Annotated in this window: 59 protein-coding genes and 1 tRNA gene (2 of these 60 running past the window's edge); 39 read left to right on the plus strand and 21 right to left on the minus strand. The window is 63.8% G+C overall.

What is annotated here, in order from left to right:
- The 9 genes from ASILVAE211_RS14495 to groL form a co-directional block, all read left to right on the plus strand.
- Positions 1-571: the 3' portion of an N-formylglutamate amidohydrolase gene (locus ASILVAE211_RS14495; protein ID WP_227322050.1), read on the plus strand. The gene continues 275 nt to the left of window position 1, outside the view; the window shows 571 of its 846 coding nt (coding positions 276-846); its start codon lies off the left edge, out of view; its stop codon occupies positions 569-571.
- A gap of 25 nt (positions 572-596) precedes the next feature.
- Positions 597-887 (plus strand): nucleotidyltransferase family protein, encoded by a 291-nt coding sequence (locus tag ASILVAE211_RS14500; protein WP_227322051.1) that lies wholly within the window; start codon positions 597-599, stop codon positions 885-887.
- Entirely contained in the window at positions 884-1228 is a 345-nt protein-coding gene (locus tag ASILVAE211_RS14505) for a HepT-like ribonuclease domain-containing protein (RefSeq protein ID WP_227322052.1), read from the plus strand. The genes ASILVAE211_RS14500 and ASILVAE211_RS14505 overlap by 4 nt, the downstream gene beginning before the upstream one ends.
- A 9-nt stretch (positions 1229-1237) precedes the next feature.
- Positions 1238-2281 (plus strand): LLM class flavin-dependent oxidoreductase, encoded by a 1044-nt coding sequence (locus ASILVAE211_RS14510; RefSeq protein ID WP_227322053.1) that lies wholly within the window; start codon positions 1238-1240, stop codon positions 2279-2281.
- 86 nt (positions 2282-2367) lie between these two features.
- Positions 2368-3330, plus strand: coding sequence for a 2-hydroxyacid dehydrogenase (locus ASILVAE211_RS14515; protein ID WP_227322054.1), 963 nt, complete (start codon positions 2368-2370; stop codon positions 3328-3330).
- An 11-nt stretch (positions 3331-3341) separates the two neighbouring features.
- Positions 3342-4370, plus strand: a complete 1029-nt coding sequence (locus ASILVAE211_RS14520) for an L-idonate 5-dehydrogenase (protein WP_227322055.1) — start codon at positions 3342-3344, stop codon at positions 4368-4370.
- A gap of 39 nt (positions 4371-4409) precedes the next feature.
- The gene (locus ASILVAE211_RS14525) at positions 4410-4649 is read left to right on the plus strand and encodes a hypothetical protein (protein ID WP_227322056.1); all 240 of its coding nucleotides are present in this window, start codon (positions 4410-4412) and stop codon (positions 4647-4649) included.
- A gap of 151 nt (positions 4650-4800) precedes the next feature.
- The gene (locus ASILVAE211_RS14530; protein ID WP_227322057.1) at positions 4801-5115 is read left to right on the plus strand and encodes a co-chaperone GroES; all 315 of its coding nucleotides are present in this window, start codon (positions 4801-4803) and stop codon (positions 5113-5115) included.
- Between the two features lie 23 nt (positions 5116-5138).
- Positions 5139-6776 carry a chaperonin GroEL gene (gene groL, locus ASILVAE211_RS14535; RefSeq protein ID WP_227322058.1) on the plus strand — a complete coding sequence of 546 codons (1638 nt, stop codon included), beginning with the start codon at positions 5139-5141 and terminating at the stop codon, positions 6774-6776.
- 42 nt (positions 6777-6818) lie between these two features.
- Here the strand turns inward: groL and ASILVAE211_RS14540 are convergent, their stop codons facing one another.
- The 3 genes from ASILVAE211_RS14540 to ASILVAE211_RS14550 form a co-directional block, all read right to left on the minus strand.
- The gene (locus ASILVAE211_RS14540; RefSeq protein WP_227322059.1) at positions 6819-7016 is read right to left on the minus strand and encodes a hypothetical protein; all 198 of its coding nucleotides are present in this window, start codon (positions 7014-7016) and stop codon (positions 6819-6821) included.
- A gap of 141 nt (positions 7017-7157) precedes the next feature.
- A complete protein-coding gene (locus ASILVAE211_RS14545) occupies positions 7158-7349 on the minus strand; it encodes a hypothetical protein (RefSeq protein ID WP_227322060.1) in 192 nt (63 codons plus the stop codon).
- Between the two features lie 197 nt (positions 7350-7546).
- Positions 7547-7756, minus strand: coding sequence for a cold-shock protein (locus tag ASILVAE211_RS14550; protein ID WP_227322061.1), 210 nt, complete (start codon positions 7754-7756; stop codon positions 7547-7549).
- A gap of 311 nt (positions 7757-8067) precedes the next feature.
- On the opposite strand from ASILVAE211_RS14550, the gene ASILVAE211_RS14555 reads away from it, so the two are divergent.
- The 7 genes from ASILVAE211_RS14555 to ASILVAE211_RS14585 all read left to right on the plus strand — a co-directional run bounded on the left by ASILVAE211_RS14555 (position 8068) and on the right by ASILVAE211_RS14585 (position 17434).
- Positions 8068-8376 (plus strand): DUF1488 family protein, encoded by a 309-nt coding sequence (locus tag ASILVAE211_RS14555; protein ID WP_227322062.1) that lies wholly within the window; start codon positions 8068-8070, stop codon positions 8374-8376.
- A 104-nt stretch (positions 8377-8480) separates the two neighbouring features.
- A complete protein-coding gene (locus tag ASILVAE211_RS14560; protein ID WP_227322063.1) occupies positions 8481-9917 on the plus strand; it encodes a glutamine synthetase family protein in 1437 nt (478 codons plus the stop codon).
- A gap of 2 nt (positions 9918-9919) precedes the next feature.
- A complete protein-coding gene (locus ASILVAE211_RS14565; protein WP_227322064.1) occupies positions 9920-10858 on the plus strand; it encodes a nitrilase-related carbon-nitrogen hydrolase in 939 nt (312 codons plus the stop codon).
- Positions 10851-11447: a helix-turn-helix domain-containing protein gene (locus ASILVAE211_RS14570; RefSeq protein WP_227322065.1), complete on the plus strand. Its 597-nt coding sequence runs from the start codon at positions 10851-10853 to the stop codon at positions 11445-11447. The genes ASILVAE211_RS14565 and ASILVAE211_RS14570 overlap by 8 nt, the downstream gene beginning before the upstream one ends.
- Before the next feature lie 152 nt (positions 11448-11599).
- A complete protein-coding gene (locus ASILVAE211_RS14575; RefSeq protein WP_227322066.1) occupies positions 11600-14938 on the plus strand; it encodes a DEAD/DEAH box helicase in 3339 nt (1112 codons plus the stop codon).
- A gap of 22 nt (positions 14939-14960) precedes the next feature.
- The gene (locus ASILVAE211_RS14580) at positions 14961-15485 is read left to right on the plus strand and encodes a GNAT family N-acetyltransferase (protein ID WP_227322067.1); all 525 of its coding nucleotides are present in this window, start codon (positions 14961-14963) and stop codon (positions 15483-15485) included.
- Positions 15486-15667: 182 nt separating this feature from the next.
- The gene (locus ASILVAE211_RS14585) at positions 15668-17434 is read left to right on the plus strand and encodes an ATP-binding response regulator (RefSeq protein ID WP_227322068.1); all 1767 of its coding nucleotides are present in this window, start codon (positions 15668-15670) and stop codon (positions 17432-17434) included.
- An 11-nt stretch (positions 17435-17445) separates the two neighbouring features.
- Here ASILVAE211_RS14585 and ASILVAE211_RS14590 read toward each other — a convergent pair whose 3' ends face one another.
- On the minus strand, positions 17446-18084 hold the full coding sequence (locus tag ASILVAE211_RS14590) for a response regulator transcription factor (protein WP_227322069.1): 639 nt from the start codon (positions 18082-18084) through the stop codon (positions 17446-17448).
- Positions 18085-18348: 264 nt separating this feature from the next.
- Between ASILVAE211_RS14590 and ASILVAE211_RS14595 the strand changes: the two genes are divergently transcribed.
- Positions 18349-18975 (plus strand): hypothetical protein, encoded by a 627-nt coding sequence (locus ASILVAE211_RS14595; RefSeq protein WP_227322070.1) that lies wholly within the window; start codon positions 18349-18351, stop codon positions 18973-18975.
- An 83-nt stretch (positions 18976-19058) separates the two neighbouring features.
- The gene (locus tag ASILVAE211_RS14600) at positions 19059-19580 is read left to right on the plus strand and encodes a hypothetical protein (protein WP_227322071.1); all 522 of its coding nucleotides are present in this window, start codon (positions 19059-19061) and stop codon (positions 19578-19580) included.
- A 107-nt stretch (positions 19581-19687) separates the two neighbouring features.
- Here ASILVAE211_RS14600 and ASILVAE211_RS14605 read toward each other — a convergent pair whose 3' ends face one another.
- Positions 19688-20020, minus strand: coding sequence for a hypothetical protein (locus tag ASILVAE211_RS14605; RefSeq protein ID WP_227322072.1), 333 nt, complete (start codon positions 20018-20020; stop codon positions 19688-19690).
- Positions 20021-20043: 23 nt separating this feature from the next.
- Between ASILVAE211_RS14605 and ASILVAE211_RS14610 the strand changes: the two genes are divergently transcribed.
- The 6 genes from ASILVAE211_RS14610 (at position 20044) to ASILVAE211_RS14635 (ending at position 28364) form a co-directional block, all read left to right on the plus strand.
- Positions 20044-21060 carry an ArsR/SmtB family transcription factor gene (locus ASILVAE211_RS14610; RefSeq protein ID WP_227322073.1) on the plus strand — a complete coding sequence of 339 codons (1017 nt, stop codon included), beginning with the start codon at positions 20044-20046 and terminating at the stop codon, positions 21058-21060.
- Positions 21057-24551: a methionine synthase gene (gene metH, locus ASILVAE211_RS14615; protein WP_227322074.1), complete on the plus strand. Its 3495-nt coding sequence runs from the start codon at positions 21057-21059 to the stop codon at positions 24549-24551. The genes ASILVAE211_RS14610 and metH overlap by 4 nt, the downstream gene beginning before the upstream one ends.
- A 387-nt stretch (positions 24552-24938) precedes the next feature.
- On the plus strand, positions 24939-26267 hold the full coding sequence (locus tag ASILVAE211_RS14620) for a carbohydrate porin (RefSeq protein ID WP_227322075.1): 1329 nt from the start codon (positions 24939-24941) through the stop codon (positions 26265-26267).
- A 107-nt stretch (positions 26268-26374) separates the two neighbouring features.
- Positions 26375-26668, plus strand: a complete 294-nt coding sequence (locus ASILVAE211_RS14625) for an ArsR/SmtB family transcription factor (RefSeq protein WP_227322076.1) — start codon at positions 26375-26377, stop codon at positions 26666-26668.
- 82 nt (positions 26669-26750) lie between these two features.
- The gene (locus ASILVAE211_RS14630) at positions 26751-27494 is read left to right on the plus strand and encodes an SDR family NAD(P)-dependent oxidoreductase (RefSeq protein ID WP_227322077.1); all 744 of its coding nucleotides are present in this window, start codon (positions 26751-26753) and stop codon (positions 27492-27494) included.
- A 126-nt stretch (positions 27495-27620) separates the two neighbouring features.
- Positions 27621-28364, plus strand: coding sequence for an SDR family NAD(P)-dependent oxidoreductase (locus ASILVAE211_RS14635; RefSeq protein WP_227322078.1), 744 nt, complete (start codon positions 27621-27623; stop codon positions 28362-28364).
- A 48-nt stretch (positions 28365-28412) separates the two neighbouring features.
- On the opposite strand, the gene ASILVAE211_RS14640 is transcribed toward ASILVAE211_RS14635, so the two are convergent.
- Positions 28413-29300, minus strand: a complete 888-nt coding sequence (locus ASILVAE211_RS14640; protein ID WP_227322231.1) for an MBL fold metallo-hydrolase — start codon at positions 29298-29300, stop codon at positions 28413-28415.
- A complete protein-coding gene (locus ASILVAE211_RS14645; protein WP_227322079.1) occupies positions 29300-30040 on the minus strand; it encodes a dienelactone hydrolase family protein in 741 nt (246 codons plus the stop codon). Before ASILVAE211_RS14645 ends, ASILVAE211_RS14640 begins: the two co-directional genes overlap by 1 nt.
- Positions 30041-30173: 133 nt before the next feature.
- Between ASILVAE211_RS14645 and ASILVAE211_RS14650 the strand changes: the two genes are divergently transcribed.
- The 4 genes from ASILVAE211_RS14650 (at position 30174) to ASILVAE211_RS14665 (ending at position 32611) form a co-directional block, all read left to right on the plus strand.
- Positions 30174-31715, plus strand: coding sequence for a peptide chain release factor 3 (locus ASILVAE211_RS14650; RefSeq protein WP_227322080.1), 1542 nt, complete (start codon positions 30174-30176; stop codon positions 31713-31715).
- Positions 31716-31735: 20 nt separating this feature from the next.
- Positions 31736-31984, plus strand: coding sequence for a hypothetical protein (locus ASILVAE211_RS14655; RefSeq protein WP_227322081.1), 249 nt, complete (start codon positions 31736-31738; stop codon positions 31982-31984).
- A 58-nt stretch (positions 31985-32042) separates the two neighbouring features.
- Positions 32043-32279, plus strand: a complete 237-nt coding sequence (locus ASILVAE211_RS14660) for a hypothetical protein (protein ID WP_227322082.1) — start codon at positions 32043-32045, stop codon at positions 32277-32279.
- 146 nt (positions 32280-32425) lie between these two features.
- The gene (locus tag ASILVAE211_RS14665) at positions 32426-32611 is read left to right on the plus strand and encodes a hypothetical protein (RefSeq protein WP_227322083.1); all 186 of its coding nucleotides are present in this window, start codon (positions 32426-32428) and stop codon (positions 32609-32611) included.
- Here ASILVAE211_RS14665 and ASILVAE211_RS14670 read toward each other — a convergent pair.
- The 4 genes from ASILVAE211_RS14670 to ASILVAE211_RS14685 form a co-directional block, all read right to left on the minus strand.
- Entirely contained in the window at positions 32608-33015 is a 408-nt protein-coding gene (locus tag ASILVAE211_RS14670; RefSeq protein WP_227322084.1) for a GFA family protein, read from the minus strand. The two genes, ASILVAE211_RS14665 and ASILVAE211_RS14670, sit on opposite strands and share 4 nt — an antisense overlap.
- A 12-nt stretch (positions 33016-33027) precedes the next feature.
- A complete protein-coding gene (locus ASILVAE211_RS14675; RefSeq protein ID WP_227322085.1) occupies positions 33028-34203 on the minus strand; it encodes a multidrug effflux MFS transporter in 1176 nt (391 codons plus the stop codon).
- 122 nt (positions 34204-34325) lie between these two features.
- Complete coding sequence (locus tag ASILVAE211_RS14680) at positions 34326-34553, minus strand: hypothetical protein (protein ID WP_227322086.1); 228 nt, start codon at positions 34551-34553, stop codon at positions 34326-34328.
- A gap of 121 nt (positions 34554-34674) precedes the next feature.
- The gene (locus ASILVAE211_RS14685) at positions 34675-35616 is read right to left on the minus strand and encodes a complex I NDUFA9 subunit family protein (RefSeq protein WP_227322087.1); all 942 of its coding nucleotides are present in this window, start codon (positions 35614-35616) and stop codon (positions 34675-34677) included.
- Between the two features lie 155 nt (positions 35617-35771).
- Here ASILVAE211_RS14685 and ASILVAE211_RS14690 point away from each other — a divergent pair.
- Positions 35772-35858: transfer RNA gene (locus ASILVAE211_RS14690), tRNA-Leu, on the plus strand.
- 238 nt (positions 35859-36096) lie between these two features.
- Positions 36097-37092, plus strand: a complete 996-nt coding sequence (locus ASILVAE211_RS14695) for a ferritin-like domain-containing protein (protein WP_406566067.1) — start codon at positions 36097-36099, stop codon at positions 37090-37092.
- A 39-nt stretch (positions 37093-37131) separates the two neighbouring features.
- Here ASILVAE211_RS14695 and ASILVAE211_RS14700 read toward each other — a convergent pair whose 3' ends face one another.
- The 4 genes from ASILVAE211_RS14700 to ASILVAE211_RS14715 form a co-directional block, all read right to left on the minus strand.
- The gene (locus ASILVAE211_RS14700) at positions 37132-37749 is read right to left on the minus strand and encodes an O-methyltransferase (RefSeq protein ID WP_227322088.1); all 618 of its coding nucleotides are present in this window, start codon (positions 37747-37749) and stop codon (positions 37132-37134) included.
- A gap of 107 nt (positions 37750-37856) precedes the next feature.
- A complete protein-coding gene (locus ASILVAE211_RS14705) occupies positions 37857-38684 on the minus strand; it encodes an aldo/keto reductase (RefSeq protein ID WP_227322089.1) in 828 nt (275 codons plus the stop codon).
- 24 nt (positions 38685-38708) lie between these two features.
- Positions 38709-39317: a UbiX family flavin prenyltransferase gene (locus ASILVAE211_RS14710; protein WP_227322090.1), complete on the minus strand. Its 609-nt coding sequence runs from the start codon at positions 39315-39317 to the stop codon at positions 38709-38711.
- Positions 39318-39322: 5 nt separating this feature from the next.
- Positions 39323-40831, minus strand: coding sequence for a UbiD family decarboxylase (locus ASILVAE211_RS14715; protein WP_227322091.1), 1509 nt, complete (start codon positions 40829-40831; stop codon positions 39323-39325).
- A gap of 91 nt (positions 40832-40922) precedes the next feature.
- On the opposite strand from ASILVAE211_RS14715, the gene ASILVAE211_RS14720 reads away from it, so the two are divergent.
- The gene (locus ASILVAE211_RS14720; protein ID WP_227322092.1) at positions 40923-41828 is read left to right on the plus strand and encodes a LysR substrate-binding domain-containing protein; all 906 of its coding nucleotides are present in this window, start codon (positions 40923-40925) and stop codon (positions 41826-41828) included.
- 40 nt (positions 41829-41868) lie between these two features.
- A complete protein-coding gene (locus tag ASILVAE211_RS14725) occupies positions 41869-42612 on the plus strand; it encodes an SOS response-associated peptidase (RefSeq protein WP_227322093.1) in 744 nt (247 codons plus the stop codon).
- 5 nt (positions 42613-42617) lie between these two features.
- On the opposite strand, the gene ASILVAE211_RS14730 is transcribed toward ASILVAE211_RS14725, so the two are convergent.
- Both ASILVAE211_RS14730 and ASILVAE211_RS14735 read right to left on the minus strand, forming a co-directional pair.
- Positions 42618-43961, minus strand: coding sequence for an O-acetylhomoserine aminocarboxypropyltransferase/cysteine synthase family protein (locus tag ASILVAE211_RS14730; protein ID WP_227322094.1), 1344 nt, complete (start codon positions 43959-43961; stop codon positions 42618-42620).
- Between the two features lie 32 nt (positions 43962-43993).
- A complete protein-coding gene (locus ASILVAE211_RS14735; RefSeq protein ID WP_227322095.1) occupies positions 43994-45352 on the minus strand; it encodes an LLM class flavin-dependent oxidoreductase in 1359 nt (452 codons plus the stop codon).
- A 135-nt stretch (positions 45353-45487) separates the two neighbouring features.
- Between ASILVAE211_RS14735 and ASILVAE211_RS14740 the strand changes: the two genes are divergently transcribed.
- The 6 genes from ASILVAE211_RS14740 (at position 45488) to ASILVAE211_RS14765 (ending at position 50786) form a co-directional block, all read left to right on the plus strand.
- Positions 45488-46711: an acyl-CoA dehydrogenase family protein gene (locus tag ASILVAE211_RS14740; RefSeq protein ID WP_227322096.1), complete on the plus strand. Its 1224-nt coding sequence runs from the start codon at positions 45488-45490 to the stop codon at positions 46709-46711.
- A gap of 110 nt (positions 46712-46821) precedes the next feature.
- Positions 46822-47940, plus strand: coding sequence for a TIGR03364 family FAD-dependent oxidoreductase (locus ASILVAE211_RS14745; RefSeq protein ID WP_227322097.1), 1119 nt, complete (start codon positions 46822-46824; stop codon positions 47938-47940).
- A complete protein-coding gene (phnX, locus tag ASILVAE211_RS14750; protein ID WP_227322098.1) occupies positions 47937-48743 on the plus strand; it encodes a phosphonoacetaldehyde hydrolase in 807 nt (268 codons plus the stop codon). The genes ASILVAE211_RS14745 and phnX overlap by 4 nt, the downstream gene beginning before the upstream one ends.
- Positions 48744-48753: 10 nt before the next feature.
- A complete protein-coding gene (pbfA, locus tag ASILVAE211_RS14755) occupies positions 48754-50130 on the plus strand; it encodes a (R)-1-hydroxy-2-aminoethylphosphonate ammonia-lyase (RefSeq protein ID WP_227322099.1) in 1377 nt (458 codons plus the stop codon).
- 52 nt (positions 50131-50182) lie between these two features.
- Positions 50183-50413 carry a FitA-like ribbon-helix-helix domain-containing protein gene (locus tag ASILVAE211_RS14760; protein ID WP_227322100.1) on the plus strand — a complete coding sequence of 77 codons (231 nt, stop codon included), beginning with the start codon at positions 50183-50185 and terminating at the stop codon, positions 50411-50413.
- A complete protein-coding gene (locus tag ASILVAE211_RS14765; protein WP_227322101.1) occupies positions 50403-50786 on the plus strand; it encodes a type II toxin-antitoxin system VapC family toxin in 384 nt (127 codons plus the stop codon). The genes ASILVAE211_RS14760 and ASILVAE211_RS14765 overlap by 11 nt, the downstream gene beginning before the upstream one ends.
- Positions 50787-50792: 6 nt before the next feature.
- Here the strand turns inward: ASILVAE211_RS14765 and ASILVAE211_RS14770 are convergent, their stop codons facing one another.
- Complete coding sequence (locus tag ASILVAE211_RS14770) at positions 50793-52529, minus strand: GGDEF domain-containing protein (RefSeq protein WP_227322102.1); 1737 nt, start codon at positions 52527-52529, stop codon at positions 50793-50795.
- Positions 52530-52692: 163 nt separating this feature from the next.
- Between ASILVAE211_RS14770 and ASILVAE211_RS14775 the strand changes: the two genes are divergently transcribed.
- Positions 52693-53139 (plus strand): hypothetical protein, encoded by a 447-nt coding sequence (locus ASILVAE211_RS14775; RefSeq protein WP_227322103.1) that lies wholly within the window; start codon positions 52693-52695, stop codon positions 53137-53139.
- Between the two features lie 8 nt (positions 53140-53147).
- Here the strand turns inward: ASILVAE211_RS14775 and ASILVAE211_RS14780 are convergent, their stop codons facing one another.
- The 3 genes from ASILVAE211_RS14780 to ASILVAE211_RS14790 form a co-directional block, all read right to left on the minus strand.
- On the minus strand, positions 53148-53606 hold the full coding sequence (locus ASILVAE211_RS14780; RefSeq protein ID WP_227322104.1) for a hypothetical protein: 459 nt from the start codon (positions 53604-53606) through the stop codon (positions 53148-53150).
- A complete protein-coding gene (locus ASILVAE211_RS14785) occupies positions 53603-54325 on the minus strand; it encodes a glucosamine-6-phosphate deaminase (protein ID WP_227322105.1) in 723 nt (240 codons plus the stop codon). Before ASILVAE211_RS14785 ends, ASILVAE211_RS14780 begins: the two co-directional genes overlap by 4 nt.
- A gap of 77 nt (positions 54326-54402) precedes the next feature.
- Positions 54403-54904, minus strand: partial view of a low temperature requirement protein A gene (locus ASILVAE211_RS14790; protein WP_227322106.1) — the final stretch only. Its footprint extends 698 nt past the window's final position; only the last 502 of its 1200 coding nucleotides appear in the window; the start codon falls outside the window, past its right edge — the gene reads right to left on this strand; the stop codon is at positions 54403-54405.

Genomic DNA, 54904 nt, shown 5'->3' on the forward strand with positions numbered 1-54904 from the left:
GATGTTCGAGGATGCGCTGCCGCCCTGGGTGAACACCACCAGCGCGCGCATCGGCGCGGGATTGGGCACCGTGCCGCGCATCGTCGCCTCCGGCGAGGCGATCTACGGTCATAAGCTGCGCTTCGCCGAAGCCGAGGACCGCGTTCGCCGCTGCTGGGAACCCTATCATGCCGCGCTGCGCCAGCTGATTGACCAGACCATGCAGCGCTTCGGTGTCTGTTTCCTGATCGATTGCCATTCCATGCCCTCCACCATGGGTCTGGCGACGCCCGATTTCGTGCTGGGCGACGCCTATGGCACCGCCTGCGACAGCGGGCTGGTGGCGAAGGTGGAACAATGCCTGCGGCGTCTGGGCTATTCCGTGCGGCGCAACGACCCCTATGCCGGCGGCTATGTGACGCGCCATTACGGCCGTCCGCGCGACGGCGTGCATGCCTTGCAGATCGAGGTCTCGCGCGGCCTTTATATGGACGAGCGGCGGATCGAACGGCATAGCGGCTTCACCCGGCTGCAACGCAACCTGACGGACCTGATCGCCTTTCTGGCCGCCGAGGATTTTGTGATAGGGTGATTCGAACAGGTCGCCGAGGAGTGTCATGAAGCCATCCACCGCGCTCGCATCCCAACGCCATGCCATCCGCGCGCTGACCGGGCGCTATCGGGTAACAAATCCGCGTGTTTTTGGGTCGGTCGCGAAAGGCGAGGACAAGGACGGCAGCGATCTTGATATTCTGGTCGATGCGCTACCTGACACCACCTTATTCGACCTCGGCGCATTGCAGGAGGAATTGCAATTGCTGTTGGGCGTTCCGGTCGATGTCCGAACGCCAGGCGATCTGCCAGACAGCATTCTGGCGCGGGTATTGACCGAGGCTCAGCCGGTGTGAGCGACAGCCGCCTCCCCCAATATTTGGATGAAATGCGGCGAGCGGCCGATAATGCCAGAGACTTCGTGTCTGGAATGAGTCTGGACGCGTTTCGCTTGGATAAGCGAACGCAACAGGCTGTGGCTATGAGCATCATCATTATCGGCGAAGCGGCAACCCAGATCATGGATCGCTATCAAGCTTTCACCGAAGCGCACTCCGATTGGCATTGGCTGGCGATGCGCGGAATGCGCAACCGGATCGCCCATAGCTATTTCACGATCGACATGAAGATCGTGTGGACTACCGTGCAAACTGAAATTCCCGAAATTCTGTCTCAGCTCAACGCCATCTCTGAATGACCAAAGCCCATGCAACTCGGCATCTATAGTTTCGGCGAAACCGCTGTGGACCCGGCCACCGGTCGCGCGCCGGACGCCGGGCAGCGCCTGCGGGATTTGGTGGCGGAAATCGAACTCGCCGATCAGGTCGGGCTGGATGTTTTTGGCGTGGGCGAGCATCACCGGCCGGATTACGCCGTCTCCTCCCCCGCTGTGGTTCTGGCCGCCGCCGCCAGCCGCACCAGGCGCATCAAACTGACCACCGCCGTGACGGTGCTGAGTTCCGACGACCCTGTGCGCGTCTTCCAGGATTTCGCGACGCTGGACCAATTGTCGGAAGGCCGGGCCGAAATCACCGCCGGGCGCGGCAGTTTCATCGAATCCTTTCCGCTGTTCGGCTACGACCTCGACGATTACGACACGCTGTTTCAGGAAAAGCTCGACCTGCTGCTGCGCCTGCGGGATGAGGAGCGCATCACCTGGGCCGGGCGCCATCGGCCGGCGCTGGACGATCAGCCGATCTTTCCGCGACCCTTTCAGAACAAATTGCCGATCTGGGTCGCCATTGGCGGCACGCCGGCCTCCGCCGCGCGGGCGGCGCGCCTGGGCCTGCCGATGGCGGTCGCCATCATCGGCGGCGAGCCGGCGCGCTTCGCGCCGCTGCTGGACTATTACCGCGACCAGGCCATCCGCGCCGGGCGCGACCCGGCGACACTCCCCATCAGCATCAACAGCCACGGCTTCGTGGGGGAGACGACCGAAGAGGCGGCGGAGGACTTCTTCCTGCCCCTCAAATCCGTCATGGATCGCCTGGGTGCGGAGCGTGGCTGGCCGCCGATGGGCCGCGCCGAATATGACCGCCAGCGTGGACCCAGCGGCGCGCTTCTGGTGGGCAGCCCGGAACAGGTGGCCGAAAAAATCCTGTTCCAGCACACCATCTTCCGCCACCAGCGCTTTCTGCTGCAAGTCTCGGTAGGCCCCATGCCGCACGCCAAGATCATGAAAGCGATCGAGTTGTTCGGCACGCGCGTCGCGCCCATTGTCCGCGCCGAGGTGGCCAGGCGCGGCTATTGAGCCATGCTTGACGCCGGTCCACCCTCGACGCCAAATGATGATAGCGATAACACAAACAAGAAGACCCCAGTAAGGAAGGCCAAGCCATGACGCAACCGAGCGACGTGGGTGACACGCGCCCTGAAATCCTCATCGCAACGCCGCTGCCGGCGCGGGATATCGCGCCGCTGGAAAGCCAGTTTCTGATCCACCGCTATGATCAGGCGTCGGATAAGCCGGCTTTTCTGGCCGGATGCCGCAAGGTGCGCGCCATGCTCACCAGCGGCCATACCGGGGCCGATGCTGCTTTGATCGCGGCCCTGCCCGCGCTTGAGATCATCACCTGTTTCGGCGTCGGCGTGGACGGGGTCGATTTCGAGGCCACCCGTGCACGTGGCATTCCCGTCACCAATACGCCGGATGTGCTGACCGGCGATGTCGCGGATCTGGCGATCGCACTGGCACTTTCCGTCATGCGCGACATCCCCAAGGCCGACGCCCATGTGCGCGCCGGCAAATGGACATCCGGTACCCTGCCCCTGGCCCGGCGCTTCTTTGGCAGCAAGATCGGCATCCTCGGGATGGGCCGCATCGGCTTGGCCACCGCCGAGCGCGCGCGCGGCTTCGGCTGCGAGATCGGCTATTTCAATCGCTCGGCCAAGCCGGGCCTGCCGTATGAGGCTTTCGAGACCCCGCAGACGCTGGCCGCCTGGGCGGATGTGGTGATCATCACCTTGGCCGGCGGCGCCGGCACGCGCGCGATTATGGATGCGGCGGCGATCGAGGCCCTCGGCCCGACCGGCTATCTGGTCAATGTCTCACGCGGATCGACGGTCGATGAAGCGGCGCTGATCGAAGCACTGCAAACGGGCAAGATTGCCGGCGCCGGCCTCGATGTCTTCCTCAATGAACCCAATATCGATCCGCGTTTCGCGGAGCTGCACAACACCGTGCTGATGCCCCATCTGGGCAGCGCGACCGATGAAACGCGCCGCGCCATGGGACAATTGATGCGGGACAATCTGGCCGCCCATTTCGCCGGCCAGCCGCTGCTCACGCCAGTCGAATAAGGATCTTCGTCATGCGCACGGTCGTCATTCACGCTGCGAAAGACTTGCGGATCGAGGAGCGGGCGGTGGAGCCGCTGGAGCCCGGCCAGGTTGCGGTCAAAATTCAGGCGGGCGGCATCTGCGGCTCGGACCTGCATTACTACAATCATGGCGGCTTCGGCGCGGTGCGCGTGCGGGAGCCGATGATCCTGGGCCATGAAATCGCCGGCACGGTTGCGGAGGTCGCACCGGATGTGACCGGCGTGAAGCCCGGCGACCGCGTGGCGGTGAACCCCAGCCGCCCCTGCCGGGCCTGCCGCTTCTGCCTCAAGGGCCTGCCCAACCAGTGCCTGAACATGCGCTTCTATGGCAGCGCCATGCCCTGGCCCCACATCCAGGGCGGGTTTCGGGAGGTTCTGGTCTGTGACGCGACCCAATGTGTGACGGCGACGCGCGCGTCAGTCGCCGAACTCGCCATGGCCGAACCCTTTTCCGTCGTGCTGCATGGCCTGACCCGCGCCGGGTCGCTGCTCGGCGCCCGCGTGCTGGTGACGGGATGCGGGCCGATCGGCGCGCTGGTGGTGGCGGCCGCCCATCTGCATGGCGCCGCCGAAATCATCGTGACGGATATTGTCGACGAGCCGCTGGCAATCGCGACAAAGCTGGGCGCGACGCGCGCCCTGAATACCATGGCCGACCCGGACGCGCTGAAACCCTATCTGGCCGACAAGGGCCAGATCGACGTCATGTTCGAATGCTCGGGCAATGAGCGCGCCTTGCGTGCCGGCATGGAAGTGGTGCGGCCGCGCGGCACCATCGTGCAGCTGGGCCTGGGCGGCGATATGTCGGTGCCGCAGAACATGATCGTGGCGAAGGAACTGTTGATTACCGGCTCTTTCCGGTTTCACGAGGAATTTCCGCTTGCGGTATCGCTCATCGACAGCGGCCGGGTTGACCTGACACCGCTTCTGACCGGCAGCTATCCGATTGAGGAGGCCGTCACCGCCTTCGAACGGGCGAATGACCGCAAACGCGCGATGAAGGTGCAGCTGGCGTTTTAGCGAAGCGTCATCCGCGCAGGCCGCACCGGGCTTGCGCGGATGACGAGCGACACCGGCTTTGTGTGGCGGGCCGCGCGTTTTCATCACGCTGGCCGCCGGTTTTCGTGCTATTTTGCGGATACCGCTGAAACATCGTGGTGCCGCAGCACCGAATGCTGCGGGAACAGAATCGTCAACAAGATGAAACTCCTGCCCTTCGCCCGGACCAAATGGCATGCGGTGCTTTACGCGGCCGGCGGCTCCACCCTGATCTGGTGGTGGTGGCTCGCGCGCTGGTGAGGCCCGCGCAGCCAGTCGAGATACCGGCATTGTTAGAATGCTGGCACTCTCAGGCATAGAGTGCTAAGATCTGGTTGCTCGAAGCGTGTCACAATGGCACCGGGTCAGCGCAGCGGCCGCAAGCGGCCGGCACCAGGTAGTACCCCATCCTATGAAATTTCGTCCCTTGCACGACCGCGTTGTCGTACGCCGCGTCACGCCTGCTGAAAAGTCAGCCGGGGGCATCATCATCCCCGACAATGTCAAAGATAAGCCCATGGAGGGTGAGATCGTCGCCGCCGGTCCGGGCGCCCGCAATGAGCAGGGCGTCGTGGTGGCGCTGGACGTCAAGACCGGCGACCGCGTGCTGTTCGGCAAATGGTCCGGCGCGGAAGTGAAGCTCGACGGCGAAGAACTGGTCATCATGAAGGAGAGCGATCTCCTCGGCGTGATCGAAGACGGCGTCAAAACCGCCGCCGCTGCCTGAACCATAAGAGTAGGAAAACAGACATGGCAGCTAAAGACGTTCGCTTCGGCGAAGACGCGCGTAGCCTGATGCTGCGCGGCGTCGATATCCTGGCCGATGCCGTGAAGGTGACGCTGGGCCCCAAGGGCCGCAACGTCATCCTCGACAAAAGCTATGGTGCGCCGCGCATCACCAAAGACGGCGTATCAGTCGCCAAGGAAATCGAGCTCGCCGAAAAGTTCGAAAACATGGGCGCGCAGCTTCTTCGGGAAGTTGCCAGCAAGACCAACGATCTGGCGGGCGACGGCACGACATCGGCCATCGTTCTGGCCCAGGCTATCCTCCGCGAAGGCGGCCGCGCCGTCGCCGCCGGCATGGCGCCGATGGATCTGAAGCGTGGCGTCGACAAGGCCGTGACCGCTCTGGTCGCGGAACTGGCTTTGCGCACCAAGAAGATCACCACCGAGGCCGAAACCGCCCAGGTCGGCACCATCTCCGCCAATGGCGAGGCCGAGATCGGACGCATGATTGCGGAAGCTATGCAGAAGGTCGGCAACGAGGGTGTCATCACCGTCGAAGAAGCCAAGGGCATGGACACGGAACTGGACGTGGTCGAGGGCATGCAGTTCGACCGTGGCTATCTCAGCCCCTATTTCATTACTAATCCAGAAAAAATGACCGCCGATCTGGATAATCCCTATATCCTGATCCATGAAAAGAAGCTGTCGGGCCTACAGGTTCTGCTGCCTCTGCTGGAAGCCGTGGCACAGTCGACCCGGCCTTTGGTTATCGTCGCCGAGGATATCGAGGGCGAAGCGCTGGCCACCCTGGTCGTGAACAAGCTGCGGGGCGGATTGAAGGTGGCGGCCGTCAAGGCGCCGGGCTTCGGCGACCGCCGCAAGGCCATGCTGGAAGACATCGCCATCCTGACCGGCGGGCAGGTGATCAGCGAAGATCTCGGCATCAAGCTCGAATCCGTCACGCTAGCCATGCTCGGCCAGGCCAAGCGTGTGCTGATCGCGAAAGAGACCACGACCGTCATCGAAGGCGCGGGCGACCCGGAAGCGATCAAGGGCCGCTGCGGCCAGATTCGCGGCCAGGTGGAGGAGACAACCTCCGACTACGACCGCGAGAAGCTACAGGAACGGTTGGCCAAGCTTGCCGGCGGCGTCGCTGTCATCCGCGTCGGCGGTTCGACGGAAATCGAGGTGAAGGAGCGCAAGGATCGTGTGGACGATGCCCTGCACGCCACCCGCGCCGCGGTTGCGGAAGGCGTGGTGCCAGGCGGCGGCGTGGCCCTGGCCCGTGCCAGCCAGATTCTGATCGGCCTGAAGGGCGAAAATGCCGACCAGAGCTTCGGCATCGCCATGGTGCGCAAGGCCGTGCAGATGCCCTTGCGGCAGATTGCCGAGAATGCCGGCAATGACGGTGCCGTGGTCGCCGGCCACGTGCTTGAAAGCAACGATTATAACTTCGGGTATGACGCCCAGACCGGCACTTTCACCGATCTGATCCAGGCCGGTATCATCGACCCTACCAAAGTGGTGCGGGTGTCCCTGCAAAATGCGGCGTCCGTCGCGGGGCTGATGATCACGACCGAAGCCATGATCGCTGACCGGCCCGAGAAGCGTGCCAAGTCGCTTCCGCAGGGCGCCGGCGGCATGGGCGACATGGATTTCTAACGCCTAAACCCGCCGGGTGCATGCGCCTGGCGGGGCTTTCGGTCAGCGGCTGGTCGCTGCCAGCTGCTGGACGGTAAGCAGGTTCAGGTGCCTGTCGACCGCATCGCGCACCGATGTCTCATCACCGCTTTCCAGCGCCGCCATCAGGATTGCCATATCCTTGTTGAGCAGGGTCTTTGCCTTGAACGGCGAGGGTTCGCCCGGTTTAAAGCCATTGTCCCAGAGATAGTCGAGGATCATGCGCGCCCTGTCATACAGGCGAGCGGCGCCATGCCAGGACGGCAGTCTGGGCTTAAAACTGTCTCGAGATATTCCGATCATCCGGTGACCTTATGCGGCGCAATGTGCGACAGTGCTGTCTGTCCGCGCGATATGGCGCGATTATCGCGCAGGCGCCAGTGCGTGGTCGTCCATGACGCGCTCATGCATATCGAGCGCGGCTTTGACCCGATACTGAAAGCCCTGCTGCGACAGCGGCATGAGGCGGATGATCGTATAAACGCCAGGACGGCGATGCTTATCGGCCTCGCCACCGATAACGACAACGCGATCTCCTTCGGCAAACCGGCGCACGAACATATCTTGTCCCCATGGTTTTACGGAAAGCGCAGCGTTCAGGATTGTCCCAAGGCCAGTCGTCGCAGACAGACAATTCAAAACAAAAAGGCCGGTCAAAAACAAAAAAGGCCGGGAAAACCCGGCCTTCTTCTAAGCGTCTCAAAGATCAGTGCCAGTACATCCGTGGTCACCGACCCAAAACGCTGTCTCGATCAAGCAGCCTTCAGATTCTCGGCAGCAAGCTTGCCGTTGCGGTCGTTCTTGATGGCATCGAAGCTGAGCTTCTGGCCTTCATTGATCGACGACATGCCAGCGCGCTCGACGGCGGAGATATGCACGAACACATCCGGCGCGCCATTGTCCGGCTGAATGAAGCCGAAACCCTTAGTGATATTAAAGAACTTAACTGTTCCGATGGTCATGACGATTTTCCTTTCAATCGTTCAAAATTTTGACCCGTGCGACAAGACATGACGGGCCGTCCATGATCGATTTTGAAAGAGGAAGTCGTCAGCGGCGCTGTGAAGCGCGATACGAGATTCTTCATTAAGACCAACGACGCGCTTTATACGCGGATATTTTTGAAAGAGCAAGAAATATTTAGCTTCTGCAAATGACACATAACAATACGCAGTCATTTCAGGAACCTGATATGATATAGGTGGTGACATTGCGATAGTCATCACCACATGACTTGGCTGAACTTATTTGGGCGTTTTAGAAAGATGCAACGGTGACCGAGCGTCAGGCGCTATCCTGTTCAAACACGCAGTTTAACGGGCATACCATTACCTTCATGATCGCGGTGGACCAGCAGCAGGTTCGTTGCGCGATCTCCCTATCCGCTTTCGATGCCATCGCCGGAGACCGGCGGCGGCAGCGCGCGCAGCTGCTATCGTCCTTCCAGGCGCATGACGCGCGCATTTCGCGCATCGCCCGCACGATCTTCCTGCGCCGCCCCGAGAATATCGACGGGGTGACGCGGATTTGGGAGAATGATGTGGATGACGACCTGGACGGCAACCCCGCCTCCCCCCTTTAGGCCGCATCCGCTCCGGAACCAGAAATCGGCCCAAGGCGAGAAATTTTTCTTGAACGAAAAATTTTCCTGTCTACGCTGCTTTTATCGGATTCAGGAGCGGCAGCATGGCGGGATTCATCGAGCGTCACGGATTATGGTCGGCGGAGCAAGCAGCGCAGGCGGCTGAACTTGCGGCCCGCATCAAAACCGATGGCATTCGCAATATTCGCGTCGGCTGGGGCGATCAGCACGGCATCGTGCGCGGCAAGACGTTGACGGCCGGAGAATTCCTGTCGGCCCTGTCCTCGGGCAAGGATTTCCAGCTCGTCACCGCCATTTTCGACACGACCAACCACCCCATCGTGCCACCCTTCGGCGCCGAAAATCACCTCAATATTCCGGAAATGATCGGCCTGCCGGATGGCGTGCTGGTGCCGGACCCGGCGACCTTCCATGTCCTGCCCTGGGTACCCAATACGGGCTGGATTTTGGCGGACGCCTATTTCCGCAATGGCAAACCTTGCCCGCTCTCCACCCGCCAGATTCTGCGCGACCAGCTGGGCAAGCTGGCGAATGACGGGTTCGGCATGACGGTCGGCCTGGAATTCGAATTCTATGTCTACAAGCTGCTGGACCCGAAGATGGCGCCGGCCGATAGCGGCTATCCGCCCAGCCCGCCCGAGGTCGAGAATATCGCCCACGGCTATCAGTATCTGACCGAGACGCGGGGCGACGAGGTGGAACCCCTTTACGCCATGCTGCAAGAAAATTTGGAGGCGCTGGGCCTGCCGCTGGCATCCCTCGAAGACGAATGGGGGCCGGGCCAGTGCGAACTGACCTTCTCGCCTTTGCCGGCCCTGGAAGCCGCCGACCGCGCGCTGCTGTTCCGCACGGCGGTGAAGCAGCTCTGCCGCCGCCATGGCTATCACGCCAGCTTCATGGCCGTGCCGAAAATCGCCAATAGCTTCCCAAGCGGCTGGCATATGCATCAGTCGCTGACGAAAAACGGCGCCAATCTGTTTGCGGCGCGCGAGGGGGATGCGTCACCGCTCTCCGCCACCGGCATGGCCTATCTGGGCGGCCTGCTGGACCATGCGCCGGCGACGGCGTTGCTGACGACTCCCACCATCAATGGCTATAAACGCCAGCGGCCGGACGGTTTCGCGCCCTATAAGGCGGCCTGGGCGCAGGAAAATCGCGGGGCCATGCTGCGCGTCATCGGCGACAATGGTGACAGCGCATCGCGTATCGAAAACCGCATCGGCGACCCGGCGGCCAATCCCTATCTGTATATCGCCTCCCAGATCATCGCCGGCCGCGCCGGGATCGCAGCCAATAGCGACCCCGGCGCGCCTGTCGCCGCCGCCTATCTGTCCGACCGCGCCGTGCTGCCCGGCAGCCTGGGCGACGCGCTGACCGCCTTCGCCGGCAGCGAGATTCTCAAATCGGAACTCGGTGAGAGCTTCCACCACTATTTCCACAGCCTGAAGCAATTCGAATGGAACCGCTTCCTGAGCGCCGTCACGGATTGGGAACATCAGGAATATTTCGAGATGTTCTGACCATGGACAAGCTGCATCTGGGTATCGCCCAGCTTCGCCCGGCCTGGGGCAACAAGGCCCGCACGGTCGAGATCATCACGGCGGCAATCGCCGAGGCCGCGGCGCGCGATATCGGCCTGCTGGCCTTTTCGGAGACTTTTCTGAGCGGCTATCCCTTCTGGGTCTGCCGCACCAATGGCGCCGCCTTCGATGACGCGCGGCAGGGCCGCGCCTATGCGCAGTTCGTTGATTCGGCTGTTGAAATCAGCGGGCCGGAACTGGCGTTGGTCGCGGAAGCCGCGCAGGACCACGGCGTCTCGGTCTATCTCGGCATCAATGAGCGCGGCGCACGCGCCGGGCGCGGCACCGTCTGGTGCACGCTCGTCACCATCGATGCCGAGCGCGGCATCGTCGGCGCCCATCGCAAGCTGATGCCGACGCATGACGAGCGGCTGGTCTGGGGCATCGGCGATGCCGAAGGCCTGCGCTGCCACGCTTTCGGCGGTTTTCGCGTCGGCGGGCTGAACTGCTGGGAAAACTGGATGACCCATGCGCGGTCGGCGCTCTACGCGGATGGCGAGGACGTGCATATCTCCGTCTGGCCGGGGAATGAAGCGGTGACGAAGGGCCTGCCGATCTTCGCCGCCCAGGAAGGCCGCATATGGTGCGCCAGCGTCTGCGGCCTGCTGTCGCTGTCCGACGTGCCTGAGGATTTCGAGTTCTATACGGACCTCAAAGCCGAGGGACTGGACGTCATCTTTGCCGGCGGGTCCGGCATCTATGACCCGAATCAGGCCTGCGTCGCGCGGCTGGACCCCGGTGTGGAAGGCATCGCGTCCACGCTGATAGACCGCGCCAGCCTTTATGCGGCGCGCCAGGGTTTCGACCAAAGCGGCCATTACGCGCGGCCGGATATTTTCGATCTGTCGATCCAGCGGCGCCGGGACGGCTCCCATGGATGAGGCCGCCTATATCACCGCCTTCTGCGAAAAGCTGAAATCTATCCGCCGCGACAAGGATTTGACGCTGGAAGACCTGGCGCGGGCCAGCGGCGTCTCCATCTCGACGATTTCCAAGATCGAGAACCAGCAGCAGAAGCCGGGTTTCGAGACGGTTTTGAAGATCGCCCGCGCCCTGCATGTGAATTTCGTCCATATGCTGGACCCGCCGGAACCGGCACCGGTGAAGACCGCGCGCCGCGTGGTGACGCGCGCGGCCGATGCGCCGGTCTATAACAGCGCGCATTACGGCTACGCCGCCCATGCGACGGAACTCGCCAATAAGACGATGGTGCCGCTGCTCATGCATATCCGTAACCGGGAGCTGCCGCCGCTCGCGGACTGGAGCGTGCATGACGGCGAGGAATACGCCTATGTGATCGAAGGCGAAGTGGCGCTGCATATGGAGCATTACGCGCCGGTGCAGCTGCATAAGGGCGATAGCTGCTATTTCGACAGTACCATGCGCCATGCCTATGTGGCGGTGGACGGCGAAGCCGTGGTGCTGTCGATCTGCCTGTCGATCGTGCCGTTCAAAAGCGAGGTGCCCTAGCCGCGCCTAAAACGCCGGTCAAAATTGCGCTTCGTCACTTGGCGTTGCCCTGGGGGCAGTGACCCCTTAGTTTGATTCGGATGAATCCTCGCGCAATTTTACTGACCCTGCCGGTGAGCGGCATGACCGACCTTGACCGGGAGACGGCCTGATTGCCCCCCGACATGCCTGCCGAGGGTTCCACCCGCGCCGCGCCGACCGTAACGCCCTACTCCACCGAAGATCTCGCCCGGGTCTTTGATCCCGCCGTGCTGCGGCGCGGCCGGTCGCTGATTCTTCTGGAAGCCGTCACCGTCTCGCTCAAGGACGCCTCCATCGCGGTGGTCGCGGAGCATCTCGGCACACGCTATACCGGCAGCATCACGCCCTCGCCGCACGGCAGCCGGGTCGGCTTTCTAAACCGCTGCAGCTGCGGCCAGTCATCGTGCAGCCATCTCGCGGCCGGCGCCCTGGCGGCGCTCGACCGTTTTCCGTCTGTGCGCCGCGCCGAGCAGAGCAGCCTTTTGGAAGCGCTGTCGGCCCCCGCCAAGGCCGGGCCGATCAAAGCCGGATCGGCGTTGCCGACCCCGGCCAGCCCCGCCGTTTCGGCGGCCGGTGAGCGCCAGAAACTCGTTTTCGAGCTTTATCCCGGCGAATTGCCCCATGCCTGTTTCGTCGCGACCCTGCTGGTCGGCGAACGCACGGGCGCGGTGACGCCGACCACGCCGGCCCGCATCCTGGCCGATCGGACCAATGCCGAAAGCAGCCGCATCATGGCCAGAACGCTCGGCTCGGGCACGAACAGCCGGGTTGCCGTTGCACCCGAAGGCGTCGCCGCCGTGCTCGGCCTTTTGCCGCGCCTGGGCAAGGCCCGCTGGCATGCCAATCAGCGCCCGCTTGTCCTGGGCGAGGAGCGCGCTTTTCAGGCGAATGTGCCGCCGAACCTGCCCCCCGATTCCGCCGTCATCCTGGGCGATACCGGCCCCTGGTATGTCGACGCCGCGACCGGCGCGGTCGGGCGCGTCCGGCTGCGCCAGGCGGCCACACCGCAAACGCAGACGGGCACATCGTCCCGCGTCTTCCGCCCCGCCAGCCGTCCCAATAACCTGACCTTTCAGCGGCCAGAGCCGCCGGCGCCGCGCTTCACCGGCAAAAAGGCTGCCCCCACGCGGTCCCGCCATGACCGTGAGGCCGACCGGCGGCCGGACCCGATCATCGCGGCCGCCGCCGGCCCCATCATTCTCGATCAGCCCCCGGTGCCTGTCATCCGCCTGCGCAAGGTCGAGTCCCTGGGGGATTTCGGCCGCGTCCAGCAGGTCGACGCCATGACCGTCGATTTCGACTATGCCGGCACGCTGACACCCGGCGATGACGAACGCCAGTTCCTGCCCATGGCGAAATCGGTCGGCGGCGGCGCGCCGAGCTTCGTACGCCGCGACCGTGCCGCCGAGACGGCCGCGCTGGAAGCCTTGCGGCAGGACGGCCTCAGCCAGATGCGCATCGCCGAGGGCGCGACCGCCAAGGGCCGCATGGTCTTCGTCTATCATGGGCGTGACGCCTCCGAACGCTGGCAGGCCTTCGTCACCGAACGCGTGCCGGCGCTGGAACGCTTAGGCTGGCGCAACCTCATCGACCGCGACTTCGGGCCGCGCCTTGTCGAAACGGTGGGCGACTACGACGTCCGTATCGAAGACGCGGATAGCGGCGAATTCTCGCTCGACTTCGGCATCGAAATCGACGGCAAGCGCATTCCGCTGCTGCCCATTCTGTCCCGCCTGCTGGAGCGCGGCGGCATGGACTCCGCCAAGATCACCGATGGCGAGCTGATCACCAGCCTGGATGACGGCCGCATTCTGAAGCTGCCGGCCGAGCGCATCCGCCGCCTGCTGTCGGTGATGGAAGACCTGATCGAGGCGGCCCGCCGCAGCGGGGAAAGCCGCCTGCTGCTGGGCAAGGGCGAAGCCGCCGGCGTGCTGGACCTGGAAGACCTGCTCACCACCCGGTGGGAGAATGCCAACGCCATCGAGGCTTATACCCAGAATTTCCGGGGCGGCGCGGATGCCCCGCCCGTTACCATCCCCGCGAGTTTCAAGGCGACGCTGCGCGCCTATCAGCAGCAGGGCGTCGACTGGTTGCAGCATCTGCGCGGCTTAGGCCTTGGCGGCTTCCTGGCCGATGACATGGGCCTGGGCAAAACCGCCCAGACCATCGCCCATATCGTCATCGAGGAGACGGAGGGCCGGCTGGACCGTCCCGCGCTGATCGTGGTGCCGACAAGCCTGGTCGCCAACTGGGCCGCCGAGCTTGGCAAATTCGCGCCGCATCTGCGCGTCGCCGTGCTGCACGGCCTGGACCGCCACGAGCGCCGGTCCGACCTTGACGGCATTCATGTCGTCATCACGACCTATACCGTTCTCGCCCGCGATGTGGAGGAGATGAAGCAATTGTCCTGGCATCTTGTGGTGCTGGACGAAGCGCAGGTCATCAAAAGCCCGGACGCGAAGGCGACGCGCGCGGTATGCCAGCTGGAAACGCGGCATCGCCTGTGCCTGTCCGGCACGCCGATCGAAAACAACCTGCAAGAATTGTGGTCGGAATTTGCCTTCCTCAATCCCGGCCTGCTGGGCGACCGCAAAGGCTTCACCAAGCGTTTCCGCACGCCGATCGAAAAGAACAACGACGCCCTGCGCCGTGGCCAGCTCATGCGCCGCATCAAGCCCTTCCTGCTGCGCCGCACGAAGGCGGAGGTCGCGACCGATCTGCCGCCCAAGCACACCATTCTGCGCCGGATCGACCTGGCACCGGATCAGCGCGAATTGTACGAGACCATCCGTGCCACGCTGCATGACGAGGTGCGCGAGAAGATGGCCGACCTGACGGCGGCCCAGGGTCGCATCGTGGTGCTGGATGCCCTGCTGAAGCTGCGCCAGGTCTGCTGCGACCCGCGCCTGGTCAAGCTGCCTTCCGCGCGCAGCGTCGAATCCTCCAGCAAGCTCGATGAGCTTCTGGACATGATCACCGAGATGCTTCCCGAAGGCCGCCGCATTCTGCTGTTCTCTCAGTTCACGACGATGCTCGACCTGATCAAGCCGCGTCTGGCCGAGGCCGGGGTGAAGTTTGTGGAACTGCGCGGCGATACGCGCGATCGCGCCGAGCCTGTGCGGGCCTTCGAGGCCGGCGAAGTGTCGCTGTTCCTGATCAGCCTCAAGGCCGGCGGCCGTGGCCTGAACCTGACCTCCGCCGATACCGTCATCCATTACGACCCCTGGTGGAATCCGGCGGCAGAAGATCAGGCATCCGACCGCGCCTATCGCATCGGCCAGACCAAGCCCGTTTTTGTCTATAAGATGATCGCGGCCGATACGGTGGAAGATCGCATCGTGGAATTGCAGCGACGCAAGGCCGATCTCGCGAATATCGCCCTGAGCGAGGATGGCGACTTCACCAGTTCCGAGATCGATGACGTGGAATTCCTGTTCGGCCATGGGCCGGAGGAAAAGCTCGCCGCGTGAACGGACAAGGACAAGGATTCAGATGACCTTACCTGTGGATTCCTTGGAGATTCGCAACGCGGTGGCGGCTGACGCCGCCGAATTGACGGCGCTGCTCAATGCGGTGATCGCCAAAGGCGGCACGACCGCGCTGCAAGACCCTTACACGGCCGAAGCGCTGGACCATGCCTATATCACCGGACCTGACGTCCATTGCTGCTTCGTTGCGGTGGACCGCGCAAGCGGGCGCATCGAAGGCTTCCAGACGCTGGGGCGCAATCCCGCACTTCCCGATGATATTGGCGATATCGGCACTTTCGCGCGGCTGGGCGGCACGCAGCGCGGCGTCGGCCGGGCGCTGTTCAATGCGACCCGGCAGCGGGCGACCGAACTAGGCCTTGCCGCCATCAATGCCATGATCCGCGCCGACAATACCGGCGGCCTCGCCTTCTACGGCAAGCAGGGCTTCATCGACCATGACGTGATCGCTGGCGTGCCGCTGAAGGATGGCACCAAGGTCGATCGGATCGTCAAACGCCACAGTCTGCTCCCCCCCGAGATCGGCTGACGAAGAGTTCCCTGGCAGTTTCAGTTAACGCCGCAGAAACCTGCCGACGGTCGCACCGGCCGGAACGCTTCCGTTCAAGAGGGCTTGACCCGAGACCTGACCAAGAGAAGTAAGACTGTTGCCGCCTTCGACCATGGCGCATCGATGCGCTATGTCGGCAGAGGCCAATTGTAAGCGAGCCTATGAACGGCACGGCGCTCAGTCGGATACGCGTCTTTCGCCCGCAGCCTGCAAAACTGCAGGATGAGCAGGTATCGGCTTTGTTCCGCTCTGTGGCACCCGGCGTGGTGGCAGCGGCCTGCGCCGCGATCGTGCTCGGCGGCTTGCTGATCGCCATCGGCAGGCTGCATTGGTCGGTCGCAGGTTTATGGGTCGTGGCGGTCTGCGCCTGTGCCGCCGGGCATTTGCAGCTCCGCCGGGACTACCGCGCATCCCCGCCCGTTCTGCGCCAAGCGCCCGGCTGGCCTCGCCGCTTCGCCCTGATCGCCTTCGCCGAAGGACTGTTCTGGGGGTGGATATCCGTCGTCGCGATCGGATCCAATCCGCTCGGCGTTGAAATGCTGGTCCTGGTCGTGACGCTCGCCATTGCAGCCGGGTCAGTGCCGTGCTTCGGGCCGCATCTTCCCTCCTTCCTGGCTCTCTTCTTGCCTGCCACGCTGCCCTTTCTGATCTGGAGCCTGCTGGCCGGTGGCACGATGCATGAAGCGCTCGCGCTTCTCATGCTGATTTATGTCGGCGGCATGGGCAGCATGGGACTGGCCTATAACCGCAACTTCAACGCGCTCGTCCGATTGCGCATGGAGAAAGAGGATCTGGCGGCAGCGCTACAAGTGCAGAAGGACATCGCCGAACGCGCAAGCTACGAAAAATCACAGTTCCTGGCTTCGGCCAGCCATGATCTGCGGCAGCCGGTGCATGCGCTGGGCCTATTCGTCGGTGCTCTGCGTGGCATCCAAATTTCCGATGAAGGGCTCAAACTGATCGATCAGCTCGATCATGCTTTGCTGGGTCTGGATAATCTGTTCCACACCGTGCTCGATATCTCGCGCCTGGACGCAGGCGTGCTTGAAGTGCGCCACGAGGATTTTGCTGTCCAGTCGATCCTGGACCGGGTGACGGCCGACCTCGCGCCTGCCGCGGCCAGCAAGGGAATCGGTTTGCGGCAGCATCCTTGCAGCCTGGGCGTGCGCAGTGATCCCGTGCTGGTCGAGCGCATCCTGCGCAATCTCGTGGAAAACGCCATCCGCTATACCGAAAGCGGCCGTGTCGTGATCGGATGCCGCAGAGCCGGAGCCTGGCTGCATCTGGAGGTCTGGGATACGGGCTGTGGCATTGCCCAAGCCGAACAGGACCGCATTTTTCAGGAATTCTATCAGGTTCGCGACGCTGGGGCGCATATGCGCGGAGGATTGGGGCTGGGTCTCGCGATCGTCCGCCGCCTGGCAAAGGCGCTGGATGCGCCGCTTACCTTGCGCTCTACCCTCGGCCTTGGCTCGGTCTTTCGCCTCAGCCTGCCGCGTGCCGCTTTGTGGGAAGAGACGGCCATCGCTGCGTCGTCATTGCCCTCGGCCGTTCTTCCCCGCGCTTTCATCGTCATCATCGATGATGACGATGTCGTCAGAGGGGCTTTGGGTCGTTTGCTCACCCATTGGGGCCATCAGGTCGTCGCCGCCGCTTCCGGTCAGCTTGCCATTTCCGCCCTTGCCGATTGTCCCGAGCGCCCCGATCTCATCATCACTGATTACCGCATCGACCCGGACGAGAACGGCCTCGATGCCGTGCAACGGTTTAATGCCGAATATAATGCCGAAATCCCTGCCATCATTATGATGGGGGAGATGCAAGCGGCGGAATTGAAGGAAGTCCACGGCAGCGGCTATCTGGTTCTGCACAAACCTGTGCCGGACCGGCAACTGCGCGCCGCCATCGGCAATCTTCTCAGGCCTTAGCTCGACAAATCTCAGAGAAGCTTGGCCTCACGCGCCAGGCTCGCGGCCTGCGTCCGGTTGATGACGCGCAGGGTGCGAAATATCGCCGTGACATGCGTCTTCACGGTCTTGTCGGCCAGACCAAGACTTTCACCGATTTCCTTGTTCTGCATGCCGCGCGCCAGCAGAACCAGAACCTCCTTCTGCCGCAATGTCAGTTCATCGACGGACGCGCTGCCCGCCTTCGCGGGATAGCCCCCACCTGCGCCGGGGGCCCCAAGCAGTACCAAAGGCGGCACATAAATCTCGCCGCTCAAAACCAGCCGCAATGCAGAAACAATGGTTTGAGGGCTGGCAGATTTCGGCACATATCCGAGCGCGCCACAGGCCAAGGCCCGGCGAACGTCGAGTGGGTCTTCCGAGGACGACAGAACGATGACCGGGAGCGCGGGATATTGGCTGCCGAATAGCTTGATGGCGTCGAAACCGCCCAGACCCGGCATCATCAAATCCAGGAAAGCCAGATCGAGATCTTTATGATCGGCCGCGAGCGCCAGCGCTTCCTCGCAGGAGCCAGCGAGAAACACGGAAGCATCCTCCAAGTTCCGCTCAAGAAAGGCACTGAGGCCCTGCCGAACCACGGGATGGTCGTCGATGAGCAACAGCTTCATGGCGCGATCTTTCGCCATTCGGTCGGGCAGCGCAAGACCCGGCAGGGTCCTAGGCGGTCTTAGCTGGCGTCCTGAGACCTTGGTCCGATTTACGGCCCTCAGGCCAAGCGCTAGTTACGCGATCAAGACGGACGGGCAATCCGCCCTGGCTTCCGATCTCAGCTTGAACTTTGCGAACAGGGATTGGCCCGGGCCGCCTGGCTAAAGGCTTGAGCGAATTCGTCAATAGTCTCGAATTATCCTCGATAAATCGGAGTAGATGACATGAGCTTGCCAAGATTGATGACGTTTCAATTCGCGGTGCTTGCCTTGCTCGCCTTGGGAAAGATCAGCCCCGCTCTTGCGGCGCCGCAGGTTGTTCTTTCAGATCCCTTGTCGTCCTGGCCGCTGAACTTCGGCGCACAGGGAGGTTCGCTTCTTTTGAAGAACGGGTTTGTCCATATTGTTCTGGCACCCAATACAGCCAATTGGGCGATATATAACGGGTTCACATTCACGAATATGGATGCAAGCGTCACGGTGGCGTCACAGACCAAGGCCGGCACCCTGGGCGGTCTGATATTCTGGGCGAGCGGCCCAAGCGATTTCTTCGTGTTTTATGCCGCAGATCTGACAGGCACCTTTGCAGTGTATCGCCGTGTCTCCAGCGGCAATCCTGGCTGGCGCAACATTGTGCCTTTTATGAAAAGTCCGGCCATCAAAATGGGCGAGGCCAATACGCTGCGCGTTGTCACCAAGGGCAACTCCGTCTCGCTCTTCATTAACGGACAGGCCGTAGGAACGCTCGGGATCATGGCGCCCGATGGCGGCGGTGCCGTCGGCATCGAAGCGGAAAGCGACGCGAAATTACCGGGCGAGTTTGCATTTTCCAATCTCACGGTCAGCCAATAGCGCTGCCTCGATCATCCATCCTTAATCAACGCAACACGATTGATGGCCGCGCGAAGCGGCCGCGCATGAACAGGAGAATCACGATGTGTCCGATCGCACCGCGCGCCCGGCTGAGCGCCGCATTCCGGGCCGGCGCCTTGTCCGTTTTCTTGCTGACTGGCCTGACGCTGGCCGGCGGCGCCTATGCCGATACCGCACCAAGCGCCCCGCTCAAGGCCCTTGCCGCGAAGGTCACCGAAATGGGCTTCACCCCCACATTTTCACCGAGCGGCGGCCATTTTTATATCGACGGCAACGACAAGCATGAGGACACGATCGATTTTGCCCTATCGAAGGACAATACCTATGTCTGGGTTTATTCCCAGTTGACAACCTATACCGATGCCCAGATGCAGCAATTATCCGCCATCAAATTGCTTCAGGCCAATGACAGCAATCCGGAATATTTCTCCATCAATTCCGACGCCGGCAAGAACTATCTCTACCTTCAGACCGGGTTTCCCGTGGAGGCGGTTTCAGCCCATACATTACGCGATGCCATCGACCGCATCACATCGATGAGTGACGACAACGCACCGGTCTGGGATCCGAAGGGCTGGAAGTAAGACCCGCAGCAGAATGGCCGTAAGACCAATCGTGGCAGGAAAACCAGGCCTTCCCTTGTCTCTGTCGCCTGATGGTCCGGCGATGGAGACAAGGCTTCCCTTTTTGCTCAACCCGCCGTTTCCAGCCGGTAGCAGGCGGCGGCCAGCCCATCCGTCTCCAGCGCATGGCGCAAAGCGGCGTCACCCTCCGGGCCGGCCGGCACGGCGCCGAGGCGCGTGAAGAAGGGCATCTCGCCCACCGCGCGGGCGCGGAACAATTGCCCCAAAGCCTCGGCCACCGGGCTGCGTGCGACGCAGCAGGTGCAGCCCAAGGCATGACCGGCCATGCGGCTGTCCCAGGGGGATTCTTCCGGATTTTCCACAATCCAGGCGACATCGGGGGCTTCGATGTCGGTGGCTTGCGCGATGAAGACAGGTATGCGTGCGTCGATACGGACCATGCGATAGACATAAACATATCTTTATGTATATTCAAGCCATGGAGACCATCCTCAATTCCCTGCGGGCCGCCGCCGAGCCGACGCGCATGCGCATTCTGGCGCTGTGCACGCGCGGCGCCTTTTGCGTCAGCGAATTGGTGACGATCCTCGGCCAGTCCCAGCCCAGCCTGTCGCGCCATCTGCGCCTGCTGGTGGAAGCCGGGTTGCTGCGCCGCCAGCAGGAAGGCGTGTTTTCCTGGTTCGCGCTGGCGGACGCCGCCAGCGCCGAAGGCGCCCTCGCCCGCCTTCTGGTCGGCCGCCTGCCCGAGGATGACGCGGTTCTGGCCGCCGACCGCCGCATGGCGGTGCAGACCCTGTCCGAACGCGCCCGCACAGCCTCCGACAGTTTTCGCGCCCAGGGCGCCGATTGGGATGAGATGACGGCCCTCGGCCTGCCCAAAGCGGAGGTTGAAGCCGCGCTGGCCAGCGTCGCCGGGCAAGGCAGGCTGGGCCGGGTGCTGGATATCGGCACCGGCACCGGCCGCGTGCTGGAACTGCTTGGCCCCCGCGCCGATTTGGGCCTTGGCGTCGATGCCAGCCCGCAGATGATGAAGCTGGCCCGCACCCGTCTAGCCCAGGCGGGCCTCGCCCATTGCAGCCTGCGCCAGGCCGATATGTATCGGCTGCCGCTGCCCGATGGCGGCGACGGCCAGGGCTTTGACCTCACCATATTGCAGATGGTGCTGCATCACGCCGAAGACCCCGAGGCGGTGCTGCGCGAAGCCGCCCGCGTGACGCGCAGGGGCGGCAAGATCATCGTCGTCGAACTCGCCGCCCATATGGCGCATGACGCGGCCGACAAGCTGGCCCATCGCCATCGCGGCTTCGCGGCACAGGCCATGCGCGCCATGCTGCTGGATGCGGGCTTGTCCCTCGCCGGCACGGTCACTATTCCGGGTCCGATCGCGACCGAAATCTGGAGCGGTGCCGTCATCAACCGCCCGATCCCTATGCCTGCGCTGTCTCCGCGCCTGTCTGACCATCAAGAGGCCCATCCATGAGCAATCGCCCGCATCTTCTCGACGCGCTCAGCCGCGAGGTTCTGCTCTGTGACGGCGGCATGGGCAGCCGCGTTCAGGCGCTGACGCTCGACATCGAAAAGGACTTCTGGAACCGGGAGAATTGCACGGAAGTGCTGAACCTCTCCCGCCCCGACATGGTGCGGGAAATCCATCGCGGCTATTTCGAGGCCGGCGCCGATATGGTGGAAACCAATACCTTCGGCGGCAGCCCGATTACGCTCGCCGAATTCGAGCTGGAAGACCGCGCTTTTGAGATCAACAAGATCGCCGCCGAACTGGCGCGCGAGGCCGCCGACAGTTTTTCGGACGGCCGCCATCGCTATGTGGTGGGTTCGGTTGGGCCGGGCACGAAGCTGCCGACGCTGGGCAATGTCGCCTATGACCCGCTGGAAGCCAGCCTTGCCGTGCAGGCGCGCGGCCTCATCGCCGGTGGTGTGGACGCCATTCTGATCGAGACCTGCCAGGACACCTTGCAGATCAAGGCCGCCGTCAATGCCGCCAAAATCGCCCGCGCCGAGGCCGGCGGCGATACGCCGATCTTCGTGCAGGTGACGGTGGAAACCACCGGCACGCTGCTGGTGGGGCCGGATATCGCCGCCGCCGCCACCGTGATCGACGCGCTGGACGTGCCGCTGATGGGCCTGAACTGCGCCACCGGCCCGCAGGAAATGGCCGAGCACATCCGGTGGCTTTCAGCGAACTGGCGCGGCTTCATCTCCGTCCAGCCCAATGCCGGTCTGCCGGAACTCGTCAACGGTCAGACGCATTACCCGCTGGGTGCCGAGGAAATGGCGAGCTGGGTGGAGCGCTATATCGCCGAGGACGGGCTGAACCTGATTGGCGGCTGCTGCGGCACCTCCACACCCCATATTTCCGCCCTCGACGCCATGCTGCGGCGGCGCGCCGGTTCGCTTATTCGTCCGGCCCCCGTGCTGCGGAAACCGGTCTGGATTCCCTCCGTCGCGGGCCTGTACGGCCAGACGTCTCTGCGCCAGGAGAACAGCTATTTCTCCATCGGCGAGCGATGCAATGCCAATGGCTCCAAGAAATGGCGTCAGTTGCAGGAAGCACAGGATTGGGACGGTTGCGTCGCCATGGGCCGCGAGCAGATGGGCGAAGGCTCTAACGCGCTCGACATCTGCACGGCCTTCGTCGGCCGCGACGAAGTTTTTGAGATGAACGAGGTGGTTCGCCGCTTCACCAGCAGCGTGAACGCGCCGCTGGTCATCGACAGCACCGAACGCGTGGTGCTGGAATCCGCGCTGAAGCTGCATGGCGGCAAGCCCATCATCAATTCCATCAATTTCGAGGACGGAGAAAAGCCGGCCGAGGATCGCATGATCCTGGCGAAGAAGTTCGGCACGGCGGTGATCGCTTTGACCATCGACGAAGTCGGCATGGCGAAATCGGCCGAGGACAAGCTGCGCATCGCCCGTCGTCTGGTGGAATTTGCCTGCGACAAGCACGGCCTGCCGCAGTCGGACCTGCTGATCGATCCGCTGACCTTCACCATCGCCACCGGCAATGAGGATGACCGCAAGCTGGGGCTTTGGACGCTGGAAGGCATCAAGGCCATTCGCGACGCATTCCCCGATATCCAGATCATCCTGGGCCTGTCCAATATCAGCTTCGGCCTCAACCCCGCCGCGCGCGCCGTGCTGAACTCGGTCTTTCTGGATCATGCGCTGCGCGCCGGCATGACAGGGGCTATCGTGCATGTCAGCAAAATCCGCCCGCTGCATCTGATTCCGGCCGAGGAAGTGGCGGTCGCCGAAGACCTGATCTTCGACCGCCGCCGCGAGGGCTATGACCCGCTGCAAAAGCTGCTGGAGATTTTCGCCGACCGGAAGCTGGCCGATGTCGGCGCCAAGCAGCGCGCCGAGACGGTGGAGGGCCGGCTGAAGGACCGCATCGTCGACGGCGACCGCAAGGGACTGGACGAGGATCTGGCGGAAGCGATGCTGACGCATCCGCCGATCGATATCATCAACACCATTCTGCTCGACGGCATGAAGGTGGTGGGCGAGCTGTTCGGCGCCGGCAAGATGCAGCTGCCTTTCGTGCTGCAAAGTGCGGAGACCATGAAGGCCGCCGTCGCCTATCTGGAACCGCATATGGAAAAGGTGGAGGGTCAGGAGAAAGGCACCATCGTGCTGGCGACCGTGAAGGGCGACGTGCATGATATCGGCAAGAACCTGGTCGATATCATCCTCACCAATAACGGCTATCGCGTCATCAATCTCGGCATCAAGGTGCCGCTGGCCGATATGGTCGCGGCCGTGCGGGACAACCGGGCGCATGCCATCGGCATGTCCGGCCTGCTGGTGAAATCCACCGTCGTCATGAAGGACAATCTGGAGGAGCTGACGCGCCAGGGTCTGGACGTGCCGATCCTGCTGGGCGGTGCCGCGCTGACGCGCAACTTCGTGGAAGATGACTGCGTCCGCGCCTATGCGAGCGGGCGCGTCGCCTATGCGCGGGATGCCTTCGATGGCCTGTCCCTGATGGAAAAGGTCACCAGCAGCGGCTTCGACGATTACGCCGCCGCCATCCAGACCAAGCGCGCGGGCAAGGCGCGCAATACCAGCCGCACGCTGGGCCAGGCGGATACGAAAGCCTTCCAGCCTGTCGATATCGGGGCCGCGCAGGCGCGCCGCCACCGGCTGACGCAGGATCAGCCCGTCATCACGCCGCCCTTCTTTGGCGCGCGCGTTGTGGAGGCAACGCCCAAGGCCGTGCTGCCCTTCCTGAACGAGCGCAGCCTGTATCAGTTCCAATGGGGCTTCCGGAAACAGGGCCGCACGCTGGAAGACTTCCTGGGCTGGGCCAAGCAGGAATTGCGGCCGATCATGCGGCGGATGCTGACCCTGACCGAGGAACAGGATGTGCTCAAGCCGCAGGCGATCTACGGCTATTGGAAAGCCGCCGGCCAGGGCAATGACCTCATCATCTTCGCCGAGGACGGACAGACCGAGCTTTGCCGTTTCGGCTTGCCGCGCCAGCCGCGCGAGGACGGCGACTGCATCGCCGATTTCTTCCGCGACGTGGACGATGCCGAGCGCGATGTCATCGGGCTTCAGGTCGTGACCGTCGGGCAGAAAGCGTCGGACCTTGCCCGCGAATGGTTTGAGGGCAACCGCTACCAGGATTACCTCTATCTCCACGGCCTGTCGGTGGAGATGGCGGAGGCGATGGCCGAATATACGCATAAGCGTATCCGCGCCGAGCTTGGCTTCGCGGCCGAGGATGAGCGTGAGATGGAAAAGATGCTGGGCCAGGGCTATCGCGGCAGCCGCTATTCCTTCGGCTATCCCGCCTGCCCGAAGCTGGAAGATCAAGCGCCGATCATGAAACTGCTGGGCGCCGAGCGCATCGGCGTCTCGCTCTCCGACGAATGGCAGCTGCACCCCGAGCAATCCACCAGTGCGCTGGTCGTGCTCAACCGTCACGCCAAGTATTTTTCGGTCTGATCCGCCCCGAGCGTTTTAGGATTGGGTGGAATCGCTTTTCACGGTCGTGCGCGGACTTGTTCCGCGCCTCTACCCGGCTGAGCGTCCAGACAACGTTTGGGCGCGCAGTCTGGTAGACCCGCGGCATGAAGCCGCGGGTGACGATAGAGCGCGCGCCGGGTCAGAGATAAGCGCAGGTTATCGAAAGCCCTCTGCCAGCAGTCTTGCTGGCCCGAAAGAATGGGCGCCTTTTCGGGCCTGAATTGTGGGCCCTGCCGGACGGATGACGGGGCTCGCGACGCCACCTTTTCCCGTTTGCTCTGACAATCCCATTCTTCGCGCCTGCGCCTGCCTGACCCCCGTCCGCGTTAAGCGACGCGAGGCCGCTATCTCTGCGAGCCCGCTGTCATGAAATCACTCTCCTGGCTTATTCTCTGCGGCACCGCTGCGGCTGCCTTGCTACGCGCCGCGCCTGCGCTGGCACAAGCCGTAGCCGCCGCACAGCCTGCCTCGGTGTCGCTCGGCTCGGCCTGGGATGATTTTCTGACGCGGCCGACGCTGACCGGCAATTGGGGCGGCTTGCGCACCCGCCTGGTTCACGACGGCGTCACCTTCAACTGGTCCTATGTCGGGGAATTCGCCGGCAATGTCGCGGGCGGCAAGCGGCGCGGCAGCGACTATGCCCAGCAATGGACGGCCGCCACCGTCTTCGATCTGGCCAAGATGTCACCCACGCTGACCGGCAAGGTCACCGTCACCTTCAACGCCCGCGAGGGGCGCGGTAGCTCCCCTGATTTCATTGGCAATAAGCTGGGCGTGCAGGAGGTTTACGGCGCGGGCGAGGATGTGCGCCTGTCGGAACTAAGCTACGAGCGGGATCTTCTGAACCATCTGCTGTCCGTCAAAGGCGGCTATTACGCGATGGGCAATGATTTCGCTGGCACGCCCATTCTGTGCTCCTTCCAGAATACCGGTTTCTGCGCTCATCCCATCTCGTTGCCCAGCAACAGTGGCTGGTCGGATTACCCGACGCCGAAATGGGGCGGCCGCATCCGCGTGAACCTGCCCGGGGGAACCGCTATCGAAACGGGCATCTTCGAGGTCAATCCGACCTATGCCGACTATGGCGAAGGCTTCAAGGTCAGCCTGTCAGGCTCTACCGGCGCTCTGATCCCCGTGCAGATCGACCAGCATTTCAATCTCGGCACGGCGGGGCTGCCGGGCCATGTCATGCTGGGCGGCTATTACGATACGTCCGACGCCACGGACCCCGCGAATGCCAGCGTCACCTATCATGGCCGCTATGGCGGCTATATCGAAGCCGACCAGATGGTCTGGCGTTTTCAGCCCGGCACCGGTCGCGGCCTGATCGCCATTCTGGAAGGCACGAAATCCGACGTCCGCACGGCGACCATGCCGGGCTATGTCATCGCCGCCCTCGTGGCGAAAGGCCCGCTCGCGTCACGCCCGAACGACTTCGTCGGCATCGGCATGGTGCGCGCCTGGGCGAACGGCAATCTGATCGCCAAGAACGAGGTGGCGGCACAGGCAGAGAGCGACGCGGACCCGGACTATGCGCTGGGCGAAGAGGTCGCCGAACTGTCCTACGGGGTGCAGGTAACGCCCTGGCTGCTGCTGCATCCGAACCTGCAATATGTCGTCGACCCCGGCGCCTTTACCTTCAAGCACACGCCCAATGCCTGGGTGCTGGGTATGCAGACCAAGATTACCTTCTGAAAGCGGGAGGCGGCTTTCCCCTCACATCACTGGTTCTCGGGCGCGGGAGAGCCTATTTCTCCAAAAAGGTGCTGCTTTTTACCAAAGATTTCTGCTGAGATCTCCCTATGACCGAGTCCGCGACCCAAGCTCTGACCGACCGCCAGTTTTCGCTGATCGCCCGCGCCCTGGCCGAACCCCGGCGCTATCAGATGCTGAAGATGCTGGGCGAGCAGCATGGCACGGTCGCGTGCAGCACCCTGTCCATGTGCCATGAGGTCAGCGCGGCCACCATCTCCCATCATATGAAGGAGTTGGAAAATGCCGGGCTGATCGAAATCGTGCGCGAAGGCAAATTCGCCAATCTGACCTTGCAGCGCGACGTGCTTGCCGCTTATCTGAGACGCCTATCTGAAATCTGAGCCCCTGCCCTGCGCGGCGCCTACTGGCGTCGATTGTTAGACGATTATCTAATTGTCGAAATTCAACGCGTAGGAGTTTCCCATGAGCAAGCTTTCCGGAAAGGTCGCGCTGGTCACCGGCGCCTCCAAGGGCATCGGCACCGCCATCGCCCTGGCACTCGCCGAAGCCGGTGCGGCGGTCGCCGTCAACTACGCCTCCGACAAGGCCGGCGCGGATAAGACCGTCGCCGCCATCACTGGCAAGGGTGGTCGTGCCGTTGCCGTTCAGGGCAGCGTCGCGGACGCCGGCGACAGGATCGTCGCCGAAACGGTTGCCGCCTTCGGCCATATCGACATCCTGGTGAACAATGCCGGCGTCTATGCCTTCGCGCCGCTGGAAGCCGTGACGGCGGAGGAATTCCACCGCCAGTTCAATACCAATGTGCTGGGCCTGCTGCTGACGACCCAGGCGGCGGTCGCGCATTTTCCGGAACAGGGCGGTAGCGTCATCAATATCAGCTCCGTCGTGTCCCGCTTCACCCCGCCCGGCACGGTCGTCTACACGGCGACCAAAGGCGCGGTTGATGCCATCACGCATACGCTGGCCAAGGAATTGGGGCCGAAGCAGATTCGCGTGAATGCCATCAATCCGGGCGTCGTCGTTACCGAAGGCGCGCGCGCGATCGGCGTGATCGACGGCGAATTCGAGGCGGCGGCGGTGGCCCAAACGCCGCTCGGCCGCGTCGGCCAGCCCGATGATATCGCGGGCGTCGCGGTCTTCCTGGCCTCCGACGATAGCCGCTGGGTAACGGGCGAGACCATCATCACGGCTGGCGGCTTCCGCTGATCAACCCGAATTCTGTGACCCTGTGCGGGCCAATGCGGCCGCGCAGGGTGACAGCGTGCAGACCGCTGGCCGCCCTTTCAGGCAGCGGACAACAGGCCTTCCATCTCCTCCAATAGGAACAGATCCATGAGCAAGCTTTCTGGAAAAGTTGCCCTGGTTACGGGCGCTTCCAAGGGTATCGGTGCCGCCATCGCCACGGCGCTGGCCGCCGACGGTGCGGCGGTTGCCGTCAATTACGCGTCCGACAAGGCGGGCGCGGATAAAACCGTGGCCGCCATTACGGCCGCCGGCGGCCGCGCCGTCGCCGTTCAGGGCAGCGTTGCGGACGCCGGCGAAAAGATCGTCGCCGAGACGGTCGCGGCCTTCGGCAAGATCGATGTCCTGGTCAATAATGCCGGCGTCTATGCCATGCTGCCACTGGCCAATGTCACGGCCGCCGAATTCCATCGCCAGTTCGACACCAATGTGCTGGGCCTGCTGCTGACGACCCAGGCGGCGGTGAAGCACTTCCCGGAACAGGGTGGCAGTATCATCAATATCAGCTCCGTCGTCAGCCGCATCACCCCGCCGGGCGCTTCCATCTATAATGCGACCAAAGGCGCGGTCGACGCGATTACGCATACGCTGGCGAAGGAACTCGGCCCGCAGAACATCCGGGTGAATGCCATCAACCCCGGCTTGGTGGAGACGGAAGGCACGCATACGGCGGGCTTTATCGGCAGCGATTTCGCCAATGCAGCCGTCGCGCAGACGCCGCTGGGCCGCATGGGCCAGCCGCAGGATATCGGGCCTGTCGCGGCCTTCCTGGCCTCCGATGACAGCCGCTGGGTGACCGGCGAGACCATCATCGTCGCCGGCGGCGTGCGTTAACTTTCTGCCCCCGCCCGCCGCGTAGCGCGGCGGGCGGGGTAAGAAAAATCAATCATGCAGCGGGAAGGAGCTGGCGCGCCCGTCGCTGTGATAGACCCAGACGCGGCCATGGCGCGTTTCCCGCAAGCCATAGCCGAAAATATCCTGCCCTTGCCGATAGGGCGCGCCACTCGCCACCTGTTTCAGCGCCGCCTCGGTCTCTGCGATCAGCGACACTTCCGCGATCGCGCGCGCCACATGGCCGGCGCAGATAGCATGAACCGGCGCGGGCAGCCGGGTGAGTTTGCCGACCGACACCGCCAAGTCGTCGAGAGATGACTCATCATAATGCGCGTAGAGTGCGCCTTCGGTCAGCGTATCGCCGACGAAAAGCACGCCATGTGCCGGGTCGAAGAGAGAAATACCGTCCGGGCTATGGCCCGGCGTCTCGATGACCTGCAAGCGCCGGTCACCGAGGTCGATCTCATCTCCCTCCCGCAGCAGGCCCGTCGCGGCCACGCCGCCCGGACGCCAGCTTTCCGCGTCGAACCCTGCCGGAAAAGGCCGCAAGGCCAGTTCCGGCGTCAGAGCCATGACGTCCGCATCCGCCGCGCGCTGGGCTTCGGCATCAGCGATCAGGGGCAGCAGGCCGTCGATATAGCGTTTCAGCAGGTCGCGCGGGGCATGGCGGCGCAGCGGCGCTTCCGCCTGCGCACCGGCCAGACGCACGGCGAATTCCGCATTTCCGCCGACATGGTCGAAATGATAATGCGTGTTGATCAACTTTATCGGCAGGCGGGTCAGCTTTTCCACCACCGGCCGGATCGGCGCGATGCCGGTGCCGCTGTCGATCAGCGCCGCACTGTCGGATCCCAGATAGAGCCAGCTCACGACATGGCCGGGTTCCACGATCATCCAGAGATCGCGATTGACCTGACGGATTTCGAACCAGTCCATCACCGCAGATACTCCCGGAACAGGCGCAGCGCGCTGTCATAGCCGAAGCGGCCCAGCTCGGCGTCGTAGCGCGGCCCCTCGTCCCGCATGAAGGCATGGGCGGCATTGACCTCATGCCATTCGTAATGGACGCCCGTTTCTTCCAGCCGGTTGCGGATCATGCTGCGGCCTTCCAGCGGCACATGCGGATCCTGCCGGCCGAAGACCATCAACAGCGAGCCGGTGATCTCACCCGCCCGGTCCAGGCTGCCATCCTGCGCGCCGGCCCCCAGCGTATGGGTATGCAGGTCGGTCGCGTAGAAACAGGCGGTGGCCTGCACATCCGGCTGCAAGGCCGCGCGGAAGGCCAGATGCCCGCCGAGGCAAACGCCGAAAGCGCCCAGCGCGCCGGTGGAATTCGGATGGGATTTCAGAAAATCGAGCGTTGCCCGGCAATCGGCATCGTATTGCGGCACGGGCTTGGCGAATTTCAGCTCGTTGCCGCGATCCGTTCCGGGCTTGTCATAGGCCAGCACCGTCCCGGCCGGCTCATATTCATGATAGACTTCCGGGATGCCGACCACGAAGCCGCAGCTTGCCAGATAGGCCGCCGTGCGGCGGATCGGCGCCGTCACCTGATAGATTTCCGAATAAAGGATGATGGCCGGATAGCGCCCCTCGCCCTGCGGACGCAGCACATGCACGCGCATGACCCCGTCATCCATCGGCAGGTCAGTGAATGTATCGGCTTCCAGACGCATGGCTCTTTTCCCTGTCAGACCCGTCCCGGTTAGCATTGCGGGCGGGGCCAAACCAGCCGCCGAGCCCTGCTTTCATAAGTGCTGCGCCGCGCCGCCAGTTCCGTTACCCGTCCGTTCTTGCTAGAGCGCGCGCATGAGCCAGAACGAAGTCATCGCTAACGAGATCGCCCGCCGGCGCACCTTCGCCATCATCTCCCATCCTGACGCCGGCAAGACGACCCTGACCGAACGCCTGCTGCGGGCGGGTGGCGCCATTCAGCTGGCCGGCAATGTCCGCGCCAAGGGCGAGCGCCGGCGCACACGGTCTGACTGGATGGGCATCGAGCGCGATCGCGGCATTTCCGTCGTGACCTCGGTCATGACCTTCGAATACGGCGGCTGCATCTTCAACCTGCTCGATACGCCGGGCCATGAAGACTTCTCGGAAGACACCTATCGCACGCTGACGGCCGTGGATTCGGCGGTGATGGTGATCGACGCGGCCAAGGGCATCGAGGACCGGACGCGCAAGCTGTTCGAAATCTGCCGCCTGCGCGATATTCCGATCATCACCTTCATCAACAAGATGGACCGCGAGAGCCAGGACGTCTTCGCCCTGCTGGACGAGGTGGCGAGCGGACTGGCGCTGGATGTCTGCCCCATGACCTGGCCGGTCGGCCGCGCCTCGGACTTCGCCGGCACCTATGACCTGCAAAAACGGGCATACCACCTGACGAGCGAGCTCTCGCAGTCGGATGACCGCATGGTGCAGCTGGGCGAGGAGATCGACCTCGTGCGGGCCGCCCTGCCGGAATTCGATGCCGAAAGCTTCATGGCCGGCCATCTGACGCCGACCTATTTCGGCTCCGCCATCAAGGATATCGGCGTCACGGATCTTCTGGACGCGCTGGCCGATTTCGGGCCGAAGCCCCGCGCCCAGCCGGCCGATACGCGGGTGGTGGATGCGGCCGAGCCGGAACTGACCGCGCTCGTCTTCAAGATCCAGGCGAATATGGACCCGAATCACCGCGACCGCATCGCCTTCGCCCGCGTCTGCTCGGGCCGGCTGACGCGCGGCATGCGCGTGAAGCAGGTGCGGACCGGCAAGCTGATCCCCATGCACGCGCCGCAATTCTTCTTCGCACGTGACCGGGCGCTGGCCGAGGAAGCCTTCGCCGGCGACGTGGTGGGCATTCCCAATCACGGCACGCTGCGCATTGGCGATACCCTGACTTCGGACGAAGTGCTGAACTTCACCGGCGTGCCTTATTTTGCGCCGGAAATCCTGCGGCGCGTGCATCTGTCGGACGCCATGAAGGCCAAGAAGCTGCGCACCGCCTTGCAGGAACTGGCGGAGGAAGGCGTGGTGCAGCTGTTCCGCCCGCAGGACGGCTCACCGCCCATCGTCGGCGTCGTCGGCATCCTGCAGCTGGACGTGCTGCAGGCCCGCCTGGCGCAGGAATACGGCACGCCCATCACCTTCGAAGGCGTGCCCTATTCGCTGGCGCGCTGGGTTTCCGGCGATAAGCTGGCCATGGAGAAGTTCATCACCACCCAGCGCACGGCCATGGCCGATGACGTGGACGGCGACCCGGTCTTTCTTGCCTCCTCCGCCTTCATGCTGCGCCGGGCGATCGAGAATTTCGACAACCTGACCTTCCGCGACATCAAGGATATCCGGCCGCAGGCGGCCTGACCGAGAGGAAAGCCCCGCCCATGGCCATCAACCTGTTGACGGCTTTGGGCGTGGTGGTGGCGACAGCCGGAACGGACGCCGTCTATGTCCGCTTCACCGCCGCCGTCGCTGACCGGGCGCGTGTGCCGGCCGCGACCTGGAGCAGCCTGTGGTATCTGCTCTCGGCTTTCGCGGTAATCAGCTACACGCAGAACTGGGTCTATGTTCTGTTCGCCGCCCTCGGCTCCTGGCTCGGCGCCTATCTGTCGATCACGTTCATGCGGCGCTGAAGGCAGATGCAATATCGCCCCGGACTGCGTATATTATGGCGACGGAAGGGGATTTCTCATGTCTCAGACCACGGCCCGAAAAACAGCCGCATCTCGTGAAACAGCCGCTAAGCAGGCTGCCACAACTGGCAAAGACACCGCCGCCACGCCGGTGAAGCGGCACGCGATCTCGCCTGAAGAGGCGCATCTGATCACCAAATTCGACGAGAGTATGGCGCGCTTGGATGATGGCATTGCCGAGCAGCGCCGCGTGCTTGATGCCCTATTGATGCGCATGGCCAATAAGGCTGCCTGAGCCAACTTATGGCATTGCCCGTATGGTCTTCTGTAAAAGCGGCCTGGAAAACTGCCCGTAAAATTGAAGGGCTTTTTGAACTCCAAGCCAAAACGACTGCTGCTCTTGAGGCTCTTGATACGCGCCTCCGCACGCTTGAAGACCGCATGACGCATCTGGAAGCCGGCCAAGGCCAACTGATCACCGAAGCGCGTGGCGCGGCCGGTGCCGCTGCGACCGCTCTCGCGGGCTCGGTGATTTCCGATGTGGTGACAAGGGTGACGCGGATCGAAATGCGGCAGGAGGATATCCATCGCCGTTTGGCCGGCCCGGCAACGCCCCCAGACCCTTAAGCGCCCTCGCGCTCGCCCGTCGCATAGGCCGGCAGGCCGTCGGCCAGAACCTCCCAGGTGAGTTTCTCGGAGACCCAGACATGTTCGGTCGGCGGAAAGGCCTCAGGCTTGTCCAGGCTGACCGTCATGACATCGATGGTCTCGGGCTTATCGAGATTGTCATAGGTCAGCGGCGACCCGCAGGCACCGCAGAAGCTGCGGACAATACGCGCCGAGGATGCATAGGCGACCGGCGCGCCCTGTGTGATCGCGAAAGCTGATCGCATGACACCGATATAAGGCAGAGACGGCGCGGAACTCGTTCGCCGGCAGGTCTCGCAGTGGCAGAGCCCGCTGTTGAAGGGTGCCTCCGTCAGCCGGTAGCGCACCGCGCCGCAAAGGCAGCCGCCGGTCATGCCCGTCATTGTGTCTCCCGTTCAGCCGCGCGGCCGCAGACGGTTGAAGAGCGTGATGCCGACGGCGCCCGCCAGCATACAGACGGCCATGGCGCGCGGCGAGGAATCGCTCAGCTCGCCCACGATCATGCCGCTGACGGCGCCGATGGAGAATTGCAGCGTTCCGGTGAGCGCGGAGGCAACGCCGGCATTCTGATGCTGGCGCGACATCACCGCCACCGTGCCATTGGGAAAGATGCAGCCGAGCGACGCGATACAGACGAACAGACCCATCAGCGTCGGCACCAGCCCCGCCAAACCCAGCGCGGAAATCAGCGTCAGATAAACGGTGCCGCCCAGCATGACATAGACGGCCGTCGTCAAAGTGCGGTCGATGCCGAAGCGGCTGGCAAAAAGGCGGCCATTGAGCTGGCTCGCCATGATGAGGCCGAAGCCGTTCAGGCCGAAAATGCAGCCATAGACGATAGGGCTGACATGGAAGCCGGTCTCGAAGACCAGCGGCGACCCGCCCAGATAGGCAAACAGCGTGGCACTGGCGAAAGCCACCACCAGCGCCGCCGGCAGGAAGTTGCGGTCGCGCGCCACCTGCACATAGCGCTGAAAGACGCTGATCAGTCCGTGGCGCACGCGCATGTCACGCGGCAGCGTATCGGGCAGCAGGAAGACGACCAGGGAGAGATTGACGATGCCGTAGACCGCCTGCACCCAGAAGATGGACCGCCATCCCGCCCAGTTCAGCACGAAGCCGCCCAAAGCCGGCGCCAGGATGGGAGAGACACCCATCACCAGCATGAGCTGCGCCATCATCCGGGCGGCATTGGACCCGTTGGACAGGTCGCGCACCACGGCGCGCGGCACGACCATGCTGGAAGCGCCGCCAAGTGCCGCCAGAAACCGAAAGATGGAAAAGGTCACAAGGCTGGTGGACAGCGCGCAGCCGATGGTCGCCAGCGTGTAGAGCGACATGCCGACGACAAGTGGGGCCTTGCGGCCGACACGGTCCGCCAGCGGCCCCAGGATCAGCTGGCCCAGCGCGAGGCCGACGAAGAAGGTGGCGAGCGTGATCTGCGCGCCGCCGCGCACGGCCCCCAATTCCCGCGCAATCTGCGGAAAGGCCGGCAGATACATGTCGATCGAAATCGACCCGACCGCGGTCAGAAAGCCAAGAAGTGCGGGTAGCCAGACAGGAACGGACATTGTCCCTCTCTGACATATCACCCGCTGCGATGGGCAATTGAAAAGCCGAGATCAGACCTGCCGCATTCCATATTGTGCGCGGCGTGGAGCCATGCCGCGCACAATAGGCGTGCGAAACCGGGTTACGGCGCGGTCAGCGCACCGCCGGCAGCGCCCAAACCGCCACCGATCAGCGCGCCCGTGCCGGCATTGCCGCCCGTCGCCCCGCCGATCAGTGCGCCACCGCCGGCGCCGATGGCACCGCCCGTCAAAGCACGGGTCAGCGGCGAATGGCCGCAGGCAGAAAGTGAAAGAGCCGTCGTACCCAGCGCCAGGGCCAGAACGACAGCGCGCGCAGAAACAACCTTCATCTAAACCTCCAAAATTCATGGCGAGGGTGCGAAAGCATAAACCTCACCGTCACAATCAGCTGGTTCTGCATGTTGTAACGACGCGCATTTTCGCAAGCGGCGCGGCCCTGGTCCGTTTCGATCACGAATTTGGGCGCTTGCCGCCGTAGCGTGCGAGATAGGCCGGCACCACGAGATCGATGGGGCGCGGCACGATGCCAAGCGCGGCGAAGCCCGGCACCAGACCGCTGGTGACATTGTCCTGGGCCAGCATCTCCAGCTGGTCCGTGGTGAAGGGCTTGCCTGGCATATGTTCCAGCAGCTTCGCCTGAAGACGCGCGATGCCCGGCGGAATGGCGAGCAGGGGCCGCTTCAGGCCCGTCTGCTTGAGGATATAGACCAAAATCTCGCGAAAACTCAGAACCTCCGGCCCGCCCAGCTCGTACAGGCGCGGTGCTTCCGGCGGCAGCGCGAGGGCAGCCATGATGGCCTCCGCGACATCCCCCACATAGACCGGCTGAAACTTCGTCCGGCCCGAAATCACCGGCATGACGGGCGACAGGCGGGCCATGGCGCCGAAGCGGTTGAAGAACTGGTCTTCCGGCCCGAAGACGATGGAGGGACGCAGGATGACGACGTCCGGAAAGCCAGCCGTCACCGATGCCTCCCCCGCCGCCTTGCTGCGGCCATAGCCGCTTCTGCTGGTGCCCGAGGCACCGATGGCCGAGATATGGACAAGATGCTTCACCCCGGCGCGGGAGGCTTCGTCGGCGATGACGCGCGGCCCCGTGCCATGGGCACGGACGAAGTCCCCGGATTTTTTCTCGGCCAGGATGCCGACGAGGTTGACGACGACCTCTGCCCCCATGATCGCACGAGCCACGGCACCCGCGTCAGACAACGGCGCATAGAGCGGCACCACCTCGCCCGGATTGCCCATGGGCTTGAGATGGGCCGCCTTTTCCGTATCGCGCCCTGCGATCCGCACGGTGAAACCCTGCCGCACCAGATGCGGCACCAGATAGCGGCCGATAAAACCCGCCCCTCCAAACACCGTCGCAATCCTGCGTCCATCGCTTCGCATCGCGCTTTCCCCTGTGCCTATCGGTAACTTGTGACAGCATTACGGGGCAGCAGATCTGCCCTGCAAGGCCAACCCTCGGTTTGCGCGCATTCTCGTGATCCGCGCCTGTTGACGGGAAGCGACAGCTTGGTTACACCCCGCCTCACCGCAGCATTGCCCAGATGGCGGAATTGGTAGACGCGCAGGTTTCAGGTACCTGTGGCCGCAAGGTCGTGGAAGTTCGAGTCTTCTTCTGGGCACCAACGGCTTCCGGTGATTTCGCTTCGGCGAAATCCCGGGGAAGCCGATCATCAAGCGGGTATTTCAAAATATAAGATCGTTTCGCTGCGATGTCGATAGATCGGCATCGCGCGCGATGCGCGTTCATTGCGTTGTCATGCGACATTCCATCCGGGCTTACGTTGGCGTCAGGCTCGCGCGCCGCTATACTGGCGCTGACCGAACGGTCAGAAGCCGGTCTGCAAGCAAAGGTCAGGATCGATGAGCGCTGCCGTGGATGATTTTTTCACCGAATCCCATGTTCCGGGTTTCGTGCCACCAGTGCTGCCGAATGAACGGCATCAGGACGCCATGGACAGGGCCGACCGCACGGCGCGCCATTGGCAAAGCAAGGTGCAAGGCAAGATCCGCATCGGCTCCGACGTCCATAAGGCCGAGGTCCATCGCATGTTCGCGGAGACCTTCAACCCCTATCGTCCCTCCGTCATTCCCTGGCCGAAGCTGGACGCGGAGACGCTGCACCGCATCACCTCCCTGCCGATCTGGGATATTGCGGTCGAGACCGAGGGCAAGGCGCGCCTGCGCATGGCCGCCTATGCCGGCGATCTGCGCGACCCGGACATGCGCATGGCCTTGGCGCTGAACGCCTGGGAAGAGAACCGGCACAAGGACGTGCTGTCCAAACTCGTGCAGGCCTATGACATTCCGCTGGCGGTGGAGCCGCCCTATATCAAGCCGAAAGATACGGAATGGGCCTATCTCGTCACCGGTTTCAGCGAATGCGTCGATAGTTTCTTTGCTTTCGGACTCTTCGAAGTCGCCAAACGGTCCGGCTTCTTTCCGCCGGAGCTGATCGAGACATTCGAGCCCGTGATGCAGGAGGAATGCCGCCATATCCTGCTTTTCGCGAACTGGCTCGCCTGGCATCGCGCGCGCCTGCCCTTCTACAAGCGCCCCTGGTTCGAACTGCGCGTCTGGGCCGTGTGGGTCTTCCTCGGCTACGAACGCGTCGGCCTCGCCCGCAGCATGGACGGGGAAGGCAAGGAACGCACGCAGGACAACAACTTTACCGTCACCGGCGCGCAGTCGATGAGCAATGTCGAGATCGAAATCGGCGAACTGATGCAGATCTGCCTGGCCGAGAATGACCGCCGCTTTTCAGGCTATGATACGCGCCTGCTGCGCCCGACGACGATGCCGGCGCTGACGCGCCTCGCCATACGCGTCATGAAGATGATGAAGCGGAAAAAGAAGTAAGCGTGTGAGGTGGCAGGGGCGTTCGCCCCTGCCCTTCCGTCAGCCTGGTTCGTAGCGGCTGATTTCCAGCCCGGTGCCGACCGGCAGCAAGACGCTGCTGATGCTGGGCTCCGCGCGAATGGCGCGACTATAGGCCTGCACGCCTTCGCTGCCGGGCTTGATCATATTATCGGCGGCGATGATGGCCCCTGGATTGAGCTTCGCATAAAAAGCTTCCAGGCAGGGCACGTAGAGATCCTTCCAGAGATCGACAAAGACGAAGTCGAATCCGCCCTCCTCTTGACCGATCATCTCAACCGCATCGCCGATGCGGAAGTCGATAAACTCGGACAGGCCTGCCTTGGCGGCCATCTCCTGGGCATAGATGCTTTTATAGGCATGGATTTCCATGGTGACGAGGCGGCCGCCCACGGCGCGCGCGGCTTCCGCCAGCCAGATGCCGGAATAGCCGAAGGATGTGCCGAGTTCGAGAATGCGCGGGTTCGGCAGGCTGCGCACAAGGATGTTGAGCAGGCGCCCCGTGTCCGGTCCGATTGCCCGCATGCGCATATCCTCGCCGCCGTCGCGACCGCTGGCGGGCAGATCGCGCGATGCCGCGCGCTCGTCCTGCATGCGCTGATGATAGGTGTCTAGGACAGATAGAATAGCCGGGTCCATGACCCCTCCGAAATTAGTCTGCGGTCTCTATAAACTCGGAGAGGCCGGTCATCCATGCAAGCCAGCGTGAGGAATTGTTTCAGCCGTCACGCGGCTGCATGAAGGCGTCAATGACCGAAGGTATCTGCGTCGACCAATTCGACCGTCGGGTGCCGCAATGCATCGATACGATTCATCTCAGACTCGCTCAGCGTAAAATCGAAAATGTCCAGATTGGCCTTCTGCCTGACGCTGTCGGAGGATTTCGGCGTCGTCGCAAAACCGTTCTGCGTATGCCAGCGCAGAATGACCTGCCCGGCAGACTTGTCATGCTGGGCCGCGATGCCTTGAATGGCGGGATCCTTCATAATGTCACCGCCACGGCCGAGGGGACTCCAGCTTTCAGTGACAATGCCTTTTTCCCTGTGGATAGCGACAAGATCGTCACGACGCAGATAGGGATCGAGCTGGATCTGATTGACATGCGGCACGAAGCCCCGGTCGAACAAAGCCTCCAGATGCACGGGCTTGAAATTGGAAACGCCGATGGCGCGCACCAGTCCGGCATCCAGAAGCTTCGTCATGCCTTCGAAAGCTTCAACGTAGCGGCCCTGATCCGGGTTCGGCCAATGGATCAGCAGCAGGTCGATATAGTCCAGGCCCAGCCGCTTCAGGCTGCCCTCGGCCGCCTGCCGCACGCCGGCAAGGCTGTGCCATTCGCGATTGAACTTGGTGGTGACGAAAATCTCATCGCGCGCAACACCGGAATTGCGAATGCCTTCGCCCACGCCGGTCTCGTTTCGGTAGTTCTCCGCCGTGTCGATCAGCCGGTAGCCGAGACCGACGGACTGGGCGACGCTGACCGCCGCCTCCGCGTCATCCATCGGCCAGGTGCCGAGGCCGATTTGCGGCATGGTCACGCCATTGAGAAGTTTCAGCGCGGGCACAGTCGACATGGCAATTCTCCGTAAGTCAGGCCTTTAGATGGGGAAGGTCTGTTCCTCTGCAACCGCTGCTTCGCCCCAGCGCAGCATGTCCGGCATATCGAGGCCGAAGCAATCCAGCGCGCGGCCAAGGCAGTGATCGACGATATCCGCAATCGACGTCGGATTGGTATAGAAGGCCGGCATCGGCGGATGGATGATGCCGCCCATCTCCGTCACCGCCAGCATATTCTTGATATGTCCTGCGTGCAGCGGCGCTTCCCGCACCATCAGAACCAAGCGACGGCGTTCCTTCAGCACCACATCGGCGGCACGCGTCAGCACGGTTGTGGTGACGCCGCTGGCGATCTCGGCCAGCGTGCGTACGGAACAGGGCGCGATCAGCATCCCCATCGTCCGGAATGACCCGCTGGCGATGGCGGCGCCGACATCATTGACGGGATAAGAGACATCGGCCAGCGCGTGCAGCGCCTCCCGGCTCATCTCCGTTTCATAGGCCCGCGTCATCTCCCCCGCGCGGGAGACGACCAGATGCGTCTCCACCCCCAATTGCCGCAGCACCTGCAAGGCGCGGATGCCGAAGACGATGCCCGTGGCACCGGTAATGCCGATCACCATGCGTGACGGCGCTGCCGCTTTCGTCATGATCGTCACGCCTTGGGGAAAAGATCGGGCGCGAAGGGCGTGGGGTCCACATCGCGGAAGGGCGCGCGCTCGAAATGCTTTTTCATTTTCCAGGGATAGGTGCAGTCGAAGATCGTCTTGCAGGTGATGCCCTTGCCCGGAATGCTGGCATTGTAGTCAGGCGACTGCGAGGGATCGAGCACATGGCCGGTGACGCCGGGCAGGAAGATGGTGTCGATATCGCCCTGATAGCGCGTCTGCATGGCCCATAGCACGTCGTCGCTGTCGAAAAGATCGACGTCCTCGTCAACGATGATGACGTTTTTCACTTCGCGGTAGACGCCGAGCGCGATGATGGCCGCCTGCCGCGCCTTGCCCTGGTCACCGGCGCTGCGCTGATGCACCTGGAGCACCGCCAGCAGCTTTCCGCCACCCGCCGTATGGGCATAGACGTTTTTGACGAAGCCCGGCAGCGCGCGTTCGCAGGCATTGTAGATGCTGGCTTCGGTCGGAATGCCAGCGAGGCTGGTATGTTCCTCGCCCGGTCCCACCAGCGTCTGCAAAATGGCGCCATGCCGCATGGTAACGGCCTTGACCTTGATGACGGGCAGAGACGGATTGGCCGGCCCGTCATAGCCGGGGAATTCCGGCATGGCATGGCCGGTATTGGTGTTCTGATCCTCCCGCACGCGCACATTGGGCAGGATTTCACCCTCGATCACGATTTCGGCGCGGGCGATGGAGCGCTGGTCGACGGCTTTGGCGCGCACCAGTTCCACCGGCCGGCCGCGCAGCCCGCCGGCGACGGCGAGTTCATCGAAACCGAAGGGCGTGGTCGGGGCCTCGAAACAGGCGCCGATCAGGATCGCGGGGTCGAGGCCCATATTGATGGTGACGGGCAGTGCCTCGCCCCGCGCCTCCGCCTTCTCACGGAAGGCATCGATATGACGGCCGGGGGCAAAGAAGACGGAAAGTTCATCCCGCCCCTGAACGCAAAGCCGGTGGATGGTGACATCCGAATGGCCTTCGTCCGGATCGCTGCCGAGCAACAGGCCGAGGCAGAAATAGGGACCGGCATCCTGTTCGGTATTGGTGGGCGCCGGCAGCAATCTGCGCAGATCGAAACCAGGGTCGCTCGCCAGATGCACGACCTCCTGACAAGGCGCGTCACCTGTGATCTCAACCGGCGGAATGGCCTTCTCGACCGCGCGGCCCATATGCTGGGCCAGGTCTTCGGCCTTGCAGTCCAGCATATGCGCAACACGCTGGCGGTCGGCCATCAGCCCCACCAGCACGCGCGAGCCGGGATAGCCCTTCACAGTCTCGAAGATCATGGCCGGCCCCTTCCGGGTCGGGCGCATGACCGTGCCACCGGCACCGATGCGCTTGTAGACGCCGGCCAGTTCGGCATGAGGGTCAACCGGATGGTTGGTGGAACGGATATGGCCGGACCGTTTTTCCAGCCGCGCAATGGCCGAACGCAGGTCGGTAATCGCATCCGTTTCGGACGCAGGCGGGTTGAAGGTGGAATCCATGGGCAAGGGCCTCCTGATCTGCCGGCACATTGGCCCGTCCATTGATGAAGATCGATATACTTCAATCCGCTATATTGATACGTTTGATCTTATGAATTCCCTTCTCTCCACCGTCTCCCTGCGCCGGTTGCAGGTGTTTCTGGCCGTCTGCGAAACGCTGCATATGGCCCGCGCGGCCGAGGCGCTGGGCATCGCCCAGCCCGCGCTCAGCCAGCAGATACGTGGGCTGGAAACCGCTATCGGCGCCCGCCTGTTCCATCGCCGGAAGCGCGGCATCGACCTGACGGCCGCCGGCGCGCAATGCCGCGACCAGGCCGTACGGCTGCTGCGCCTGCATGGCGAAACCATCGAACAGGTGCGCCGCGTGGCGCGGGGCGAGGCCGGGCGCATCGTGCTCGGCTATGTCGGCTCGGCCATGTTCGAGCGGCGCTTTCCGGCCGAGTTGCGGCAGATGCGGGATCGCTTTCCCGGCGTGGAACTGAGCCTGCGCGAAGGCAGCATCCTGACCCTGCTGGACGCCGTCGCCAGTGGGGATATCGATATCGCGCTGGTCCGCGCGCCGATCGACGTCGCGCCGCCGCTGAAGGCGCGTTTCCATTCCCGCCAGGCGCTGTCGGTCATTCTGCCGCACAACCACCCGCTGGCCCGCCTGCCCGCCATTCCCATCGCGCACTTGGCGCAGGAGACGATGATCGGCCTGCCCGACAGCGAAGCCGTGGGCATCATGCGCGTGGTGACGGAACTGGCGCGGGCCGCCGGCATTCAGCTGCCGGTGAAGTGGCATGTCTCGGAAGTTGGCAGCGTGCTGGGCCTGGTCGCGGCGGGCCTCGGCTTCGGCATCGTGCCGGAAGCCATCGCCGCATTGGCCGGGCCGGAGATCGCGGCGCGACCGCTGCTGGTGGACCCACCGGCCCATGCCGAGCTTTGGCTGGTCTGGCACGAAGAGAAACTGACACCGGCATTGAGCCAATTTCTGTCGGTCGCCGGCGGCGGCTAAGGGCTTTGGCGACTCGCACCCGTCGCGCCACAAGGGCGGTATGTGCGGTCGTTTCGCGTCCACCCTTCCCCCCGAGCAGATCGAGGCATTGTTTGCCATTGGTGGCGAGCTGCCCGGCCAGGCACCGTCCTGGAACATCACGCCCCGGCAAGACGCCCTGGTCATTCGCCGCCACCCGGAAACGCGCGCCCGCCGTGCGGACGCGCTGAACTGGGGCTTTCTGCCGCATTTCGCCAAGGAACTGGCACGCGCGCCGCGGCCGATCAATGCACGGGCCGAGACGCTGGCGACCTCGCCTTTGTTTCGCAGCGCCTATCAGGGCGGCCGGCGATGCCTGATCCCGGCGACGCTGTTCTACGAATGGCATACCGGCACCAATGGCCGGCAGCCCTATGCCGTGGCACGCATGGACGGCGCGCCGCTCGTCTTCGGCGGGTTGTGGGAAGGCTGGCGCGGGCCGGACGGTGCCATCATCCGCAGCTTCACCATTGTCACCACCGTCGCCGGTGCGGATGTCGCGGCCCTGCATGAACGGATGCCGCTGACGCTGGCACCGAAGGATTGGCCGTTGTGGCTGGGCGAGACGGACCGCGACCCATCCGATCTGCTGAAACCCACGCCCGCTGGCACATTGCGCGCCTGGCCCGTTTCCACTCGCGTCAATAGCGCGCAGCAGAATGACGCGGGCCTGGCGGACGAGATTGACCCATCAATCCCGCCGCCCAGGCCCGCGACAGAAGCCCGCACGCTGAAACAGGGGCCAAGCCTGCCGCTATTTGGCTAAACCAATCAGGCTTGCGCCAAGGCCTGACGCAGATCGTCCAGAATATCCTCGGGATGTTCCAGACCGATGGACAGCCGGATATAGCCCGGCGTGACGCCCGTGCGTGCCTGTTCCTCCACCGTCAATTGCGAATGGGTGGTGGACGCCGGATGAATGGCCAGGCTGCGCGCGTCACCGATATTGGCGACGTGATAAAGAAGTTGCAGCGCATCGATGAAGCGCTTGCCGGCCTCCGCACCGCCGCCAAGTTCGAAGCCGAGCAGCGCACCCTGCCCGAATTCGCCGCGCAGATAGCGATCGGCCCGCGCCCGCGCCTGTCCCGTCTGCTGACTGGGATGGATGACGCGCGTGACCTTGTCATGGCCTTTGAGGAAGTCCGCGACGATGAGCGCGGAGGCATTGTGCTGGCGGATGCGCAGCGGCAGCGTCTCGATCCCCTGGATGAACTGAAAGGCGTTGAAGGGGGAAACGGCGGCGCCCAGGTCACGCTGCAAGACCACGCGCGCGCGGAGCACATAGGCGATGGGGCCCAGCGGCTTTGCGGCCTCAATCCAGACCGCGCCGTGATAGCCGGGGTCCGGCTCGGCCAGCAGCGGGAAGCGTGCCTTGTGCTTTTCCCAATCGAATGTGCCGCCGTCGATGATGGCGCCGCCGATGGAGGTGCCATGACCGCCGATATATTTTGTTGTTGAATAAACAACAATCGCGGCACCGTGGTCGAAGGGCCGCACCGTCAAAGGTGCTGCGGTATTATCCACGATCAGCGGAATGCCGAATTGCTGCCCGATGGCGGCGACTTCCGCGATGGGAAACACTTCCAGCTTCGGATTGGGCAAAGTCTCGGCATAATAGGCGCGGGTATGGTTGTCGGTCGCGCGCGCGAAAGCTTCAGGGTCCGCCGGATCGACGAAGCGCACTTCGATGCCCAGGCGCCGCAGCGTATTGGCGAACAAGGCCCAGGTGCCGCCATAGAGATCCGTCGAACTCACGATATTGTCGCCGGCTTCGGCGATATTGAGAATGGCGAAGGCCGAGGCCGATTGGCCGGAGGAGAGCGCCAGAGCGGCCACCCCGCCTTCGAGTGCGGCCAGGCGCTGTTCCAGCGCGTCCTGCGTCGGATTGGTGATGCGCGTATAGACATTGCCCAGTTCCTGTAGCGCAAACAGGCGCGCGGCGTGGCCGGTATCGTGGAACTGATAGGATGTCGTCTGATAGATCGGCACGGCGACCGCGCCGGTCGTGGGGTCGGCGCGATAGCTGCCGCCGTGCAGGGCGATGGTTTCCGGCCGCCAGCGTGCCCGCCGGTCGGTCTCGGAAAGCGCAGTCGTGGAAATCTGTGTGTCCGGCATGGTTTTTCCCAGTTCTGTTTTATTTATCTGGTTTAGGCCGAGCGCCGCAGCGTCTGCACCGCCCTGTCATCCTCGCGCAGGTGGTGGCGCAGCGTGCTGCCAGTATAGCGCTTTCGGTAAAGACCTAAACGTTGCAGTTCAGGCACGACCTCATCGGCGAATTCCGCGAAACTGCCGGGCAGATAGGCCGGGCTGATGACGAAGCCGTCGCAGGCCCCGGCATCGAACCATGTTGCCAATATCCGTGCGATCTGCGGCCCGGTGCCGCAGAGTTGCGGCACGCGAATGCTGGCGGCCCATTCGCGGCCGACGCTGTCGAGCGTGGCCCCCGGCCCGCCCAGCGTGGCCAACTTCTCCCGCACCGCCGCCGGCAGGCTGTTATCCCCCGCCAGATCCGCGACCGGCGTTGCCAGATCATATTTGGCGAAATCGAAATTGAGCTGGCCGGACAGCGTGACGATGCCGAGTTCGGGCCGGGCGAGCGCGTTATGCGCGTCGCGCAGCGCAATCGCCTCGGCCTCGGTGCGGCCGATGAAGGGCATCACGGCGGTGAGGATACGCACGCTGTCCGCGGCCCGTCCCTGTTCCACCGCCAGGCGCCGGACATCGGCGCGGAAGGCGATGCCGTCCTCGATGCTGCGGTTGATGGCGAAAATGGCTTCCGCCCAGCGGGCGCCGAAGCGGCGGCCGCGCCCCGAGGCGCCGGCCTGGATGATGACGGGATGGCCGGCCGGTCCGGGCGGCATGTTCATCGGGCCTTCGACCGCAAAGAATTGCCCGCGATGATCGACGGCATGCACCTTCGCCGGATCGACGAAGAAGCCGGCTTCCTTGTCATGCACCAGGGCGTCCGGTTCCCAACTGCGCCAAAGCTTGAAGGCGACCTCCAGAAACTCGTCGGCGCGGTCATAGCGCAGGTCATGCTCCATATGCCGGTCCTGGCCGAAGATGCGGCCTTCGCTGTCATTCATGGAGGTGACGACGTTCCACGCCCCGCGCCCGCCGCTGAGATGATCGAGCGTCGTGAAGCTGCGGACGATATGGTTGGGCTGGTAGTAGGTGGTGGAGCGGGTGACGCCGAGGCCGATATGGCGCGTGGTGGCCGCCAGGTAGGAGACGACGGGTAGCGGGTCCAACCGCGCCGGATCCTGACTGCCGTAGCGAAAGGCCGCGTCCCGGCTGCCATCGGCCTGGTCGGAGACCGCCAGACGGTCCGCGAAGAACAGGAAGTCGAACAGGCCTTCCTCCAGGATTTCCGCAACGTCCGCGTAAAGCCTGGGATCGGTAAAGCGCCGCGTGGTGCGCGGATGGCGCCAGACGGCGTGGCTATGGACGACCGGACCCGCGATCAGAAAGCCTGCGAGATGAATCTGTCGCGACGCTTGGGTCACCCGCGTCTCTCCTCTTCTCGTCGCCGGCCATAGACGCATGGCCGGACGCGCGATACGATAAACAACATCGAGATAGTGCAAATACGCGACGTCACTTGTAAATACTGAAATTAAATAGTTAATTCTGAGGCGCTCATGACCGAAACCGAAACCGCCTGGCCCGCCCCCGTCTCGTCCAGCTATCCGGCGTTGGCCGAGCGGTTCCGGCCGATCTTCCGCCAGATCGCGGAAGGCGCCATTCAGCGCGAGGCTGAGCGCATTTTGCCGTATGAGCCGATTGCCTGGCTGAAGGCGGCCGGCTTCGGCACGGTGCGGATCCCCGTGGCAGAGGGCGGGTTCGGCGCCACGATTCCTGAGCTGTTCGGCCTGCTGATCGAGTTGTCGGCGGCCGATTCGAATGTCACCCAGGCGCTGCGCGCCCATTTCGGCGCGGTCGAGGATATTCTGGCCGCCGGCACGGCAGACCGGCGGGCGCGCTGGATTCCGCGCTTCCTGGCGGCCGAGCTGGTCGGCAGCGCGCTGAGCGAAGCCGCCGGCAATACGCTCGGCTCCTTCGAAACCCGCCTGACCACGGACGGCGACCTGCTGCGGCTGAGCGGCACCAAATTCTACAGCACCGGCACGCTCTATGCCGATTGGATCAATTTCGCCGCCGAGAAGGACGGCGAAGTGCTGAGCGGACTCGTCTCCGCCACCGCCGAAGGCGTCACTCGTCATGACGACTGGTCCGGCTTCGGCCAGACGCTGACGGGCAGCGGCACCACGGTTTTCGAGAATGCGGCCGTGCATCCGGGCGACGTCTTTCCCTTCGACGCGCGCTCCAAATACCGCACCGCCTTCTATCAGCTGGTGCATCTGGCGACGCTCTCCGGCATCGGCCGCGCCGCCGCGCGGGATCTGACGGAACAGGTGGCCGCCCGCCGCCGCGCCTATAGCCATGGTGCGGCCGGAACGGTGCAGACCGATCCGCAGGTCTTGCAGGTGGTCGGCCATGTCCGCAGCCTGGCCTATGCCGCCGCCGCCACCACGTTGCAGGCCGCCCAGGGCGCGCAGCTGGTCTATGACCTTTCCATCGCTGGGCAGCCGGAGCAGGCCGCCCAGGCCGCCATCGTCAGCGAAATCGGCGTCGATCAGGCGCAGCCGGTGGTGGCCAAGCTGGTGCTGGAAGCGACCGAAACCCTGTTCGATGCCTTGGGCGCGTCGGCGACCGTACGGGCCACGGCGCTGGACCGGCATTGGCGCAATGCCCGCACCCTCTCCTCCCATAATCCGTTGATCTACAAGCAGCGCATCGTCGGCGATTACGCGGTGAACGGTACCGCGCCGCCCAGCTTCTGGATGGTCGGCAGCGTCAGCTGAGACCTTCTGCATGACGGTCTGATGAAAGCGGGGCGCGGACCAGCATAACGGCCATTGCTCCCGCCCCGCGCGGCTCGCTAATAGGCGGACACATCTATACGAGTTCGCCCATGACCTATGACATTGCCATTGTCGGTGCCGGCATCGTGGGCATCGCTCATGCATTGGCCGCGAGCCGCCTCGGTCTGCGCGTCGTCATGATCGACCGCGACCAGCGCTCGGTCGGCGCGTCCATCCGCAATTTCGGCTTTGTCACCGTCACGGGCCAGCAGCAGGGCGAATGCTGGCGCCGCGCCATGCGGTCCCGCGACATCTGGGAAGAGGTCGCGCCCCAGGCCGGTATTTCTGTTCTGCATCAGGGCCTGGCCGTGGTTGCCCGCCGGCCGGAAGCGGCCGTGGTGCTGGAAGCTTTTCGGGACCATCCGGAAATGGGCGTCGGCTGCGAACTGCTGTCGGCCGAGGAAGGCCGCAAGCGCTTCCCCTGGATGACCGGCGAGGCCGAGAGCGTGCTCTATTCCCCGCATGACCGTCGGGTTGAATCCCGTGAGGCCATTCCCCGTCTCAACGCCTGGCTGGCGGAAGCGCGTGGCGTCACCGTGCTGCGCGGCGTGGCCGTGCATGGCGTGGAACGCGGACGCGTTTTCACCAGCGACGGCGTCATCGAGGCTGCCAAGATCGCGGTCTGCCCGGGCGATGATCTGGCGACGCTTTTCCCTGACCGGCTGGCGGAATTCAGCGTCACGCGCTCCAAATTGCAGATGATGCGGCTGAAGCCCCGCAAGCCCCTGCCGCTGGGCTGCGCGGTGATGACCGATCTCTCCCTCGTCCGCTATCTCGGCTATTCGGAACTGCCGGAAGCCGCCCCCCTGCTCGCGCGTCTGAAACAGGAACAGGCGCCACATCTGGCCGGCGGCGTGCATCTGATTGCCGTGCAATCGGCCGATGGCAGCCTCGTCGTCGGTGACACCCATGTCTATGGCACCACCATGGACCCCTTCGGCGATACGGCGCTGGACGATCTGGTGCTGGATGAATTCCACGCCGTCTTTCCGGGCGTGGAATACGACATTACCGAGCGCTGGATCGGCACCTATGCCTCCGCGCCCGACCGTCTCGCGCTGCTCGACAAGCCCATGGATGACGTCGCTCTGACCGTCGTCACCAGCGGCACCGGCGCTTCCACCGCTTTCGCCATCGGCGAAGAAGTCATTCAGGAGCTTTGCGCATGAGCCATCACCTCAAGGCCGCGATCTTCGACTGGGCCGGTACCGTCATCGATTTCGGCTCCCGCGCGCCGATGGGCGCCTTCGTCGAAGCCTATCGGCGTTTCGATGTCGCGGTTTCGGTCGCGGAAGCGCGCAAACCCATGGGCCTGCCGAAACGCGCCCATATCGCGGCGCTGATGGCGGACCCTGACATTGCGGCGCGCTGGGCGGAAACCCACGGCGCCCTGCCGGGCGAGGCCGAGATCGACGCGCTGTATGCCATCTTCGTGCCGCTGAATACCGAAGTGGTCAGCGATTTCTGCACCCTCATTCCGGGTGCCGTGGACATGGCAAAAGCCGTGCGGGCGCGGGGCATGAAGTTGGGCTCCACCACCGGCTATGTCCGCCCGATCATGGAACGCGTGCTGCCTTTGGCCGCCGCTCAAGGCTATGTGCCGGACAATCTGGTCTGCGCCGGTGACCTGGCGGACGGCCGCCCCAGCCCGCTGATGATGTATCGCTGCTTCGCGGATCTGGGCGTCTATCCCCCCTCCGCCGTGGTGAAGATCGACGATACCGAGCCGGGCATCCTGGAAGGCCTCGCCGCCGGCACCTGGACGGTCGGCGTCAGCGTCTCCGGCAATTGCGTCGGCCTCAGCCATGAGGAATGGCTGGCGACGCCCGAGGAAGAACAGGCATCGCTCCGCGCGAGCGCGGAGAATACGCTGCTCGGCGTCGGTGCGCATTTCGTCATCGACAGCATCGCCGATCTGGTGCCGGTGCTGGATGAGATCGAAGCGCGCATGGAACGCGGCGAGACGCCCTGAGCGCCGTCGCGTGACCAGCCCCGTTCGCGCCGGCGAAGGCGACGTCAACCATTCGCCGCGCCGCCGCGCATGGGCCGCCGAGAACATTCGGGGCGCAGGCCGCGACCTGATCGACCGCGATGCGGCGGCCTTTCTGCACCAATCCGTTTCCACCCCCTGCCTTAACGCCATCGCGCGGGCCGAGGGGATCTGGATCGAGGATGTGGCGGGCCGCCGCTACATGGATTTCCACGGCAATAACGTCCATCACATCGGCTACGGCCATCCGCGCCTGAAGGCGGCGATTGCCGCCCAGATGGACGCTCTGCCTTTCGCGCCACGCCGCTTCACCTGCGAACCCGCCGTGGCGCTGGCCGAAAAGCTGGCCGAGATCGCGCCGGGCGACCTGTCAAAGATCCTGTTCACGACCGGCGGGTCGGACGCCATCGAAGTGGCGCTGAAAGTGGCGCGCGCCGCCACGGGTCGCTTCAAGACGATTTCCTTCTGGGACGCCTTCCACGGTGCCGGTTTCGGCGCGTCCAGCGTCGGTGGCGAGGCGATGTTCCGCTCTGGCCCCATCGGGCCGCTGCTGCCGGGCACGGAGCATGTGGCGCCCTTCGCCTGCTACCATTGCCCCTACGGCTATCCGGCGCCGAACGGCGTGCCGGACCTCGACCTCTGCCATATGACCTGCGCGAATTACCTACGCTATGTGCTGGAACGCGAAGGCGATGTCGCGGCCGTCATCGCGGAACCCGCCCGCGCCGTACCCTATCTGCCGCCGCCGGGCTATTGGAAGGCCGTGGCCGAGGCCTGTCGCGCCCATGGGACGCTGCTGATCTTCGATGAAATCCCGACGGGATTGGGCAAGACGGGCCGCATGTTCGCCTGCGACCATGACGGTGTCACACCCGATATTCTGGTCATGGGCAAGGCGCTGGGCGGCGGCATTCTGCCCATCGCGGCGGTGCTGTGCCGGCCGGAGCTTGACGTCGCCGGCGCCTATGCCTTCGGCCATTACACGCATGAGAAAAACCCCGTCACGGCGCGGGCCGCGCTGACGACCATTCAGATCATCGAGGACGAGGATCTGGTGGAAAACGCCCGTCGGGTTGGAGACGTCGCGCTGGACCGGCTGCACGCCATGAAAGCCAAGCATCCGCTGATCGGCGATGAGCGCGGCCGGGGCTTTCTGCTCGGCATCGAACTGGTGACGGACCGTGCGGCCAAGACGGCCGCCAGCGACGCCGCCGAAGCCATTCTGTATCGCGCCTTCGACCAGGGTCTGAGCTTCAAGACAACGATGGGCAATGTGCTGACGCTGACGCCCTCGCTGGTCACCACCGAAGGTCAGATGATGCAGGCGCTGGATATTCTGGAAGCGGCAATCACGGCGGAAGAGCGGTAAGCTAAATCTCTTGAATCTGGCTCCAAAACGGCGCCAGATTGACTCCATGCCCGTGACCTTATCCATCAAGAATGCTCCTGACGACGTCGTTCAGCGGCTGCGTGAGCGCGCCGAGCGGCATCATCGCTCGCTGCAAGGCGAATTGCTGTCGATTATCGAAGCGGCGGCGCAAGAGCCTGCCGCGACAAACGTTGCAGAACTTCGGGCGGAAATCCGCCTGTTAGACCTTCAGACACCCAGCGAATCCGTGGCAATTCTGCGCGCCGACCGCGATGGCCGTTAAGGTCATCGATGCCTCTGCCGTCGCAGCCTTTCTATTTGACGAACCCGAAGCGGACATTATCGCACAACGGATAGCGGGCGCCAGACTGGTCGCGCCAACGCTCCTCGGCTTCGAACTGGCGAATGTGTGCCTGATTAAAGGTCGGCGGCACCCTGACAAAAGGCCCGCGCTATTACGCAGCTTCGGCTTGCGTCATCGACTGGGCATTCAGGAACTCACCGTCGATTACGATGCAAGTCTTGCGCTTGCCCTGGCAACCGGCCTCACGGTCTATGACGCAAGCTATCTCTGGCTATCTCAGGAACTGAAAGCCGAGCTGATCACGCTTGACCGGCAGCTTGCCGCTGCAATCACGCAAGCAGCCAAGGACTGACGCCTCTCAGTCCCCGGCGCGCTTGTCTGCCAGATTCCAGCCGGCATGGGTCAGCTGGACCATATCGGCCGAGGGGCGCAGCGGCGCCGCCACGACACGGTCACGGCCCTGGTCCTTGGCGAGATACAGCGCCTTGTCCGCCGTCGGCAGCAATTCGTTCGCGCGGCTGCAATTCTCAGGCATGGAGGCGACGCCGAAGGAGGCCGTGACGGTGATGCCGTTCGAGGTGGTAGCGCCGATCGCGGTGCGGATCTGCTCGGCCCGCGCCACCGCCACCTCCAGCGTCGTATCCGGCAGCAGAATCGCCAGTTCCTCGCCACCATAGCGGCAGGCGATATCGGCCGGCCGCAGAGAGGCCAGAACCGCGCCTGCGGTGTCGCGCAGCGCCAGATCGCCGGCCGCATGGCCGTAGCGGTCGTTCAAATTCTTGAAATGGTCGAGGTCCAGCATGATGACCGAGACAGGCGTGCGCCGCCGCTCGGCATCCGTCGTCAAGCGCTCCAGCATCTCTTCCAGGAAACGGCGGTTGTAGAGGCTGGTTAGCGGGTCGCGCAGCGCCTGATTGCGCAGGCGCTCTCTCAGCACGATATTCGACAGCGCCAGCGACATGGCATCGGCCAGGGCAATGGCGATGGGCTGGATGCGTTTCAGCGTCTCGGCATCGCGCAGGCTGTCGCCGCGCAGGATCAGCAGGCCGTGAATCTCGCCCCGCGCGACGATGGGAATCTCGAAGGCCGTGCCGGAACAATCGCTATGGGCGCAGCGGAGCGCCTGCTCCCCGCGTCCGTTCAGATGCGGCTTGCCGCGTTTCAGCGCCCAGCAACTGTCCGGCGCGATATGCAGCGGCGGCGCATCGGCACCCGACGCGCCCCATTCCGTCGCGAAATCCAGCCGGTCGCGCGAATTGTTGAAAACGTAAAGCGCCCCGCCGAAATCGCCCAGAAGCTCGGTCGCGGTCGCCCGCAGCACGGCATTGGCGTCTTCGCTGGTGGCGGCGCTTTGCAGGATCTCCGTCATGCCAAACAGGGTTTCCACCTCCCGGCGCGCCACGAGGCTGGCGCCGATCGCGGCCTCACGGCCCTTGGCCTCTCGCCGGCTGGTGGCGAAAGCATAGGAGGTCGCGGCAATAGCGATGATGGCGCCAAGCAGGTTGATGAGCAAAATGAGGTTCTGCTCGGCCGCGATCCGGCGCCAGTCGGCATCGACCTTGGCACTGCGATAATCGAGATAGCCGCCGATCATGGTTTGCAGCTGCGCCATCAACTGCGACGTCTGGGCCTTGGTAAGAACGGTTTCCGCCTGATCCGATTCATGATCCATGGCGAGGATTACAGCCTGCGACCAGGCCGCGCGCAGGGTAGCGATGCGGTCGGTCACCGGATGCGCCGTCGTCTCCCCCAGATTTTGGGACAAGGCGTGATCGTCTATATCTTTGAAGATATCGCCTTCGGCATTGTTCAGTTCGCTGACGCCGCGCACATAGGCCGCGAAATCGGTGGGCTGAGCCGAAAGCACAACGCCGCGGACACCGCTTTGCGTGTCGAGAAGCGCGAATTGCACCAGACGGATGTCACGGGTTGCCCAGACATAGGCGCGGAGCTGCGTCTGATCGTCCCGGCTGATGACATAAGCGATGACGGTGGATACCCCCATCACCGCGACGAAAGCGATGATGATGCTGGACAGATGGCGGCGTGCGAAACCGATCCCAGCCTTGGCGGCCCAGGTCAGGTTCGGCTTCAAAGAACTAATACTCTTTTGGATAGCACCGACCACCGGACCTACTCGCTTGGGCTTAAACCTCCTATAGCCGAATAATGTGAGACAGAAATAGGAAAGCTGCATCTTGGGTGCGGCGCTGCAATCCCGTATGGAGCGAAAACTCGATCCACTTGGGAATCCAACCATGAATTGCCGCCCCTTCGTGATGCTGGCTCTGCTCGGTGCCCCTCTTGCGGCCTGTGCCGGAAGCCAGCAGCAGGTTTATCCTCAGCCCTATATCGGCAAGGCAATGCCCATTCAGGTAACGCCCGAGACCCAGGCGGCCTTCAAGGCGCGCACGATCGTCACGCCGCCGCATGGCAAAGTGCAGGACTTGGCCGAGGCCTATATCGCCAGCTCGGTCGCGCATCCGAGCAGCGCCAAATTCGCTGGCGAGTTCGAATCCAACGGCAAAAGCGTCGCACTTTGCGGATTCGTGCAATATCGCGGCAAGGATAACAGCCTGACCGGCTGGCGGCCCTTCTTCGTGGAATGGACGGCGCATCACGCCAAGGGCGTCAACGCGCCTTATTACAGTGCCGATGACGAGATGGCGAAGCTCTGCGGCCCGATGACACCGCCCGCGCAGTAGACCTAGTCCTACGGGCTAGAAGCTTTCCAGTATTCGGCGAAATAGCCCTGCGCATCGAGTGGCGCGGGGCTGGTCGGCACCGCCTGGCCTGCCGCGCAATGCCATTGATACCGCGTGTCGTGACCGGTGATATAGGCCGGCACGAAAGCCGCCTGCGGGTTGGCCGCGCAATACTGGGTGACGCCCGGCAGGCTGGTTGCCTTGTCCGCCTTGCCGCAAGGCAGGTTGGCGCCGACACTGCACATCATCGGCTGTCCGGCGGCGCAGCGGAACACGGTCATCGTCGTCACGACGGCCGCCGGCATCTGCGTATAGCCGAAGCCTCGGCGCGCTGCATTGATCAGGCTCGGCGGCAAAGGCTTCGGCGCGGCGTCCGTCTGGCCAGGACGGCAGAGCTGCATATTGGCCGCCATGGCCGGCAACGCACTTAACAGTACGAGACCGCCGGCTGCCAGAAGCGCCTTCATGCCGGGCGCAGCGCTTCGTCAGCGATCACGATCAGATCGGGATGGCCGCACAGCGCCGTCACCGGCCAGGCCGGATCGGTCTTGCCGGCCAGCAGCCTGGCGAGCGCATCGGCCTTCGCCGCGCCCGAGACCATCAGCAGGATGCGCCGCGCCCCGCGCAGCATGCCGACGCCCATGGTGACGCCCTCACCCGGCACCGTGAAACCGTCCTCGAAATAGGCCGCATTGGCGGCGCGCGTCTCTTCCGTCAGCGGCACGATATGCGTGCCCTCGGTCCAGGCGACACCCGGTTCGTTGAAGGCGATATGGCCGTTGCCGCCGAGGCCGAGGATGGCGAAATCCAGCCCGCCGCGCGCAGCCACCGCCGCGTCATGGGCGCGGGCTTCGGCCAGGATATCGGGCGCGTCGCCCTGCAGCAGGCGGATATGGTCGGCCGGGATCAGGGATTCGTCGAGAAAATACCGGCCCAGGAAAGCCGCGAAACTATGGCTGTCCGTTTGAGAAATGCCGACATATTCGTCGAGATTGAAATAATGGCCTGCGCTGAGATCGACCTCGCCCGCCGCCTGCAAGGCCAGCAGCTGCTGGTAGAGGCCAACGGGCGTCATGCCGGTGGGCAGCGCGATGGCGGGCGCGTCGATCTGGGCCAGGCAATCCACCACATGGGCTGCCGCCCGCGCCGCAAATGCCTCCGGTCCCGCCGTCCATTCGATCTGCATGAAAACCCGTCCTCACATCCGATGGTTGCGGTCTTCTAGCGGCACGCGGCGGCCTCATCAAACCGCAATGATCCCGCCTAGCGCGCGGCTGGCCGGCGGTAGGACCGGCTCTCCCAGATGGCGACGACGATCAGCACGGCGCTGGTCGCGAGATTGACCGCCAGCAGGCTTTGCCCGGCGGACCAAAGTGCCACGCCGATCATCAAGGCGAGGCCCACAAGATGCGACAGCGGCAGGCGGCCGATCAGCGCCTGTTTGAAGGCGATATTGCCCATCAGGAACAGAATGGGCGCGCCCAGCAGCACCAGCAGTTCCGCCGGACCGGCCGGCCGGCCGGCTTCTGCCAAAGTCATGTCGTCAGCCACCGCGCCCAGAATGACGGCGGCAATGATGATCGCATGAACATAGGTATAGAGCACGCGGGCGATGCGGCCGGGATCGGCGGCTTCGGCGATATGCCGGCTGCCGCGTTCGGCGCCGCTGTCGAAATAGATCCACCACATGGCGGCGGTGCCCAGAAAGGCGGCCAGGAATCCCCAGAGAATGGGCGGCGACCACTGCGCCTCGAAAAAGGTCGCG

It is taken from the genome of Acidisoma silvae, assembly GCF_020618775.1.
GTDB lineage: Bacteria > Pseudomonadota > Alphaproteobacteria > Acetobacterales > Acetobacteraceae > Acidisoma > Acidisoma silvae.

Bases quoted from the DNA above. Each gene is read 5' to 3' on its own strand.
- ASILVAE211_RS14500 (WP_227322051.1), top strand. From the start codon at position 597: ATGAAGCCATCCACCGCGCTCGCATCCCAACGCCATGCCATCCGCGCG.
- ASILVAE211_RS14510 (WP_227322053.1), top strand. From the start codon at position 1,238: ATGCAACTCGGCATCTATAGTTTCGGCGAAACCGCTGTGGACCCGGCC.
- ASILVAE211_RS14515 (WP_227322054.1), top strand. From the start codon at position 2,368: ATGACGCAACCGAGCGACGTGGGTGACACGCGCCCTGAAATCCTCATC.
- ASILVAE211_RS14520 (WP_227322055.1), top strand. From the start codon at position 3,342: ATGCGCACGGTCGTCATTCACGCTGCGAAAGACTTGCGGATCGAGGAG.
- ASILVAE211_RS14525 (WP_227322056.1), top strand. From the start codon at position 4,410: ATGACGAGCGACACCGGCTTTGTGTGGCGGGCCGCGCGTTTTCATCAC.
- ASILVAE211_RS14530 (WP_227322057.1), top strand. From the start codon at position 4,801: ATGAAATTTCGTCCCTTGCACGACCGCGTTGTCGTACGCCGCGTCACG.
- groL (WP_227322058.1), top strand. From the start codon at position 5,139: ATGGCAGCTAAAGACGTTCGCTTCGGCGAAGACGCGCGTAGCCTGATG.
- ASILVAE211_RS14540 (WP_227322059.1), bottom strand. From the start codon at position 7,016: ATGATCCTCGACTATCTCTGGGACAATGGCTTTAAACCGGGCGAACCC.
- ASILVAE211_RS14550 (WP_227322061.1), bottom strand. From the start codon at position 7,756: ATGACCATCGGAACAGTTAAGTTCTTTAATATCACTAAGGGTTTCGGC.
- ASILVAE211_RS14560 (WP_227322063.1), top strand. From the start codon at position 8,481: ATGGCGGGATTCATCGAGCGTCACGGATTATGGTCGGCGGAGCAAGCA.
- ASILVAE211_RS14565 (WP_227322064.1), top strand. From the start codon at position 9,920: ATGGACAAGCTGCATCTGGGTATCGCCCAGCTTCGCCCGGCCTGGGGC.
- ASILVAE211_RS14570 (WP_227322065.1), top strand. From the start codon at position 10,851: ATGGATGAGGCCGCCTATATCACCGCCTTCTGCGAAAAGCTGAAATCT.
- ASILVAE211_RS14580 (WP_227322067.1), top strand. From the start codon at position 14,961: ATGACCTTACCTGTGGATTCCTTGGAGATTCGCAACGCGGTGGCGGCT.
- ASILVAE211_RS14585 (WP_227322068.1), top strand. From the start codon at position 15,668: ATGAACGGCACGGCGCTCAGTCGGATACGCGTCTTTCGCCCGCAGCCT.
- ASILVAE211_RS14590 (WP_227322069.1), bottom strand. From the start codon at position 18,084: ATGAAGCTGTTGCTCATCGACGACCATCCCGTGGTTCGGCAGGGCCTC.
- ASILVAE211_RS14595 (WP_227322070.1), top strand. From the start codon at position 18,349: ATGAGCTTGCCAAGATTGATGACGTTTCAATTCGCGGTGCTTGCCTTG.
- ASILVAE211_RS14600 (WP_227322071.1), top strand. From the start codon at position 19,059: ATGTGTCCGATCGCACCGCGCGCCCGGCTGAGCGCCGCATTCCGGGCC.
- ASILVAE211_RS14605 (WP_227322072.1), bottom strand. From the start codon at position 20,020: ATGGTCCGTATCGACGCACGCATACCTGTCTTCATCGCGCAAGCCACC.
- ASILVAE211_RS14610 (WP_227322073.1), top strand. From the start codon at position 20,044: ATGTATATTCAAGCCATGGAGACCATCCTCAATTCCCTGCGGGCCGCC.
- metH (WP_227322074.1), top strand. From the start codon at position 21,057: ATGAGCAATCGCCCGCATCTTCTCGACGCGCTCAGCCGCGAGGTTCTG.
- ASILVAE211_RS14620 (WP_227322075.1), top strand. From the start codon at position 24,939: ATGAAATCACTCTCCTGGCTTATTCTCTGCGGCACCGCTGCGGCTGCC.
- ASILVAE211_RS14625 (WP_227322076.1), top strand. From the start codon at position 26,375: ATGACCGAGTCCGCGACCCAAGCTCTGACCGACCGCCAGTTTTCGCTG.
- ASILVAE211_RS14630 (WP_227322077.1), top strand. From the start codon at position 26,751: ATGAGCAAGCTTTCCGGAAAGGTCGCGCTGGTCACCGGCGCCTCCAAG.
- ASILVAE211_RS14635 (WP_227322078.1), top strand. From the start codon at position 27,621: ATGAGCAAGCTTTCTGGAAAAGTTGCCCTGGTTACGGGCGCTTCCAAG.
- ASILVAE211_RS14640 (WP_227322231.1), bottom strand. From the start codon at position 29,300: ATGGACTGGTTCGAAATCCGTCAGGTCAATCGCGATCTCTGGATGATC.
- ASILVAE211_RS14645 (WP_227322079.1), bottom strand. From the start codon at position 30,040: ATGCGTCTGGAAGCCGATACATTCACTGACCTGCCGATGGATGACGGG.
- ASILVAE211_RS14650 (WP_227322080.1), top strand. From the start codon at position 30,174: ATGAGCCAGAACGAAGTCATCGCTAACGAGATCGCCCGCCGGCGCACC.
- ASILVAE211_RS14655 (WP_227322081.1), top strand. From the start codon at position 31,736: ATGGCCATCAACCTGTTGACGGCTTTGGGCGTGGTGGTGGCGACAGCC.
- ASILVAE211_RS14660 (WP_227322082.1), top strand. From the start codon at position 32,043: ATGTCTCAGACCACGGCCCGAAAAACAGCCGCATCTCGTGAAACAGCC.
- ASILVAE211_RS14665 (WP_227322083.1), top strand. From the start codon at position 32,426: ATGACGCATCTGGAAGCCGGCCAAGGCCAACTGATCACCGAAGCGCGT.
- ASILVAE211_RS14670 (WP_227322084.1), bottom strand. From the start codon at position 33,015: ATGACGGGCATGACCGGCGGCTGCCTTTGCGGCGCGGTGCGCTACCGG.
- ASILVAE211_RS14675 (WP_227322085.1), bottom strand. From the start codon at position 34,203: ATGTCCGTTCCTGTCTGGCTACCCGCACTTCTTGGCTTTCTGACCGCG.
- ASILVAE211_RS14680 (WP_227322086.1), bottom strand. From the start codon at position 34,553: ATGAAGGTTGTTTCTGCGCGCGCTGTCGTTCTGGCCCTGGCGCTGGGT.
- ASILVAE211_RS14685 (WP_227322087.1), bottom strand. From the start codon at position 35,616: ATGCGAAGCGATGGACGCAGGATTGCGACGGTGTTTGGAGGGGCGGGT.
- ASILVAE211_RS14695 (WP_406566067.1), top strand. From the start codon at position 36,097: ATGAGCGCTGCCGTGGATGATTTTTTCACCGAATCCCATGTTCCGGGT.
- ASILVAE211_RS14700 (WP_227322088.1), bottom strand. From the start codon at position 37,749: ATGGACCCGGCTATTCTATCTGTCCTAGACACCTATCATCAGCGCATG.
- ASILVAE211_RS14705 (WP_227322089.1), bottom strand. From the start codon at position 38,684: ATGTCGACTGTGCCCGCGCTGAAACTTCTCAATGGCGTGACCATGCCG.
- ASILVAE211_RS14710 (WP_227322090.1), bottom strand. From the start codon at position 39,317: ATGACGAAAGCGGCAGCGCCGTCACGCATGGTGATCGGCATTACCGGT.
- ASILVAE211_RS14715 (WP_227322091.1), bottom strand. From the start codon at position 40,831: ATGGATTCCACCTTCAACCCGCCTGCGTCCGAAACGGATGCGATTACC.
- ASILVAE211_RS14720 (WP_227322092.1), top strand. From the start codon at position 40,923: ATGAATTCCCTTCTCTCCACCGTCTCCCTGCGCCGGTTGCAGGTGTTT.
- ASILVAE211_RS14725 (WP_227322093.1), top strand. From the start codon at position 41,869: ATGTGCGGTCGTTTCGCGTCCACCCTTCCCCCCGAGCAGATCGAGGCA.
- ASILVAE211_RS14730 (WP_227322094.1), bottom strand. From the start codon at position 43,961: ATGCCGGACACACAGATTTCCACGACTGCGCTTTCCGAGACCGACCGG.
- ASILVAE211_RS14740 (WP_227322096.1), top strand. From the start codon at position 45,488: ATGACCGAAACCGAAACCGCCTGGCCCGCCCCCGTCTCGTCCAGCTAT.
- ASILVAE211_RS14745 (WP_227322097.1), top strand. From the start codon at position 46,822: ATGACCTATGACATTGCCATTGTCGGTGCCGGCATCGTGGGCATCGCT.
- phnX (WP_227322098.1), top strand. From the start codon at position 47,937: ATGAGCCATCACCTCAAGGCCGCGATCTTCGACTGGGCCGGTACCGTC.
- ASILVAE211_RS14765 (WP_227322101.1), top strand. From the start codon at position 50,403: ATGGCCGTTAAGGTCATCGATGCCTCTGCCGTCGCAGCCTTTCTATTT.
- ASILVAE211_RS14775 (WP_227322103.1), top strand. From the start codon at position 52,693: ATGAATTGCCGCCCCTTCGTGATGCTGGCTCTGCTCGGTGCCCCTCTT.
- ASILVAE211_RS14780 (WP_227322104.1), bottom strand. From the start codon at position 53,606: ATGAAGGCGCTTCTGGCAGCCGGCGGTCTCGTACTGTTAAGTGCGTTG.
- ASILVAE211_RS14785 (WP_227322105.1), bottom strand. From the start codon at position 54,325: ATGCAGATCGAATGGACGGCGGGACCGGAGGCATTTGCGGCGCGGGCG.